The 57,671-nt window shown below is 42.0% G+C and carries 57 protein-coding genes, 4 tRNA genes and 2 pseudogenes (2 of these 63 running past the window's edge); 49 read left to right on the top strand and 14 right to left on the bottom strand.

Translation table 11 applies throughout. The annotated features are described in order from the left end of the window. From P3X63_RS22680 to P3X63_RS22665, 4 genes are all read left to right on the top strand, one after another. Positions 1-353: the final stretch of an RNA polymerase sigma-70 factor gene (locus tag P3X63_RS22680; protein ID WP_077735875.1), read on the top strand. Its footprint begins 505 nt before the window's first position; the window shows 353 of its 858 coding nt (coding positions 506-858); its start codon lies beyond the left edge, outside the window; it ends in the stop codon at positions 351-353. A gap of 65 nt (positions 354-418) precedes the next feature. Continuing rightward, positions 419-862 (top strand): carboxymuconolactone decarboxylase family protein, encoded by a 444-nt coding sequence (locus tag P3X63_RS22675; protein ID WP_026589482.1) that lies wholly within the window; start codon positions 419-421, stop codon positions 860-862. 232 nt (positions 863-1,094) lie between these two features. Then, complete coding sequence (gene soj, locus P3X63_RS22670) at positions 1,095-1,856, top strand: sporulation initiation inhibitor protein Soj (protein ID WP_026589481.1); 762 nt, start codon at positions 1,095-1,097, stop codon at positions 1,854-1,856. Then, positions 1,849-2,697, top strand: coding sequence for a ParB/RepB/Spo0J family partition protein (locus tag P3X63_RS22665; RefSeq protein WP_026589480.1), 849 nt, complete (start codon positions 1,849-1,851; stop codon positions 2,695-2,697). The genes soj and P3X63_RS22665 overlap by 8 nt, the downstream gene beginning before the upstream one ends. Positions 2,698-2,740: 43 nt before the next feature. Here P3X63_RS22665 and yyaC read toward each other — a convergent pair whose 3' ends face one another. Further along, the gene (gene yyaC, locus P3X63_RS22660; RefSeq protein ID WP_026589479.1) at positions 2,741-3,358 is read right to left on the bottom strand and encodes a spore protease YyaC; all 618 of its coding nucleotides are present in this window, start codon (positions 3,356-3,358) and stop codon (positions 2,741-2,743) included. A 250-nt stretch (positions 3,359-3,608) separates the two neighbouring features. Here yyaC and P3X63_RS22655 point away from each other — a divergent pair, with 250 nt between their 5' ends. The 6 genes from P3X63_RS22655 to rpsR all read left to right on the top strand — a co-directional run bounded on the left by P3X63_RS22655 (position 3,609) and on the right by rpsR (position 7,476). Next, on the top strand, positions 3,609-4,625 hold the full coding sequence (locus P3X63_RS22655; protein ID WP_026589478.1) for a YkvI family membrane protein: 1,017 nt from the start codon (positions 3,609-3,611) through the stop codon (positions 4,623-4,625). A 119-nt stretch (positions 4,626-4,744) separates the two neighbouring features. Continuing rightward, a complete protein-coding gene (locus tag P3X63_RS22650) occupies positions 4,745-4,951 on the top strand; it encodes a DUF951 domain-containing protein (protein ID WP_026589477.1) in 207 nt (68 codons plus the stop codon). Between the two features lie 180 nt (positions 4,952-5,131). Next, on the top strand, positions 5,132-6,232 hold the full coding sequence (gene ychF, locus P3X63_RS22645) for a redox-regulated ATPase YchF (RefSeq protein WP_026589476.1): 1,101 nt from the start codon (positions 5,132-5,134) through the stop codon (positions 6,230-6,232). A 112-nt stretch (positions 6,233-6,344) separates the two neighbouring features. After that, the gene (rpsF, locus tag P3X63_RS22640; RefSeq protein ID WP_026589475.1) at positions 6,345-6,632 is read left to right on the top strand and encodes a 30S ribosomal protein S6; all 288 of its coding nucleotides are present in this window, start codon (positions 6,345-6,347) and stop codon (positions 6,630-6,632) included. Positions 6,633-6,678: 46 nt separating this feature from the next. Then, the gene (ssbA, locus tag P3X63_RS22635) at positions 6,679-7,191 is read left to right on the top strand and encodes a single-stranded DNA-binding protein SsbA (protein ID WP_077735876.1); all 513 of its coding nucleotides are present in this window, start codon (positions 6,679-6,681) and stop codon (positions 7,189-7,191) included. Between the two features lie 45 nt (positions 7,192-7,236). Further along, the gene (gene rpsR, locus P3X63_RS22630; protein WP_003178022.1) at positions 7,237-7,476 is read left to right on the top strand and encodes a 30S ribosomal protein S18; all 240 of its coding nucleotides are present in this window, start codon (positions 7,237-7,239) and stop codon (positions 7,474-7,476) included. 67 nt (positions 7,477-7,543) lie between these two features. Here rpsR and P3X63_RS22625 read toward each other — a convergent pair. Further along, a pseudogene (locus P3X63_RS22625) lies at positions 7,544-7,633 on the bottom strand (helix-turn-helix domain-containing protein); the annotation flags it as partial. A 17-nt stretch (positions 7,634-7,650) separates the two neighbouring features. Here P3X63_RS22625 and P3X63_RS22620 point away from each other — a divergent pair. Continuing rightward, positions 7,651-7,911, top strand: a complete 261-nt coding sequence (locus tag P3X63_RS22620; protein ID WP_277692169.1) for a hypothetical protein — start codon at positions 7,651-7,653, stop codon at positions 7,909-7,911. An 8-nt stretch (positions 7,912-7,919) separates the two neighbouring features. Here the strand turns inward: P3X63_RS22620 and P3X63_RS22615 are convergent, their stop codons facing one another. Further along, positions 7,920-9,266, bottom strand: coding sequence for an MFS transporter (locus P3X63_RS22615; RefSeq protein ID WP_179115675.1), 1,347 nt, complete (start codon positions 9,264-9,266; stop codon positions 7,920-7,922). Positions 9,267-9,417: 151 nt separating this feature from the next. On the opposite strand from P3X63_RS22615, the gene P3X63_RS22610 reads away from it, so the two are divergent. Both P3X63_RS22610 and P3X63_RS22605 read left to right on the top strand, forming a co-directional pair. Continuing rightward, on the top strand, positions 9,418-10,884 hold the full coding sequence (locus tag P3X63_RS22610) for a SulP family inorganic anion transporter (protein ID WP_026589468.1): 1,467 nt from the start codon (positions 9,418-9,420) through the stop codon (positions 10,882-10,884). 18 nt (positions 10,885-10,902) lie between these two features. After that, positions 10,903-11,322 carry a universal stress protein gene (locus P3X63_RS22605; RefSeq protein ID WP_077735879.1) on the top strand — a complete coding sequence of 140 codons (420 nt, stop codon included), beginning with the start codon at positions 10,903-10,905 and terminating at the stop codon, positions 11,320-11,322. A gap of 46 nt (positions 11,323-11,368) precedes the next feature. Here P3X63_RS22605 and P3X63_RS22600 read toward each other — a convergent pair whose 3' ends face one another. Next, positions 11,369-11,845: a spore coat protein gene (locus P3X63_RS22600; protein ID WP_035428589.1), complete on the bottom strand. Its 477-nt coding sequence runs from the start codon at positions 11,843-11,845 to the stop codon at positions 11,369-11,371. Between the two features lie 310 nt (positions 11,846-12,155). Between P3X63_RS22600 and P3X63_RS22595 the strand changes: the two genes are divergently transcribed. Genes P3X63_RS22595 through rplI form a run of 3 tightly spaced genes read left to right on the top strand, consistent with a single transcriptional unit; the run spans position 12,156 to position 15,548 of the window. Then, positions 12,156-13,088 carry a YybS family protein gene (locus P3X63_RS22595; RefSeq protein WP_077735880.1) on the top strand — a complete coding sequence of 311 codons (933 nt, stop codon included), beginning with the start codon at positions 12,156-12,158 and terminating at the stop codon, positions 13,086-13,088. Positions 13,089-13,119: 31 nt separating this feature from the next. Beyond that, a complete protein-coding gene (locus P3X63_RS22590) occupies positions 13,120-15,102 on the top strand; it encodes a DHH family phosphoesterase (protein ID WP_077735881.1) in 1,983 nt (660 codons plus the stop codon). Then, positions 15,099-15,548, top strand: coding sequence for a 50S ribosomal protein L9 (rplI, locus tag P3X63_RS22585; protein WP_026589463.1), 450 nt, complete (start codon positions 15,099-15,101; stop codon positions 15,546-15,548). Before P3X63_RS22590 ends, rplI begins: the two co-directional genes overlap by 4 nt. Before the next feature lie 34 nt (positions 15,549-15,582). Here the strand turns inward: rplI and nagE are convergent, their stop codons facing one another. The 5 genes from nagE to nagA are packed head-to-tail and all read right to left on the bottom strand — an operon-like array spanning position 15,583 to position 20,573. Next, positions 15,583-16,956, bottom strand: coding sequence for an N-acetylglucosamine-specific PTS transporter subunit IIBC (nagE, locus tag P3X63_RS22580; RefSeq protein WP_026589462.1), 1,374 nt, complete (start codon positions 16,954-16,956; stop codon positions 15,583-15,585). Positions 16,957-16,958: 2 nt separating this feature from the next. Then, the gene (gene murQ, locus P3X63_RS22575) at positions 16,959-17,855 is read right to left on the bottom strand and encodes an N-acetylmuramic acid 6-phosphate etherase (protein ID WP_077735882.1); all 897 of its coding nucleotides are present in this window, start codon (positions 17,853-17,855) and stop codon (positions 16,959-16,961) included. Continuing rightward, complete coding sequence (locus tag P3X63_RS22570; RefSeq protein ID WP_077735883.1) at positions 17,852-18,583, bottom strand: GntR family transcriptional regulator; 732 nt, start codon at positions 18,581-18,583, stop codon at positions 17,852-17,854. The genes murQ and P3X63_RS22570 overlap by 4 nt, the downstream gene beginning before the upstream one ends. After that, positions 18,580-19,326, bottom strand: coding sequence for a glucosamine-6-phosphate deaminase (gene nagB / locus P3X63_RS22565; protein WP_077735884.1), 747 nt, complete (start codon positions 19,324-19,326; stop codon positions 18,580-18,582). The genes P3X63_RS22570 and nagB overlap by 4 nt, the downstream gene beginning before the upstream one ends. Before the next feature lie 2 nt (positions 19,327-19,328). Next, positions 19,329-20,573 carry an N-acetylglucosamine-6-phosphate deacetylase gene (gene nagA, locus P3X63_RS22560; protein ID WP_077735885.1) on the bottom strand — a complete coding sequence of 415 codons (1,245 nt, stop codon included), beginning with the start codon at positions 20,571-20,573 and terminating at the stop codon, positions 19,329-19,331. Positions 20,574-20,745: 172 nt separating this feature from the next. Between nagA and P3X63_RS22555 the strand changes: the two genes are divergently transcribed. Then, on the top strand, positions 20,746-21,627 hold the full coding sequence (locus P3X63_RS22555; RefSeq protein WP_077735886.1) for a helix-turn-helix transcriptional regulator: 882 nt from the start codon (positions 20,746-20,748) through the stop codon (positions 21,625-21,627). A gap of 37 nt (positions 21,628-21,664) precedes the next feature. Here the strand turns inward: P3X63_RS22555 and P3X63_RS22550 are convergent, their stop codons facing one another. Beyond that, on the bottom strand, positions 21,665-22,870 hold the full coding sequence (locus P3X63_RS22550) for a CynX/NimT family MFS transporter (protein WP_026589457.1): 1,206 nt from the start codon (positions 22,868-22,870) through the stop codon (positions 21,665-21,667). A 354-nt stretch (positions 22,871-23,224) separates the two neighbouring features. Here P3X63_RS22550 and P3X63_RS22545 point away from each other — a divergent pair, with 354 nt between their 5' ends. The 20 genes and pseudogenes from P3X63_RS22545 to rlmH all read left to right on the top strand — a co-directional run bounded on the left by P3X63_RS22545 (position 23,225) and on the right by rlmH (position 39,111). After that, a complete protein-coding gene (locus P3X63_RS22545) occupies positions 23,225-23,443 on the top strand; it encodes a hypothetical protein (RefSeq protein WP_077735887.1) in 219 nt (72 codons plus the stop codon). 224 nt (positions 23,444-23,667) lie between these two features. Next, complete coding sequence (gene dnaB / locus P3X63_RS22540) at positions 23,668-25,032, top strand: replicative DNA helicase (RefSeq protein WP_026589455.1); 1,365 nt, start codon at positions 23,668-23,670, stop codon at positions 25,030-25,032. 313 nt (positions 25,033-25,345) lie between these two features. Beyond that, positions 25,346-26,638, top strand: a complete 1,293-nt coding sequence (locus P3X63_RS22535; protein WP_026589454.1) for an adenylosuccinate synthase — start codon at positions 25,346-25,348, stop codon at positions 26,636-26,638. A gap of 58 nt (positions 26,639-26,696) precedes the next feature. Beyond that, positions 26,697-27,110, top strand: coding sequence for an NUDIX domain-containing protein (locus P3X63_RS22530; protein ID WP_026589453.1), 414 nt, complete (start codon positions 26,697-26,699; stop codon positions 27,108-27,110). Between the two features lie 220 nt (positions 27,111-27,330). Then, positions 27,331-27,406: transfer RNA gene (locus P3X63_RS22525), tRNA-Lys, on the top strand. Between the two features lie 10 nt (positions 27,407-27,416). Then, positions 27,417-27,488 (top strand) — tRNA-Glu (locus P3X63_RS22520). Positions 27,489-27,573: 85 nt separating this feature from the next. Continuing rightward, positions 27,574-27,650: transfer RNA gene (locus P3X63_RS22515), tRNA-Asp, on the top strand. Between the two features lie 19 nt (positions 27,651-27,669). Continuing rightward, positions 27,670-27,742, top strand: a tRNA-Phe gene (locus P3X63_RS22510). 404 nt (positions 27,743-28,146) lie between these two features. Then, positions 28,147-28,854 (top strand): response regulator YycF, encoded by a 708-nt coding sequence (gene yycF, locus P3X63_RS22505; protein ID WP_026589451.1) that lies wholly within the window; start codon positions 28,147-28,149, stop codon positions 28,852-28,854. A gap of 7 nt (positions 28,855-28,861) precedes the next feature. Then, positions 28,862-30,706 (top strand): cell wall metabolism sensor histidine kinase WalK, encoded by a 1,845-nt coding sequence (gene walK, locus P3X63_RS22500; RefSeq protein ID WP_026589450.1) that lies wholly within the window; start codon positions 28,862-28,864, stop codon positions 30,704-30,706. Next, a complete protein-coding gene (locus P3X63_RS22495) occupies positions 30,696-32,063 on the top strand; it encodes a YycH family regulatory protein (protein ID WP_077735888.1) in 1,368 nt (455 codons plus the stop codon). Before walK ends, P3X63_RS22495 begins: the two co-directional genes overlap by 11 nt. Further along, positions 32,050-32,892 carry a two-component system regulatory protein YycI gene (locus tag P3X63_RS22490; RefSeq protein ID WP_026589448.1) on the top strand — a complete coding sequence of 281 codons (843 nt, stop codon included), beginning with the start codon at positions 32,050-32,052 and terminating at the stop codon, positions 32,890-32,892. Before P3X63_RS22495 ends, P3X63_RS22490 begins: the two co-directional genes overlap by 14 nt. A gap of 14 nt (positions 32,893-32,906) precedes the next feature. Next, positions 32,907-33,701 carry an MBL fold metallo-hydrolase gene (locus P3X63_RS22485; RefSeq protein WP_277692167.1) on the top strand — a complete coding sequence of 265 codons (795 nt, stop codon included), beginning with the start codon at positions 32,907-32,909 and terminating at the stop codon, positions 33,699-33,701. Positions 33,702-33,783: 82 nt separating this feature from the next. Further along, positions 33,784-34,998, top strand: coding sequence for a S1C family serine protease (locus P3X63_RS22480; RefSeq protein WP_026589446.1), 1,215 nt, complete (start codon positions 33,784-33,786; stop codon positions 34,996-34,998). Positions 34,999-35,257: 259 nt separating this feature from the next. Next, positions 35,258-36,065 (top strand): annotated as a pseudogene (locus P3X63_RS22475) (SAM hydrolase/SAM-dependent halogenase family protein). Positions 36,066-36,322: 257 nt separating this feature from the next. Further along, positions 36,323-36,793, top strand: coding sequence for a DUF4234 domain-containing protein (locus P3X63_RS22470; RefSeq protein WP_026589445.1), 471 nt, complete (start codon positions 36,323-36,325; stop codon positions 36,791-36,793). A 29-nt stretch (positions 36,794-36,822) separates the two neighbouring features. Beyond that, positions 36,823-37,338 (top strand): GNAT family N-acetyltransferase, encoded by a 516-nt coding sequence (locus P3X63_RS22465; RefSeq protein ID WP_035428584.1) that lies wholly within the window; start codon positions 36,823-36,825, stop codon positions 37,336-37,338. 355 nt (positions 37,339-37,693) lie between these two features. After that, a complete protein-coding gene (locus P3X63_RS22460) occupies positions 37,694-38,197 on the top strand; it encodes a hypothetical protein (RefSeq protein WP_236251180.1) in 504 nt (167 codons plus the stop codon). Between the two features lie 195 nt (positions 38,198-38,392). Then, positions 38,393-38,551 carry a CxxH/CxxC protein gene (locus P3X63_RS22455; RefSeq protein ID WP_077735891.1) on the top strand — a complete coding sequence of 53 codons (159 nt, stop codon included), beginning with the start codon at positions 38,393-38,395 and terminating at the stop codon, positions 38,549-38,551. Positions 38,552-38,631: 80 nt separating this feature from the next. Further along, a complete protein-coding gene (rlmH, locus tag P3X63_RS22450; protein ID WP_277692166.1) occupies positions 38,632-39,111 on the top strand; it encodes a 23S rRNA (pseudouridine(1915)-N(3))-methyltransferase RlmH in 480 nt (159 codons plus the stop codon). Here the strand turns inward: rlmH and P3X63_RS22445 are convergent. The 3 genes from P3X63_RS22445 to P3X63_RS22435 all read right to left on the bottom strand — a co-directional run bounded on the left by P3X63_RS22445 (position 39,052) and on the right by P3X63_RS22435 (position 42,484). Then, positions 39,052-40,767: a recombinase family protein gene (locus P3X63_RS22445; protein ID WP_277692165.1), complete on the bottom strand. Its 1,716-nt coding sequence runs from the start codon at positions 40,765-40,767 to the stop codon at positions 39,052-39,054. The two genes, rlmH and P3X63_RS22445, sit on opposite strands and share 60 nt — an antisense overlap. A gap of 66 nt (positions 40,768-40,833) precedes the next feature. Next, complete coding sequence (locus P3X63_RS22440) at positions 40,834-42,303, bottom strand: recombinase family protein (protein WP_277692164.1); 1,470 nt, start codon at positions 42,301-42,303, stop codon at positions 40,834-40,836. A 7-nt stretch (positions 42,304-42,310) separates the two neighbouring features. Beyond that, complete coding sequence (locus P3X63_RS22435; protein WP_011198487.1) at positions 42,311-42,484, bottom strand: hypothetical protein; 174 nt, start codon at positions 42,482-42,484, stop codon at positions 42,311-42,313. Positions 42,485-43,028: 544 nt separating this feature from the next. Between P3X63_RS22435 and P3X63_RS22430 the strand changes: the two genes are divergently transcribed. The 10 genes from P3X63_RS22430 (at position 43,029) to P3X63_RS22385 (ending at position 56,012) form a co-directional block, all read left to right on the top strand. Beyond that, positions 43,029-44,018 (top strand): phage/plasmid replication domain-containing protein, encoded by a 990-nt coding sequence (locus P3X63_RS22430; protein WP_277692163.1) that lies wholly within the window; start codon positions 43,029-43,031, stop codon positions 44,016-44,018. A gap of 653 nt (positions 44,019-44,671) precedes the next feature. Then, positions 44,672-45,112, top strand: a complete 441-nt coding sequence (locus P3X63_RS22425) for a helix-turn-helix domain-containing protein (RefSeq protein WP_277692162.1) — start codon at positions 44,672-44,674, stop codon at positions 45,110-45,112. A 385-nt stretch (positions 45,113-45,497) separates the two neighbouring features. After that, positions 45,498-46,628 carry a hypothetical protein gene (locus tag P3X63_RS22420; RefSeq protein ID WP_277692161.1) on the top strand — a complete coding sequence of 377 codons (1,131 nt, stop codon included), beginning with the start codon at positions 45,498-45,500 and terminating at the stop codon, positions 46,626-46,628. A gap of 140 nt (positions 46,629-46,768) precedes the next feature. Next, positions 46,769-47,365, top strand: coding sequence for a restriction endonuclease subunit S domain-containing protein (locus P3X63_RS22415; RefSeq protein ID WP_277692160.1), 597 nt, complete (start codon positions 46,769-46,771; stop codon positions 47,363-47,365). Further along, complete coding sequence (locus P3X63_RS22410) at positions 47,362-48,891, top strand: type I restriction-modification system subunit M (protein ID WP_277692158.1); 1,530 nt, start codon at positions 47,362-47,364, stop codon at positions 48,889-48,891. Before P3X63_RS22415 ends, P3X63_RS22410 begins: the two co-directional genes overlap by 4 nt. A 58-nt stretch (positions 48,892-48,949) precedes the next feature. Then, the gene (locus P3X63_RS22405) at positions 48,950-49,939 is read left to right on the top strand and encodes a virulence RhuM family protein (protein ID WP_277692157.1); all 990 of its coding nucleotides are present in this window, start codon (positions 48,950-48,952) and stop codon (positions 49,937-49,939) included. A gap of 30 nt (positions 49,940-49,969) precedes the next feature. Then, complete coding sequence (locus P3X63_RS22400; RefSeq protein ID WP_277692155.1) at positions 49,970-51,088, top strand: restriction endonuclease subunit S; 1,119 nt, start codon at positions 49,970-49,972, stop codon at positions 51,086-51,088. Positions 51,089-51,133: 45 nt separating this feature from the next. Further along, the gene (locus P3X63_RS22395) at positions 51,134-54,241 is read left to right on the top strand and encodes a type I restriction endonuclease subunit R (protein WP_277692154.1); all 3,108 of its coding nucleotides are present in this window, start codon (positions 51,134-51,136) and stop codon (positions 54,239-54,241) included. 13 nt (positions 54,242-54,254) lie between these two features. Beyond that, entirely contained in the window at positions 54,255-54,980 is a 726-nt protein-coding gene (locus P3X63_RS22390; protein WP_277692153.1) for a YgjP family zinc-dependent metalloprotease, read from the top strand. Positions 54,981-55,097: 117 nt separating this feature from the next. Further along, the gene (locus P3X63_RS22385) at positions 55,098-56,012 is read left to right on the top strand and encodes a hypothetical protein (RefSeq protein ID WP_277692152.1); all 915 of its coding nucleotides are present in this window, start codon (positions 55,098-55,100) and stop codon (positions 56,010-56,012) included. Between the two features lie 95 nt (positions 56,013-56,107). Here the strand turns inward: P3X63_RS22385 and P3X63_RS22380 are convergent, their stop codons facing one another. After that, complete coding sequence (locus P3X63_RS22380; protein ID WP_277692151.1) at positions 56,108-56,602, bottom strand: hypothetical protein; 495 nt, start codon at positions 56,600-56,602, stop codon at positions 56,108-56,110. Between the two features lie 80 nt (positions 56,603-56,682). Here P3X63_RS22380 and P3X63_RS22375 point away from each other — a divergent pair, with 80 nt between their 5' ends. After that, positions 56,683-57,330 (top strand): DarT ssDNA thymidine ADP-ribosyltransferase family protein, encoded by a 648-nt coding sequence (locus P3X63_RS22375; RefSeq protein WP_277692149.1) that lies wholly within the window; start codon positions 56,683-56,685, stop codon positions 57,328-57,330. Positions 57,331-57,339: 9 nt separating this feature from the next. Beyond that, positions 57,340-57,671, top strand: partial view of a DarT1-associated NADAR antitoxin family protein gene (locus tag P3X63_RS22370; RefSeq protein WP_277692147.1) — the beginning only. The gene runs 394 nt beyond the window's last position; only the first 332 of its 726 coding nucleotides appear in the window; the start codon lies at positions 57,340-57,342; the stop codon falls past the right edge of the window.

Here is a 57,671-nt window from a genome sequence, read left to right as displayed (position 1 = left end):
AGCTGGCAGAGCTGTTTATCCATTCAGCAAAAACAGGGAATTTTGCAGAGTTTTCAAGAAGAGTGGCAGAAGAGGCGATATTATTTACGGACGGCGGCGGAAAAGTGCGCAGCGCCTTAAGACCAATCTATGGCAGAAGTCGAATCTCTGCTTTCTTTACGGGAGTGGTCAAAAAAGGGAGCTTTTCAGGCCGTTTTATTTCCGCCGATATCAATGGACAAAACGGTGTGCTGATCACACGGAACAACCGCCCGGTTTACGCTCTATGTTTTGCCTGGGATCCTGAAGGGCATGCTGTCAAACATATTTATATCGTTTCCAATCCGGATAAACTAAAACGCATCATAATATAGTGTTTTTTGTCACAAACCGAACGCCTCATTTGTTATATAAATGAATCAGCAAAGGAGGAATTGATATGGAAACGAGATTTTTAATGGAAAAAGTAAATCCGGCGGGCTATGCCGGTATGGTTGAGCTTGAAAAAGCACAGGCCTCTTCAAGCCTTGATCCGGTGTTAAAAGAGCTTATCAAAATCCGCGCGTCACAATTAAACGGGTGCGCCTTCTGTCTGAATATGCATACGAAGGATGCGCGGCAAAACGGAGAGTCAGAACAGAGGATATACGCTCTCAACGCTTGGCGTGAAGCCCCTTTTTACACGGAAAAGGAGCGGGCCGTATTAGCCTTGACCGAAGCTGTAACAACAATTGCAGATGCCGGGCTGCCGGATGATATCTACAACGAAGTAAGGGCTCATTTCAGCGAAAGCGAAACGGCTGAAATTATCATGGCGGTCGTGACGATCAATGCTTGGAACCGCATCGCCATTGCCACCCGGAAGATGCCTGCAGCCGATTAAGCGACAGCCCCTGAAGCATGAGATGTTTCAGGGGTTTTTTTATCCTTTTTTAATTATACTAAAATAATTTTTATATTATTTTCATTTCGTCAAAATTCCCTTTTATTTTACATGGATGTCAACATATGCAGAATAGACAAAACAAAAATTCAAAAAAAGCAAACGTCTGATTCTTTTTTTGTTAAAATAGAGAAATGAGAGAAACTTGTTCAATGTGAAAGTAGGTGACATTGTGGGGAAAATTATTGCGATCACAAACCAAAAAGGGGGCGTTGGCAAAACAACAACCTCTGTTAACCTCGGAGCTTGCTTGGCTTATATCGGGAAAAGGGTTTTGCTAGTCGACATAGACCCGCAAGGAAACGCAACAAGCGGAATCGGCGTAGAAAAAGCTGATGTCGATCACTGTGTGTACGATATATTAGTAGATGATGCAGATGTCAAAGATGTCATCAAAACAACATCTGTAGAAAACTTGGATGTCATTCCTGCAACGATTCAGCTTGCAGGTGCAGAAATTGAACTGGTTCCGACCATTTCCCGGGAAGTGCGATTAAAGCGGGCTTTGGAATCCGTCAAACAAAATTATGATTTTATGATCATTGACTGTCCTCCTTCACTTGGATTGCTGACAATCAATGCACTGACGGCTTCAGATTCTGTCGTGATCCCTGTTCAATGTGAGTATTACGCTTTAGAAGGATTGAGCCAGCTGCTTAATTCGGTGCGGCTCGTCCAAAAACATTTAAATACCGATCTCATGATTGACGGCGTATTGCTGACAATGCTCGATGCAAGAACAAATTTAGGCATACAGGTCATTGAAGAAGTGAAAAAGTATTTCCGCGATAAAGTATACAAAACGGTGATTCCTCGGAACGTCAGACTTAGTGAAGCACCGAGTCATGGAAAGCCGATTATTTTATATGATCCGCGTTCCAGGGGAGCGGAAGTCTATTTAGATTTAGCAAAGGAAGTGGCTGCGAATGCCTAAAGGTCTCGGAAAAGGGATTAATGCACTGTTTTCAAATGTTGATTTATCCGAAGAGACGGTTGAGGAAATCAAGCTGCACGATTTGCGGCCCAATCCTTATCAGCCAAGAAAAACGTTTGATGACCAATCGTTAAAAGATTTAAAGGAGTCCATTTTACAGCATGGAGTATTGCAGCCCATTATCGTTCGAAAGTCTATCAAAGGCTATGACATTGTAGCCGGAGAACGCCGCTTTCGAGCTGCTGAAAAAGCCGGTTTAGAAACGATTCCTGCGATTGTCCGAGAGCTGTCAGAATCCCTGATGATGGAGATTGCCCTACTGGAAAATCTTCAGCGTGAAGACCTGTCTCCGCTTGAGGAAGCCAAAGCGTACGAATCTTTGCTAAAACATCTTGATATGACACAAGAACAGCTGGCGAAAAGGCTTGGAAAAAGCCGACCTCACATCGCCAACCATTTGCGATTGCTGACGCTGCCTGAAAAGGTTCAGAAGTTAATTGACAACGGTACATTATCAATGGGGCATGGACGAACGTTACTGGGGCTGAAAAATAAGAAAAAGCTCGAGCCATTGGTTCAAAAGGTTGTATCGGAACAGCTGAACGTCCGTCAGCTTGAAAAGTTGGTTCAACAGCTGAATGCTGATGTTCCACGTGAAACAAAGAAGCCGAAACAAGCAAAAGATGCCGTCATTAAAGAGCGGGAGTCATACTTGCAAAATTACTTTGGAACACCTGTCACCATTAAAAAGCAAAAGAAAAAGGGCCGAATTGAAATCGAATTTTATTCAAATGAAGATTTGGACCGCATTCTTGAACTTTTATCAGAAAAAGAGTCATAAAGTGCAAAAACCATCTGAATGGATACAGATGGTTTTTTTCGTGTTACATTCTTCCTGTCATCCGCTGAATCGGTGTGACATGGCGCTGATGCCACCCTCCTGCTTTCTCCAGATGTGATAAACCTTCGGCGAGAACAGTTGCCATACTCATGACAAGATTGAGACGGGTATTTTGCAAAACAAAATACTCCATAAAACCGCTGACATTGACTATCCCGTTGATGTGTATATCGCCGACTTCCGGCAAGCTTTTTTGGACGCCGGCTCCGGGCTTTAAAGGTCCTTTGCCGATTTGAAAAGAACCGACGCTTTTTGTCCGTCCCAGACAAGCATCAATGGCGATGATATAAGGGTTGTCATGCTCCAGGTAAATGTTCTCCAGCTTCTCATTTAAGTTGACGGCATGAACCGGATCAGCCAGTGTTCCATAAACGTGAAAACGAGCCGGCTGTTTGGCGGCAAGCTTCATGCCAACGAGAGGACCGAGAGAATCACCTGTTGAGCGGTCTGTGCCGATACAAACGACGACAATGGGCCGTCCGGCTGCCTCTTTTAAATAAACGCTAAGAACTTTCTCAATTTGTTTTACTGCCAACGGATCTGAATGAGAGATGTATTCTTTTATCGGTTCTTGAGAGAAAATCCCGCCTTTGCGATTCATAGGTTCACATCCTTGTCATCGTGGTAACAGCATTGCTTTGGTGTGTTTTTTAGTAATCAATGGTTGTTTACAGTATATCCAGCAGTCTCTTTTTTTATGCTTTGGATGTTTTGTTATATCAATATAATTAAAAGTCTCTTGCAAAAAAACACTTTCGGCGAATTCATGAATTTTTATCAAGTAAGGACAATATAGTGTCAGTGAATGCGTAAACAAGCATTAAAAACTGCTGCTGATGGGGTGAAAAATCGTGTGGAGAGCCGGAATGAAGTGGATGCTTCTCATTTTAGGAAGCTTAATAGGCGCAGGATATGCATCCGGCCAGGAGATATGGCAGTTTTTTGGTGATGAAAGCGGACTGGCTATCCTCCTGTTCACGATGATGTTCAGCCTGTCGACTTATATTGTCATGAGGATCAGTTATGAAGAAAAATCGGTGCATTTTCTGCCCGTTCTGGAAAAATTGATCGGACCGCTCCTGGCGAAAGTATATGATTTTTTGATCATCCTCTACTTGTTCACGACGACGATTGTGATGATTGCCGGCGGGGGTGTCACACTGCAAATATTCCATATTCCGTTTTGGGCCGGTGTCATCTTATTTTCACTGTGTGCCGGATTGCTTTTTCTATGGGGAATCAAAGGGATTTTATCGGTCAACAGCTACTTGATTCCGGTTTTGGTTGCGGGGCTTTTGTACGTGCTGATTTCCTTTCAAACAGCTCACCACCAGCCATGGCTTCTCAACCTAAACCAGCAGTATAACTGGCCCGCCGGCATCGCGTTCGCTTCCCTCAACATTTTATCCGTCGTGGCCGTGTTATCTGCGGTCGGAAAAGAAATCAAAGGAGTCGGTGAGGCAAGGATTGCAAGCATTTTAAGCGGTTTGATCTTCGGTGCAATATCGTATATGTACAATGAGACGCTCGTGGAGCTCGCCGGTGAATTATCCCATTATGAAATCCCTTTATTTGCGGTTTTGGAGGGAGCTCCTTTCCCTATCTTTTTATTCATGACAGCGGTGCTGTGCGTGGCGATTTATACGACGACGATTTCAAGCATCCTCGGTCTTTCAAGCCGTTTTCTGTCAGTTGTGAACTGGCCGAGATGGATCATGGTTTTCCTTCTTCTTTTCATCATGCTGCCTTTTACAACGTTTGGATTTTCCAATTTAATCGCCTTTTTATATCCTATTTATGGATTGTTAAACCTATATCTATTAGTCAATATTTTACTTTATCCGTTGTTGAGTAAATGGAAGACATAATATTTTTTATATTTAATTGGTATATAGTATATAAAAAGTTTTTTATTGAATAATTGCTCTTTCCATGTCGTTTTTTGTACAATAAGATCACGATAAAGGAAGCAAAGAGGTGAACGAGCTTGGCCGACAAAGAATTTGGCCTGAATGACGTGGTTGAAATGAAAAAGCCGCATCCATGCGGGACAAATCGCTGGAAGATCATTCGGATGGGAATGGACATCCGGATAAAATGTGAAGGTTGTTCTCACAGCGTCATGATTCCACGCAAAGATTTTCAAAGAAAGATGAAAAAAATCTTGGTCAAGCATGAGGAGTCCGATTCTTAATCCAAAGCGGACCCTCATGTTTTTTATCGTTCTAAGGGTAAAATTGGATTTTCACACTGCTTTTGTTATTGAAAAGCAAGTTTTGTCAGCTTGTCTTTTATTTTAATCATCCTTATAATTGTTGCAGGTTTACATTACGCGACTAAGACACGCATGTTTAATGATAGAGGAGATGAAAGAATGGCTTTAACAGCTGGGATTGTTGGTTTGCCAAACGTTGGGAAATCAACCTTGTTTAATGCGATTACACAGGCCGGGGCAGAATCGGCCAACTACCCGTTTTGTACGATTGATCCAAACGTCGGGATCGTTGAAGTGCCTGATGAGCGGCTGCAAAAATTGACAGAGCTCGTCAACCCGAAGAAGACGATTCCTACTGCATTTGAATTTACCGATATTGCCGGGATCGTAAAAGGAGCGTCCAAAGGTGAAGGACTCGGAAACAAGTTTCTTTCACATATTCGCCAAGTGGATGCCATTTGTCATGTTGTCCGCTGTTTTGCTGATGACAACATTACACATGTCTCCGGAAAGGTAGATCCGATCTCCGATATTGAGACGATCAACCTGGAGTTGATTTTGGCTGATCTGGAAACCGTTGAAAAGCGTATCGGACGCGTAGGTAAGATGGCGAAGCAGAAGGATAAGGAAGCAGTTTTTGAATTTGAGATTTTGACCAAGCTGAAAGAAGCGTTTGAACAGGAAAAGCCTGCCCGCTCCGTTGAATTTACGGAAGAGCAGCAAAAAGTGCTGAAGCAGCTTCACCTGTTGACGACAAAGCCTGTATTATATGTAGCGAATGTCAGTGAGGATGAAGTGGCTGATCCTTCAGGAAATGAATATGTCCAAAAGGTCAGGGAATTCGCCGCCGGCGAAAAAGCCGAGGTTATCGTCGTCTGCGCTAAAATTGAATCCGAAATTGCCGAGCTTGAGGGTGAGGAAAAGGCGATGTTCCTTGAAGAGCTTGGCATTGAAGAATCAGGTCTCGACCAGCTGATTAAAGCATCCTACTCTCTGCTCGGTCTTGCGACTTATTTTACGGCGGGAGAACAGGAAGTCAGAGCCTGGACGTTTAAAAAGGGAATGAAGGCTCCTGAATGTGCGGGCATCATCCATACCGATTTCGAACGCGGTTTTATCCGCGCGGAAACGGTGGCGTATGACGACCTGCTTGCAGCCGGAAACATGTCCGCTGCAAAAGAAGCGGGAAAAGTCCGCCTTGAAGGAAAAGAATACATCGTGAAAGACGGCGATGTCATTCATTTCCGTTTCAATGTATAACACAGTTGAAAAGGGACAAGAGCTTTGATATAATATAAAATTGTGAGTAATAGGATTATTGCTCCTTGCCCAGGTAATGGGCCGCTTAGTCCAAAAGGAGGTGCAAATACAAATGAGAAAGTACGAAATCATGTACATCATCCGCCCGGACGTTGATGATGAGTCTAAAAAGGCTATTGTTGAACGTTTCAACAACATTCTGACGACAAACGGTGCGGAGATCACTGAAACGAAGGATTGGGGAAAACGCCGTCTTGCTTACGAAATCAACGATTTCCGCGACGGATTCTACCAAATCGTATACGTTCAATCTGGAGCTGAAGCAGTTCAAGAATTTGACCGTTTAGCTAAAATCAGTGATGACATCATTCGCCACATCGTGGTTAAAGAAGAAGAATAAACAGAATTGATTGATATACTCTAAAGCAAAAGGATGGTCTCTCAATATGCTTAACCGAGTTGTTTTAGTCGGCAGACTGACAAAGGACCCAGAGCTTCGTTATACCCCAAGCGGTGCAGCTGTTGCGACCTTCACGCTCGCTGTGAATCGTACGTTTACGAATCAGCAGGGCGAACGTGAAGCGGATTTTATCAACTGTGTCGTTTGGAGAAGACAAGCCGAAAACGTAGCGAATTTCCTTAAAAAAGGAAGCCTTGCAGGTGTTGACGGACGTTTGCAAACGAGGAACTACGAAAACCAGCAGGGACAGCGTGTGTATGTCACAGAAGTTCAAGCTGAAAGTGTTCAATTCCTGGAGCCTAAAGGCGGCGGTTCTGGTTCCGGCGGTTACAGCGGAGGCCAGGGAGGCCAATACTTTGGCGGCGGACAAAACGAACCGAATCCATTCGGAAGCAGTCAGAACAACCAGAATCGCAATCAAGGCAACAGCTTTAATGATGATCCATTTGCCAATGATGGAAAGCCGATTGACATCTCAGACGACGACTTGCCATTTTAATGGATGACGGACGAATAAAACAGAACAGAAAGGAGGGAAATAACGATGGCAGGAGGACGCAGAGGCGGTCGTGCGAAACGCCGTAAAGTGTGTTATTTCACTTCTAACGGAATTACGCACATCGACTACAAAGATGTAGATCTTCTTAGAAAATTCATCTCTGAGCGCGGTAAAATCTTACCACGCCGTGTAACAGGAACAAGTGCGAAATACCAACGCAAATTGACTGTTGCAATCAAACGTGCTCGTCAAATGGCTTTACTTCCTTATGTAGCAGGCGAGTAAGCCGTGATTAGCAAAAGAACAAGAGCCTATGAGGTTCTTGTTCTTTTTTGTTTATTATGATGAATTTTTAGGACCCATATTCTAAATAGCGGTACAGCGTAGTTTTGCTGATTCCCGTCTCCTCAGTGATTTGGGCAATGGTGTATTTTTTGTCTTTTCGGTGTTGTCTGGGGAGTGGCCAGCGGCCTTGAGAGAATTACGCTCAATATCATTTGGCCGAACTATTTTGGGCGCCGTTATATCGGCGGCATCAAAGGGATCGCGATGGCTGTAACTGTCGTCGGGTCCGCGTTTGGCCCGCTGCCGTTCGGTGTGGGATTTGACATCTTCCAAAGCTATACGCCCGTTTTAGTGATGCTGATGATTTTGCCCGGGGCGGGTTTTATTTGCGCCTTGCTTGCCCGAAAGCCTATCAAACAAGGAGAGCCGTCATAACGGCTCTTTTATTCATGTATCCTAATCTGAATCCGCTCAATGTCGCCAAGGACAACGAGATAAAATATCAGCCCCAGCAATAAAACAAAGCCCGCCGCTAAAAAGCTGAGCGTAAACGAGCCGGTGACATCCACCAAATAACCTGTCAACGATACCGCGATGATGCCGCCGAACAGGTTATTCGCCAAATTGACCATGGAGCTGAGGAGCGAGATTGAGCCCGCCGGTGCAATGTCCGCCGAGATGGACCAGCCGACGGGCGCCGTTGCGGAAATTCCGGCCAAACCGACGGAAATACAGATGACTGCGATGATGATATGGTCTGTGAAAACGGCGCCTAAAAAAGCAAAGCCGAGACTCATTCCGATGATGATAATCGTTTGATATACTTTTGTATTTGAATAGCCCTTTTTCATGAAGAAATCGACGAGCCATCCGCCGACGATGATCCCGGAAAGCGTCGAAATCAGCCAGGGAACGGCCGTAAACAGCCCTGAAGACATGATGTCCATCCCATAGGTTTCTTTAAAGAACGTCGGAAGCCATGTAAGCAGCAGGTTAAATGTATAGCCATAGCCCGTAAATCCGATCATCAGCCCCCACGCTTTTCGATTTGTCAGCATCGTTTTCAGAGCGGTTATTGTCCGTTCTGATATCTCTTCACTGGAAACGGCATTGTGTTTTTGAATATAATGAAGCTCTTCTTTTGATATCCGCTTATGCCGTTCAGGCTGTTCATAATACACCCAGAAAAAAACCGTAAATAGCACATTGATGATCCCGATCGTCAGAAAAGCAGCCCGCCAGTCAAACGTGGTAACTAAAAATGCAATGAGAGGAGCGCCGATCACGTTTGCGAATTTCGCAGCCGAATCAAACAGCGAGTTGGCAAGCCCCCGTTCATTTGCTGGAAACCATAAGGCCGTGGCTTTCGAAGCGGCTGGAAAAGCTGATGCACTTGTTAAACCGATTAAAAAGCGAACGATATATAAAAGCAGTTTTCCCTGCAAAAAAGCTAAAAAGATCGTTAAAACGCTCCAAACCGCCATTCCGATTCGTGTCACCCAGGCAACGCCGTACTTGTCCAAAAGACTGCCCACCGGAATCTGCATCAGCGTGTAGGAATACGTATAAATTGAAAAGACAACGCCTAATTGTGTTGCCGTCAATTGAAAGGAATCCTGTATCGCAGGAGCCGCAACTGAAATGGTGACACGGTCAAAGTAATTTAAAATAATCATGCTGCTTAATAAGGATGAAATATACCATCTCGTATGTCCCGGGCGTTTTTCGAGCTCTTGCGTCATGATGAAACCTCCTCTTCCACTTAGAATGGGCTCTTTTTGAAATTCCATTCTCTTTTAAGATGATGACCCTCACGCCAACAGATGTGGCAAAAAAACCTTATAGACATTTGTATACATGTTTGCTAAAGTGAAACATGTTAAAAACAGACGGCTTCTATGAGAGTTAGAAGCAAATATATCCAAACGAGGTGTTGATTCTTTGAGTGTTAAACAATTAAATAGTGAATGGTTTTCAAATGTGCGGGGGGATATCCTTTCGGGTATCGTCGTAGCGCTAGCTCTCATTCCCGAAGCCATTGCGTTTTCCATCATTGCGGGTGTCGACCCGATGGTTGGGTTGTACGCGTCATTTTGTATTGCCGTTGTGATTTCGTTTGCAGGAGGCCGTCCGGCGATGATATCAGCGGCAACAGGAGCGATGGCTCTCTTAATGGGTACATTGGTGAAGGATCACGGGATTGAGTATTTATTTGCAGCGACAATTTTGACCGGAATGATCCAATTGATATTTGGGGTACTGAAAATCGCACGCTTTATGAAATTTATTCCGCGGTCGGTTATGGTAGGTTTCGTAAATGCGCTGGCCATTTTAATTTTTATGGCCCAGGTTCCTCATTTTGTTGGAGTTTCGTATATGACGTATGTTGTGGTCGGTATAACATTGTTGATTATTTATATTCTCCCCCGTTTTACAAAAGCCGTTCCGTCCGCACTTGTTGCCATTATTGCGATGACGGCATTTGCGATTTTCGGCCATTTCGATCTGCGCACTGTCGGGGATTTGGGAGAAATAAAGCAATCATTACCTGCTTTTATGATTCCTGATATTCCTTTCAATTTTGAGACATTGTCGATCATTTTTCCGACAGCCTTTGCGCTTTCCATCGTCGGTCTGCTTGAGTCATTATTGACATCTTCGATTGTCGATGATATGACAGATACGGAAAGTGATAAAAACAGGGAAAGCCGCGGACAGGGAATCGCTAATATCGTCGCCGGGTTTTTCGGGGGCATGGCGGGTTGTGCGATGATCGGCCAATCGGTGATCAATGTCAAGTCAGGCGGAAGAGGTCGCTTGTCCACGTTGGTGGCCGGAGTCTTCCTCATGTTTCTCATCATGGTGCTCGGTGACTGGGTTGTGCAAATTCCGATGGCCGCTTTGGCCGGCGTGATGATTATGGTATCGATCGGCACATTTGACTGGTCCTCATTTAACATGTTAAGGAAGGTGCCGCTTACAGATTCGGTCGTGATGCTGGTGACCGTCATTACGGTTGTGGCTACACATGATTTGTCCAAAGGTGTATTTGCCGGAGTCATTTTAAGCGCAATCTTCTTTGTCGCGAAAATTTCCAAAGTGAAAATTGAGCAAACATCGACAGGAAACGAAATGAAGTATACGATCAAAGGGCAAGTCTTCTTTGCGTCTGTACAGGATTTCATCAATTCCTTCAATGTGGATGCAAATACGAAAAAGGTTGTCCTGGATTTTTCAGAAGCCCATATTTGGGATGATTCTGCTGTGGCGGCGATCGATAAAGTCGCTTTGAAGTTTAAGGATCAGGGAATTGATGTTGAGTTGTTCGGCTTGAATGAATCAAGCTTTCAGCTCGTCAAAAAATTGGCAACTTATGATCAGCCTCATCGTTCAGTATCAAATCACTAAGAAAACGGGTGATGAAGGGTGTACAAAAACATTTTGTTGGCTGCGGATGGATCGATTCATTCAGAAAGGGCGGCAGATGAAGCGATTCGTCTTGCTTCTCTCACAGATCAGGCGATGGTCGAGGTCATTTATGTATTGGACTATGATAAAGCGAAAAGCGAAGTGCTGCATAGTGAAAATCGCGCAAAACTGGAACGCGAGAGGCGCAGCAGGATCTTGGCAGTCGAAAGAAAATTGAAGCATTCAGCCGTTCCGTATAAAATGACGATGAAACACGGAGATCCGGGCCCGACAATTGTCGCATATGCAAACGATCATGATATTGATATCGTGATTGTAGGAAGCAGGGGGCTGAACACGTTGCAAGAAATGGTACTCGGAAGTGTCAGCCATAAAGTCGCCAAAAGGGTGAAATGCCCCGTTTTAATCGTGAAATAGCAGAACATGATGAGAAAGTCGGCAGGGATCAATCCTTGCCGGCTTTTTAACGCATCGAGATCGCTTTTTGCGCGTGCATGGCATCGCCTTTCAAGAGCTCCACAAGGTTGTAGGATGGGTACAATCCTTTATGGTACATATAATTAAATACTTGTTCATGCAGTTTGATGGCCGCGTTGATTTGTTTCACCAGCACTCTGCGCAGCTCAGGGGTTGCCGTTTCCGTAATGGCAATCGCATAGTTCCGAACGGTCGTTTTCGCTAAGACTAATAAATCTCCTGCTTCAAAATAGACGTCCGCCCGTTCTTCTTCCCGCTGAAAAGCCGGTGTCTTGGGCAAAAAGGGAAGCAGTTCTCTTAAATTCTGTTCCAGCGCTTTTGCAGATGTGCTGTATAGCTGTTTTAATTGGGGATCACTGATCTTTTTAAGGCTTTTCTTCAGCTTTACCAAGCCAACCGACTGGGCTGCAATCAATTCATGCAATTCCATTGTTTCATGCCAAGCCAATGTTTTTGTATTCATATCGATTCTCCTCCGCGTTTTTTCAAAGGTAACATATGCCCAAAGCGGGAAAATGGTTCGTGAAGCGGCAACGAGGTCCCAATATATTGGATGTTTCACATGGAACAACAGTGGGTATGACAGCAGACATCTGTGTCTTGGGATCGTTTTACTTGAGATTTGCCCTTATGTTAAAATAAAGAAACAGTGAGAGAAGGTCGAGTACCTGCTCATGCTTCGTTTGATTGAAAACGGAAATGCGACGTAAAAAAGAGCAGTCGTTTATGCTGCTCTTTTTGATTCATGAAAACAAAAAATACGAGGTGGACAAGTGAAACAAACAAGAGCTTTGGTAGAAGGCGCTATACTGCTCAGTCTTTTTGCCGTTTTGATGATGATCAGCCTCTATATTCCGTTAATCGGAACGTTTCTCTTATTTGCATTGCCGTTGCCTGTGATGATGCTGACGATCAGGCATGGGGTGAAGCCCGGCCTTTTCATGGGCCTTGTCAGTTTGCCGGTTTCTATGGTGGCCGGTTCTTTGAGCGGCCTGATTCTGGCATTTCCGGTCAGTGCTGCCGGAATTATGATGGGCTTTCACTATAGGAAAAAAGAGCCCGGATATGCGATTACTTCAGCAGCTGTTACATACATGGTTTCAATGGTTCTGCTGCTTTTCGTCAGCATTCAATTTTTCGGGTTAAACTTAATAGAAACGGCTAATCAAACATATAATGAAACATTCAACATGTTTGAATCGAGTTTAAAACAGTTTGGAAATGATAAAGAGACGGTAAAACAGATGGAGCAAATGAAGGAACAGTTGCAGCAGATGCGCTATTTATATCCGACGATGATTGTGATGTTTTCCGGCATTGCCGCTTTTTTGAATCATCTGATTGCAAAACCGATCCTTCGGCGTACCGCAGTGAAGATGCCGTCTTTAAAACCGTTTAGGGAGCTGAGGCTTCCGCAAAGCATCATCTGGGTCTACTTGCTGACGATTCTTCTTTCGCTCGCTCCTGCTGAAGAGGGAAGCGTGTTCTATTCCATTTTATTAAATGCGAGTATGCTCCTGGGATTCATCATGGCCATCCAAGGCTTTTCATTTGTGTTTTATTTTTGCCACGCGAAGAAGATGCCAACGGTTCTGCCGGTTATTTTTTTGATTATTGCGCTGTTTTCACCCTTGGTGTACCTTGTACGCATCTTAGGTATAATGGACATAGGTTTTAACTTGAGAGAGAAAATTAAAAAAAAGTAAATGTTCTCTCCATGGTGAGGAGTTGATTTGAGTGCCAAATTTTTATGAAAAACCGTTATTTCGATATCCCATTTATTCATTAATTATCGTCACAATCATTTCTGTCCTCATCAACCTTTATTTTAATTGGATGGCAGGAGCGGCCGGCATCTTGATTCTTGGCGTCATTTTATACTTTTTAAAACGCGCCGACTCTCAAATCAGAAAAGAGCTGGACGACTATATATCCACTTTGTCTTACCGGCTGAAAAAAGTCGGAGAAGAGGCGCTTCTGGAAATGCCGATCGGGATCATGCTCTTTAATGATCAATACTACATCGAATGGGCCAATCCGTTTATGGCGTCTTGTTTTAATGAAAGCACGCTTGTCGGGCGTTCTCTTTACGATACCTGCGAGTCTGTCGTTCCTTTGATTAAGCAGGAAGTGGATACAGAAACGATTACGCTGAATGACCGTAAATTCAACGTTGTCATCAAAAGAGAAGAAAAGCTGCTGTATTTCTTTGATGTCACAGAGCAAATACAGATTGAAAAGCAATATGAGAATGAAAGAACGGTTCTCGCCTACATATTTTTAGACAATTATGATGATGTGACACAAGGGCTTGATGATCAGACGAGAAGCACGATGAACAGTGAAGTGACATCCCTTCTGAATCAATGGGCTAAGCAGTACGGGATCTTCCTGAAAAGGGTATCTTCCGAGCGGTTTATCGGTGTTTTGAATGAGCATATTTTAAGCGAGCTGGAAGCATCGAAGTTTTCGATTCTGGATGAAGTCCGCGAAAAAACGTCCGTTCATACAATTTCACTGACACTGAGCATCGGGATTGGTGCATCTGTTGCATCTTTGAAGGAGCTTGGCGATTTAGCGCAATCAAGCCTTGACTTGGCGCTCGGACGCGGAGGGGACCAGGTGGCGATCAAACAGCCAAACGGAAAAGTGAAGTTTTATGGCGGGAAAACAAATCCGATGGAAAAACGCACGCGCGTCAGGGCCAGAGTCATTTCACACGCTCTCAAGGAAATCGTCTCTGAAAGCAGCAATGTGATCATCATGGGGCACCAGTTTCCCGATATGGATTCGATCGGTTCAGCCATCGGGATTTTAAAAGTCGCACAGGCCAATGGAAAAGACGGATTTGTCGTCATCGACCCCGGTCAGATAGGCGCCAGCGTCCAGCGTTTGATTGAGGAAATCAAAAAATACGAAGACCTCTGGTCACGCTTTATAACGCCGGAAGAGGCGCTGGAGATCGCTAACGATGACACGCTTCTTGTCGTTGTTGACACACATAGGCCTTCATTTGTCATCGAAGAAAGGCTGGTCAATAAAATTGAAAATGTCGTCGTGATCGATCATCATAGAAGAGGGGAAGAGTTTATTAAAGACCCGCTGCTTGTTTATATGGAGCCGTATGCTTCATCTACGGCAGAACTTGTGACAGAGCTTCTTGAATACCAGCCGAAGCGCCTGAAAATCAATATGATCGAAGCGACCGCGCTGCTGGCGGGAATTATTGTGGATACGAAAAGCTTCTCGCTGCGCACCGGTTCCCGTACATTCGATGCGGCGTCATACCTCCGTGCGAAGGGGGCTGACACCGTATTGGTGCAAAAGTTTTTAAAAGAAACAGCTGATCATTTTATTAAAAGGGCGAGGCTCATTCAGCACACGTCTTTTTATAAAAACGGCATCGCCATCGCGTCTCTGCCGAACGGTGAGGCGGACGAATATTTTGACCAGGTCATCATTGCGCAAGCCGCGGATTCCCTTCTTTCCATGAGTGATGTGGAAGCTTCCTTCGCTGTAGCGAGAAGGGATGACAGCACGGTATGCATCAGCGCCAGATCGCTTGGCGAAGTGAATGTTCAAATCATCATGGAGGCTCTTGAAGGCGGAGGGCATTTAACAAACGCCGCCACACAGCTGACGGATATCTCTGTTGAGGAGACGCTCAGCCGCCTCAAGGAAGCGATAGACGAGTATTTTGAAGGAGGCATTCAAAAATGAAGGTAATTTTCTTACAGGATGTTAAAGGCAAAGGGAAAAAAGGCGAAGTGAAAAATGTAGCGGATGGTTACGCTCATAATTTTCTGATCAAAAAAGGGCTTGCTGTTGAGGCGACATCTTCTAATATCAGCGCGCTTGAAGGACAGAAGAAAAAAGAGAAAAAAGAAGCGGCTGAAGAATTAAAGCAAGCGCAGGAGCTGAAGAAAAAGCTTGAAACCATTACGGTGGAGCTTTCCGCAAAATCCGGGGAAGGCGGCCGTCTCTTCGGTTCTGTCACAAGCAAACAAATTGCCGATGCGCTCCAAAAGGCCCATCAATTAAAAATAGACAAACGTAAAATTGAATTGAACGATGCGATTCGTTCGTTAGGATATACAAATGTTCCGGTGAAGCTGCATCCGGAAGTTCAAGCGACACTGAAAGTTCATGTGAAAGAGCAATCGTAAAAAAGAATCCCCTTCTAGTGAAGGGGATTCTCTTTTATTCCGTATGTTTTCTCATTTCATTTGCCAAAAACTCGACATCTGTGCCGACGATGACCTGGAGCTCGTGCTGGTTGAGCTTCACGATGCCTTTGGCGCCCAGCGCTTTCAATGTTTGTTCATCCAATTTGGATGCGTCGCGGATCTTAAGGCGCAGCCGGGTGACGCAATTGTTCAATGTGTCGATGTTTTCTTTTCCGCCCAGCGCTTCAAGGTATTGGACCGCAAGCGATTCGTATTTGGAAGACCCCGTTTCCACGCTCACCGGCGCGGCCTCCTGCTCGGTTTCATCTTCTCGTCCCGGTGTTTTCAAATTCAGCTTTGTAATTAAGAAGTAAAAGATGATGAAATAGATGATACCGTACACCAGTCCGACCGGAAGCAGCAATAGCGGTTTTGTGGCGATTCCATAGTTTAAGAGATAATCGATCGTTCCCGCTGAAAAGGTAAAGCCGTGATGGATGCCGAGCATGTTGGTCACGGTCATCGCGCTAGCCGTTAAAATGGCGTGAATACCGAAAAGGAGCGGTGACAGGAACATGAATGTAAACTCAATTGGCTCTGTTATCCCTGTTAAAAACGATGTAAACGCGAGTCCGATTAATAAACCGGCCGTTGCTTTACGGCGGTGTTTTTTAGCGGCGGCGATCATCGCAAGACACGCCGCTGGCAGACCGAACATCATGATCGGGAAGAAACCGGTCATAAATGCGCCCGCATTCGGATCTCCGGCAAAGAAGCGGTTCATATCACCCGTTTTGCCGGCGAATTCGCCAAAGACCATCCAAACCATGTTGTTTAAAATATGATGGAGACCGAGCGGAAGCAACAGCCTGTTCAAAAGACCGAATATTCCGACTCCTAATGCCCCAGCATGAATGATCCAGGTGCCGACGGCGTCGATTGCTTGCTGTGCGTATATCCAGACAAACCCGAAAATGCCCGCGAGGATGATGGAAGAAAAGGCCGTCATGATCGGAACGCAGCGTTTTCCGCCAAAAAATCCAAGCCAGTCCGGCAGTTTTGCATCTTTAAAGCGGTTATACATGACGGCGGCGACGACGCCTGAGATGATCCCGCCGAGAACCCCCATATTGAGGTCTTCATTAATGGCTGCAAGGCCGCCTGTCAGCACAAAATAGCCGATGGCTCCGGATAGGGCGGCGGCGCCGTGTCCGTCCTTTGACAGGCCGATGGCGACACCTATCGCAAAGATGATCGGCAATTGATCGAGAATCGACTGACCTGAAGCGGCAATGAATGGAATGTTAAACAGGTCTTCCCTTCCTAAGGCAAGGAGCAGTCCCGCGGCAGGAAGAACGGCGATCGGCAGCATCAGGGCGCGGCCGATGTTTTGAAGAAATCCCAACATTGTTAAAACCCCTTTCGATAATAGTGAATTGCTTTTTTTAAATGGCCGTTTACATGGGCTAAACAGCGTCCGGCATCTTCCGAAGATCCGTTTGTCAGCACGATAAAGATCGCAGCCTTAATGTCGAAGCTGCTTTCTTTTAAAGCCTGCAAAGCTTCCTCCCGCGAGACGCCGGTTGTATTCATTAATATGCTGATGGCCCGGTTGGACAGCTTTTGATTGAGCAATTTCATATTGACCATCTCGTTTTGATAAACGTGCCCGAGCCGCACCATTGCAGCGGTTGACAGCATATTCAGAATCATTTTTTGCGCGGTTCCGGCTTTGAGGCGGGTTGAGCCGCGGATGATTTCAGGTCCCGTTTGCACCTCAATCGCGATTGCGCTGTTTTTGCCTGCTTCTGTCCCTGTATTGCAGCTGATCGATACCGAGACGGCCCCCATCTCTTTGGCATAGGATAAGGCGCCAAGGACATAGGGAGTTGAACCGCTGGCCGTCACGCCGATGAACAGATCGTCTTTTGAAAACGAATGCGCCTGCAATTCGGCGACGACCTTTTCCGGGTCATCTTCATTTTCTTCAAGCGGCTTCCACATTGCTTCATGTCCCCCCGCGATAAGGCCGACCCACTGATTTTCATCGATGGAGAATGTCGGCGGCAATTCCGCGGCGTCAAGGACAGCTATTCTGCCGCTTGTACCGGCTCCGGCTGTAAACACCCTTCCGCCGTTCTGCAGGCAGCTGACAATTTCGTCGGCGGCATCGGCAATTTGGGGGAGGTGAGGCTTGATGGCGCCCGGAAGCGAACGGTCTTCTTCATTCATCAAAGTGACGATTTCCAACGCGCTCATCTCATCGAGCGCTCTGCTTTTTTCATTGGTTTCCTCTGTCTTCTTCATGTTTCTTTCCTCTTCATATCGATGACGAATTTGTAGCGGTCGCCTCTGTAGACGGATTTCACCATTTCAAACGGTCTGCCGTCTTCCAAATAGCTGCATCGCTCAATCAAAAGAACGGGCGCGCCCACATCAATGTCGAGCGGTTCGCTTTCTGCCTGGGTCGCGATAGACGGCTCCAATGTCTGTGCCGCGCGGTCGATGGTGAGAGACAGCGTGTTTTCAACATAGTCGTACAGTGAGGCGCTCATAATATCCTCTGTCAGACCTTTTATCAAATCGGCCGGCAAATATGAGATTTCGTATGCCATGGGAATTTCGTCGGCAAGGCGGATCCGTTTCACTTCGTAGACGGGTGAGCCTTCCGCGATCTCCAATTTGTGCGCCGTTCGCTGATCACAAGCGATAATGCCGAATCCGAGCATGTTCGTGCCGGGTGTCATGCCTCTTGATTTCATGTCTTCAGAAAAACTTGTCAACCCTTTGAGAGGCTGCTCAATCTTCGGCTTGGCAATGAATGTTCCTTTCCCCCGCTTCCGTACGAGGATGCCTTCGTTGACAAGGTTGTTGACCGCTTGCCGGACGGTCATTCTGCTTACTTCATATTTCTCGGCAAACTCCCTTTCCGAAGGAATCAAGTCCCCGAGCTTTAAGTCTTTTGTTTCGACCATCTTTTTGATTTCAGTTTCAATCTGGTAGTAGATGGGGATGTGGGAATCTTTTTTTATCAATCGATCATACCCCTTTCTTTCACAATCGATAGCGCATCACTGTCAGCGATGATGACGACATCCTGGTGTTTTTTTAATATGGAAGCGGGGATGTCTTCACTCGGTTCTTCACTGAGCAGTTTGGCCAGAATGCCGGCTTTTTTCGCCCCTGAAACGAGCAGCAGAATCTGTTTGCTTTTCATGATTGTCGAAATACCCATAGTCACAGCCTGGGACGGGACGGACGAAAGATCATCGAAATAGCGGGCATTGGCTTTTCGCGTTGATTCTGTCAGTGTGACGACATGTGTTTGAGACGAAAACGGTGTCCCCGGTTCATTAAAGCCGATGTGACCGTTTAAGCCGAGGCCGAGCAATTGCAGGTCAACACCTCCCAGCCGCTCGATCAACTGCTCATAGCGTCTGCATTCGACGGCCAAATCTTCCGCCATGCCATCAGGCAAATAGGTATGGCTTAGGGGAACGTCGATATGGTCGAACAGCTGGTTTTTCATATAGCGCGTATAGCTGTTCTCATCATCAGGTGAAATCCCGACATACTCATCCAGGTTCACAGTGTATACATGCTTATAGGACGTTCCATTTCGCACGAAATTTTCCCTCAAGGTTTGATACGTCCCAAGAGGCGTTCCTCCTGTCGCAAGGCCAAGCACGGGTGCAGAGAAGCGATTCACTTTGTCGATGATGAATCGGGCGGCTTTTTGACTCATATCCTGATAATCTTTAGCTTCAATGATATTCATGGTTAAACCTCCCTTTTGTTGAACGCGATAACCCCTTTGCACAGCGTCATCACAACTTCGCTTTTTTCGTTCAAAACGATCAAATCGGCATCCTTTCCATTTTTGATGCTGCCTTTGCGGTCGAAGATCTGAAGCTGTTTGGCAGGGTTCACCGCTGTCATATGGACGATGTCTTCCAGTGTACATTCAGAGAATTCCATCATGTTCCGGGCAGCCTGATCCATCTTCAAAATACTGCCGGCCAATGTGCCGTTCTGAAGCACGGCTTTCTCATCCTTTACAAACACCTCCTGGCCGCCTAATGTATAAGTTCCATTCTTAAGACACTTTGCGCGCATCGCATCGGTGATTAAAATGATGCCCTCTTTCTGTTTTTGCCGGAAGGCCAGTTTCATGACGGCTGGGTGGACGTGAATCCCGTCTGCTATCAGCTCAGCGATCAATTCACGATGTAAAAGGGCGCTGCCCGCTACCCCGGGCTCCCGGTGGTGCAGACCCCGCATGCCGTTGAACAAATGGGTGACATGTGATAAGCCCGCTTCGATCCCTGCCTCCATTTCCTTTAACCCTGCATCAGAATGGCCGGCTGAAGCGACAACACCGGTTTTATTCAAATAAGAGATGAGCTCTAAAGAGCCTTCCAGCTCAGGCGCGATCGTCACCTGTTTAATATGGTTCCCTGAAAGCTCCTGCCATGCTTTGAATAAAGATAAGTCAGGCGGAATGATGGCATCGGGCGGCTGGGCCCCGCACCGCTTTTCTGAAATAAAAGGGCCTTCCAAATGAATCCCTAAAACTTCGGCAGTGCCCGGACGAATGTCTGACTCCATATAGCGTTTGACATTTGCCAAGGCTTGTTCGATGCTGGCTGCATCCTGGGTCATCGTTGTTGCGAGAAAGCTTGTCGTCCCTTCTTTCGGAAGGGCTTCAGCCATCGTGTTTAAAGCTTCGGGCGTTCCATCCATGACATCCGCGCCGTTTGCACCGTGAATATGAACGTCAATCATCCCGGGGAGCACTTTAAAGTTTTCCGGAAATGTCAGCGGCTCAGCGGTCTGTGCAGCTTCGGGAAGCTCTGACATTGATCCGCAAGCCTCAATTGTTTCTCCATTTGTCAGGACAAATCCATTTTCTATCATTCCATTTTCACTGTAAATACGAAGATGTTTTAAAATATAGCGTTTAGTTTGGTTAGTTTTCACAGCCAAAAGTCCTTTCTTGAAAACGTTATCATCAGTATAGAACATTATAGTTCTAGTTGTCTAGACCATTAACAAAAATATTTTTCTTCTATCCAATCATACATCATGACACACCGTTTGCCGGCTTTTTTGTCAGGTTATATCCACATCGCAAAAAAAATCAAAAAAGGCGATGCGGAATCCAGTATTCTAGAGGTGAAAGGAGACTGCGGCCAACATGCATTATGAAAGGGCGGTTCAAAAAACGATCGATTGGCTTGAATCACATTTGCACGAGCAGATTTCAATCGAGGATATTGCCGGTGTGTCGGGATTTTCCAAATTTCATTTTCATCGTATTTTTCAAGCGGAAGTCGGGATGTCAGCCGCTTCCTATATTCGTATGAGGCGTCTTGCCCATGCTGCTACAGACCTGCTTTATACAGATCACCGTATCATCGATATTGCGCTGCACTATCAGTTCGAGTCACAAGAAGCGTTTACAAGGGCGTTTAAAAAGCTGTATCACATGCCGCCGGGCGCATACCGGACATTGATGAGGCCGATCGCTTCAAAAAAGGAGGAATCTTGGATGGAGAAAAACATGAAAGGCTGGGTACTAAGCGGAAGCCACCCGTTTCAATTCGAAATGGGGATAGATCGGGAACATGTACTTCACGGCAAAGCTTCAGGCTATTTAAAATCAATCATGGTTCAGGATATCGGTGAGTTTGCCACGATGATGCAGCAGTTTAAGGCTGACCGCTACCGCGGGAAAAGGCTGCGTCTGTCCTGCTTTATCAAAACGAAAGGAGTGCAGCATTTTTCTTCTCTTTGGATGCGGGTCGACAGTGCGGCGGAGGATGTGCTTCAATTTGATAATATGAGCAATAGGCCGATTACGGGAACGACGAATTGGAATCGTTACGCCGTAGTATTAGATGTGCCTGAAAACAGCGCGGTCATTTCATTTGGGATTCAGCTATCCGGCCCCGGTCATGTGTGGATCGATCATGTCACATTTGAAGAGGTTGACGAAAGTGTTCCGTCAACGAATATGGAAATACACGGTGAACTCTTAGAAGAACCGGTTAATTTATCATTTGAGGAAGAGTTATAAAGGGAAAAAAGCTGCCGGGAAATCCCGGCAGCTTTTTTTATGCTGGTTTGGCGTAGATATACTGATTTCTGCCCGCGCCAAGCCCTGCACCAATGAGAGCGACAAGCGCGGCGACGAAAAGCAGGATCGGTCCGTTCCATGAATGCATATGATCATATAAAAATCCGACAAAACTAGGGCCGATCGCCGCCAGCAAATAACCCGCGGATTGCGACATTCCTGATAAAGCTGCCGCCTGATCGGCGTTCTCGCTTCTCAGTCCGATGAGAGCCAGCGCCAAGCTGATGCTTGAACCTTGTCCAATTCCGATCAGAATCACCCAGAAAGTCAGCATGGCCGTACTGCCTCCGTATAAAAGGCCTGACATCCCGGCTAAGTAAAGAATGCCGAGAGCAAGGACGATGCTTCTCTGATTTCGGAAACGACCGGCGAGCACCGGTGTTAAAAATGTCGACGGAAGGCTGGCAAATTGCATCAGCGACAGCATCCAGCCGGCAAGCGACATGCTCATCCCGTGGGAGCGGAGGATTTCAGGCAGCCAGGCGATCGTACAATAAAACAAGAAAGACTGAATGCCCATAAAGAAGGTGACCTGCCAGGCGATTTTGGAACGCCAGACGGTTTGTCCCTCCGTTTTGACGCGGACGGTGCTGTTGGCCGTGTCATGATAGCGCAGCTGCGGAACCCAGAGCAAAATGGCGATAAACGCCAATCCCGCCCATACCATCAGTGAAGCGCTCCATCCCCACTGCAAGCCGTGAGCAAGCGGAATGCTGATTCCGGAAGCGAGCGCCGCAAATATCGACATGGACGTTGTATACAAACTTGTCATGATGCCCGCTTTATCGGGATATTTGTGTTTGATGAGGCTTGGCAGCAGCACATTGCAGATGGCGATCCCGACTCCGATCAGAGCGGTTCCTGTAAGCAATGTAAAACGATCCCCATAGGAACGCAGCAAAATGCCGATCAACAGAACGACCAATCCCACCCAAAGGGTTCTTTCATTGCCCAGTTTCTGTCCGAGCTTTGGAGCGATTGGAGAAAGAAACGCGAAAGACAATAGCGGCAAAGTCGTCAAAAAACCTGCCATCCCGTTTGTCATGACCAAGTCGGAGCGGATCGAACTGATCAATGGTCCGACTGATGTAATGGCGGGTCTTAAATTAAAAGCGATAAAAATAATTCCGGCAATCAATAAGATATTGTGTATACGGGTGCGTCGAGCGTCATTGTATTGCATGCTGTATTCTCCTTTGCTTTCAGGTGAAAAAGTGACATGAAAAAGAAACCCGGAACGCGGTCCAAGGTTACTTTTGGCGATCCTGCTTCTGTATGACGGCAAGTTTTCAAGCGGAATATGCTGCGGCATATGGCATGGTTTGTTCGGACAGGAAGATTTAAGGATTCCGAAAGGTTTTGCGCCGCTTCGGCTCATATTATAAAGACTTCTTCTTTTCCTCCATTTTCTATTGTACCCGAGCGTCCGAGGGACGCAACAGTAAATATGAGTGACAACATTTATTGTAACATCATATAACAAATGAGTTGGAAGAAAAAGAGAAAGAGACTATAAATGAAATAGGAGGTGCTGCGCATGAATACGACATTATCGGCATTGAAAAAGAAATTGTATGACCTTCAGGTCAGATCAAAAGGCCTTTACACATTTGAAGAATACAAAGATATGCGCAATGTGCTGCAAACGCTGAGGATGAGGTTTGCAGCTTATGAGGAATGGGATTTATATCAACATGCGACCGATCTGATGGTCAGCATGCTGTTTAAAAACAATTGGAACGGCAGGCTGGACTGAAGGTCAAACACCTTTAAGCTTGTCGTTTTTACCACCTGCGGCTGTGCGGCCGCCCCCGTTATACCCGTCACTCCTTTTTCTCCTGTACAGGTCAACACTTCCTTTCCGCGAAGCTTTCTATGAAAATATTTCCGAATAAAGGGTTTCTTCCAGAGTCTATTTTTTTTCTGTGAAAATGGTAAAATAGACGTTGGGTTATTTTTTATGGGAGGACGGTGCTTAACATGACAGATCTTCTGAATGACAGGCTGCCGCCGCAAAATATTGAAGCTGAGCAGGCCGTGTTAGGTGCTGTTTTTTTAGAACCATCGGCATTAACTTTGGCGTCAGAAGTCTTGATTCCAGATGATTTTTACAGAATGTCGCACCAAAAAATATTTAACGCCATGCTTGTTCTCGGGGACCGCGGCGAGCCTGTAGATTTGGTGACAGTCACATCAGAGCTTGCGAATACGGATCTTCTGGAAGAGGTCGGCGGAATTTCTTATTTGACGGATATTGCAAATTCTGTGCCGACTGCGGCTAATATAGAATATTACGCAAAGATTGTAGAAGAAAAATCGATTCTGCGCCGCTTGATCCGTACGGCAACGACGATTGCCCAAGACGGATATACGCGGGAAGATGAGGTCGAGGATCTTTTAAGCGAAGCGGAAAAAACGATTATGGAAGTCGCCCAGCGCAAAAATACAGGGGCCTTCCAAAATATTAAAGATGTTCTTGTGCAAACCTATGACAATATCGAACAGCTTCACAACCGCAAAGGGGATATTACCGGAATTCCGACCGGTTTTACGGAGCTTGACAGAATGACAGCCGGCTTTCAGAGAAATGATTTGATCATCGTTGCCGCGCGTCCATCTGTGGGGAAAACCGCTTTTGCTCTGAACATCGCTCAAAATGTGGCGACGAAAACGGACGAAAGCGTCGCGATCTTCAGTCTTGAGATGGGAGCCGAACAGCTTGTCATGCGGATGCTTTGTGCAGAAGGCAACATCAACGCACAAAATCTCCGTACCGGAAATTTGACGGAAGAAGACTGGGGCAAGCTGACGATGGCGATGGGAAGCCTGTCAAACAGCGGCATTTTCATTGATGATACACCCGGCATCCGCGTCAGCGAAATCCGTTCAAAATGCAGACGTTTGAAGCAGGAAAACGGACTCGGCATGATTTTAATCGACTATTTGCAGCTCATCCAGGGAAGCGGCCGTTCATCGGACAACCGCCAGCAGGAAGTATCGGAAATTTCCCGTGCGCTGAAAGCGCTGGCGAGGGAGCTTGAAGTTCCGGTCATCGCCCTTTCCCAGCTTTCCCGCGGCGTCGAGCAGCGCCAGGATAAGCGCCCGATGATGTCAGACATCCGGGAATCGGGAAGTATCGAGCAGGATGCCGATATTGTCGCTTTCTTATATCGCGATGATTACTATGACAAAGAATCGGAGAATAAAAACATTATCGAAATTATTATCGCAAAACAGCGGAACGGCCCGGTCGGCACCGTTTCACTCGCATTTGTCAAGGAATACAATAAATTCGTGAACCTGGAGCGCCGCTTTGATGACGCGGGTGTTCCGCCTGGTGCATAAATCCCTAAGACATGTTCTTAGGGATTTTTTGCGTTCTTACCTGTCTGCGAAGCTATGGGGCGGAATAGGCGCCTTGATTGTCCACATATGTGCCGTTGTCCAAAAATTTGCATGTTCGCTAGTTTTTGAGTTTTTAAGTGAAAAACCGTTTCTCAAAAAGGAAAATTGTAAAATTAATTTTATAATAACGAACGAAAATGTTACGTTGTAAAATTAATGTTCGGATTTACAATTGACTTTAAAGCGTGACACTGATAAACTGATTATGTTTGATATTGATATCGTTTGAAAAGGTTAACGGAGGTGGACGGATATGTCTTCAGTAGTTGTTGTCGGTACCCAGTGGGGTGACGAAGGAAAAGGAAAAATTACCGATTTCCTTTCAGAAAACGCGGAAGTGATCGCACGGTACCAAGGCGGAAATAACGCAGGACATACGATTAAATTTAACGGGGTTACGTACAAGCTGCACTTGATTCCATCCGGTATTTTTTATAAGGATAAAATATGTGTGATCGGCAACGGAATGGTCGTTGATCCGAAGGCATTGGTGACAGAGCTTGCCTATCTACATGAACGCAATGTCACAACTGAAAACTTGAGAATTTCCAACAGAGCCCATGTCATTCTTCCGTATCATTTAAAGCTTGACGCGGTGGAAGAAGAACGGAAAGGGGCAAACAAAATCGGCACGACGAAAAAAGGAATCGGCCCGGCCTACATGGATAAAGCGGCACGCGTCGGCATCCGCATCGCCGATCTTTTGGACCGTGACGTTTTTGAAGAAAAACTCGCCCGCAATCTGGAAGAAAAAAACCGTCTGCTTGAAAAAATGTATGAAGCGGAAGGATTTAAAATAGAAGATATTTTGGATGAATATTATGAGTACGGTCAACAAATTAAACAATACGTCTGCGACACGTCGGTCGTCTTAAACGACGCGCTTGACGACGGACGCCGCGTCCTGTTCGAAGGGGCGCAAGGGGTCATGCTTGACATCGATCAGGGGACATATCCGTTTGTCACGTCTTCAAACCCTGTCGCGGGGGGCGTTACGATTGGATCTGGTGTCGGCCCTACAAAAATCCAGCATGTCGTCGGCGTCTCAAAAGCGTATACGACACGTGTCGGAGACGGCCCTTTCCCGACGGAACTTGAAAATGAGATCGGAGATCAAATCCGCGAGGTCGGCCGCGAATACGGCACAACGACCGGCCGCCCGCGCCGCGTCGGCTGGTTTGACAGCGTCGTTGTCCGCCATGCCCGCCGCGTCAGCGGAATTACGGATCTTTCTCTCAATTCAATCGATGTATTGACCGGAATCGAAACACTGAAAATCTGTGTCGCATACAAATACCGCGGAGAAATTCTTGAGGAGTTTCCGGCAAGCTTAAAAGCGTTGTCCGAATGTGAGCCGGTCTATGAAGAAATGCCGGGCTGGACTGAAGACATCACAGGAGCGAAAAACTTGAGCGATCTGCCTGAAAATGCGCGCCATTACCTTGAGCGGGTTTCCCAGCTGACAGGCATTCCGCTGTCCATTTTCTCCGTCGGCCCTGACAGATCTCAGACAAATGTGATCAGAAGCGTGTACCGTCCGAACTAACTGATCCAAGCCTCTGCCGTTGTTGCAGAGGCTTTCTTTATCAAAAGGAGGCAAACAAATGAAACGAGTTGATGTCGTCTATTCATTCGCAGAAGAAAACGGGCAAGTCCTGATGGTGAAAAACAGAAAAAATCAATCATGGACGCTGCCGGGCGGCAAGGTTGAAGCGGGAGAGTCCCTGCCGGAAGCGGCCTCAAGGGAAATGAAGGAAGAAACGGGCTGCGGCATTGAACCCCTCGGGATTTTAGCATTAAATGAAGCGGTGATCGGTGACGAGCACGTCTATTTTATCGTGTTCAAAGCAACGGTGACAGACCGTCCTGACACTCTCACATTCGATGAGAACATTCTTGAAGCGAAGTGGATGCCCATAGATGAGGCGAATCGGCTGTTGTCGGTATTTCACCCGCACGGAATCATGCACTGGGTAAACACCGAAGGAGCGGAGTATTTTCATGAAGGGGAAAAATAAATAGAAAAAATATAAAAAATATATTGCCACCTCTGTTCGTTCTATGATAATATAAATCTCGTTGTTGCGAAAAAGAATTTGCATCGCTAAAGCCATTAGCTCAGTTGACAGAGCACGCCCGAATACGCTTCAGCGTACACATCGAGAGGCATCTTGAAAAAGCTTTCTGAGATGTGGACGTCGTTATGCTAGATTAAATCTAAGGGTGTCATTTAATTTTGAGCCATTAGCTCAGTTGGTAGAGCATCTGACTTTTAATCAGAGGGTCGAAGGTTCGAGTCCTTCATGGCTCACCATTTTCTCTATGGCCCGTTGGTCAAGCGGTTAAGACACCGCCCTTTCACGGCGGTAACACGGGTTCGAATCCCGTACGGGTCATTGATTTACTTTAGCGTTATTGCTAAATCCCCGCTTGCTTCGGAAGGACCACGATTCCTTCCCGAAGCAGGTACTGTAAAATAGAGGTCCGGTAGTTCAGTTGGTTAGAATGCCTGCCTGTCACGCAGGAGGTCGCGGGTTCGAGTCCCGTCCGGACCGCCATTTTAAAATATGAATATTTGGCTCGGTAGCTCAGTTGGTAGAGCAACGGACTGAAAATCCGTGTGTCGGCGGTTCGATTCCGTCCCGAGCCACTTTAATAAAGCGCGTCTGTTAATGGAACAGATGCGTTTTATTTATAGGTTGAAATATAGAATAAACGAGAAAGGGAACAAGAAAGGAAAAAAAGGGAGGCCGGAGGACCCGGCCGAAGAAGAAGACGTTACTATATAGACGTGTTCATCATGAAAGATGTTTCATTTTTCAGTAAAAAAAGTAATGAAAATTTAATGAAGGGGTCCGAGTCAGCGCCATTCTATTCGGATGACATTTCCAAAACTTTTCCCTTGAACTATTTTTTTAATTTTTGTCTCATTAACGTTATAATGTATAAGAAATCTATTTTCATGAATGAGCTTTTTATGACGACTTGATATAAAACACAAACAGCTCTCTCCCTGAGCGCTGTACGATAACTCTGAACCAGGAGGAATGGATAATGGAAAAAAAGATACTTGTTGTAGATGATGAACAGCCGATCGCTGATATTTTAGAATTCAATCTGAAAAAAGAGGGCTATGAAGTCCATTGCGCATACGACGGCATTGAAGCGCTGCAAATGGTCGAGGAGCTGAATCCCGATTTAGTCCTGCTCGACATCATGCTTCCAAATAAAGACGGTGTCGAGGTGTGCCGCGAAGTCCGAAAAAAATACGACATGCCGATCATTATGCTGACCGCAAAGGATTCAGAAATCGATAAAGTCATCGGTCTGGAACTCGGTGCCGACGACTATGTGACAAAGCCGTTCAGCACGCGCGAACTGCTGGCCAGGGTGAAAGCCAACCTGAGAAGACAGAACACAGCGGTGCCGGCCGAAGAAGAAACATCTTCAAACGAAATACAAATCGGGTCGCTCGTTATTTTTCCGGATGCCTATGTCGTTTCCAAACGCGATGAAACAATCGAACTGACACACCGGGAGTTTGAGCTTCTGCACTACCTTGCAAAACACATCGGACAAGTCATGACCCGCGAGCATTTGCTGCAGACCGTGTGGGGATATGACTACTTTGGAGACGTCCGCACAGTTGACGTAACCGTAAGGCGCCTTCGCGAAAAGATTGAGGATAATCCGAGCCATCCAAGCTGGATCGTCACAAGACGAGGCGTCGGCTATTACTTGAGAAACCCAGAACAGGAATAATGCCCAAATGAATAAAGTCGGTTTTTTTCGCTCCATACATTTTAAGTTTACTTTAATATACATCCTGCTGATCATCGTCGCCATGCAGATCATCGGTGTCTACTTTGTCAGGGAGATGGAGGAGTCCCTTCTGAACTCTTACAAAGATTCACTTGACCAGCGGGTGAACAACCTCTCCTACTATCTTGAGCAGGAGATGACGAAAGACAGAAGCACCGATTCTTCAACTACTTTGAAAGACGATGCAGAGCGGATTTTGAATGATTTTAGCAAGGAAGGCGAAATCCTTGAAGTCAGCTTGATTGATAAAAGCTATGAAGTCATCGCAACTTCCAACCCGTACAATCGGGAAGTAGCCGGTAAAAAGACAACAGAGGGCATCATCAAACGAACATTGCTAGTCGGTATCCCGTACGGAAACAATTTTTTTGATCCGGAACGGGACAGCAGGGTGCGGATTTCCGTCACACCAATTAAAAAATCCAATCAAGAGACGATCGGGGCCATCTATGTCGTCGCCTCGATGGATGATGTCTATACGCAAATCCGGACGATCAATACGATTTTAGCGTCCGGAACACTTATCGCTCTCGGGATCACAGCTTTCCTCGGCATTTTTGTCGCGCGGACGATCACCCATCCGCTTTCAGATATGCGAAAGCAGGCCATTGAGCTGGCAAAAGGGAATTTCTCGAGAAAAGTCAGGAAGTATGGAAACGACGAGATCGGTCAATTGGCCACGACTTTTAATTATTTAACAAGAGAGCTGAAAGAAGCTCAATCGATGACAGAAGGAGAACGGAAAAAATTATCTTCTGTTATCGCCTATATGACGGACGGAGTAATTGCGACAAACCGCAACGGCGCCATTATATTATTAAATTCACCGGCTTTAGAGCTTTTAAATGTTTCACGTGAAACGGCTTTGGAAATGCCGATTACCAAATTGCTCGGTATTGAAGATGAATACTCGTTTGAAGACTTGGTCGAGCAGCAGGACTCTCTTCTTCTGGAGATTGACCAGGAAGAACGGACATCTGTGCTTCGCGTCAATTTCTCGGTGATTCAAAAAGAGCACGGGAAAATTGATGGGTTAATTGCGGTTATTTACGATGTCACAGAACAGGAGCAGATTGATCAAGAGCGCAGAGAGTTTGTTGCAAATGTTTCACACGAGCTCAGAACGCCGCTGACGACGATGCGAAGCTATTTAGAAGCGCTTGCGGAAGGCGCCTGGGAAGATCCAAATATTGCGCCGCGGTTCTTGAATGTGACGCAGAATGAAACAGAGCGCATGATCAGGCTTGTCAACGACTTGCTGCAGCTTTCAAAGTTTGACAGCAAGGATTATCAATTCAACAAGGAATGGGTTCATTTCATCCGCTTCTTTTCACTTATCATTGAGCGCTTTGAAATGACAAAGGAGCAGCACGTTGATTTTATCACCCATCTGCCTGACAGAAATTTATATGTTGAAATAGATCCGGACAAAATTACACAAGTGCTGGACAATATTATTTCAAACGCGCTGAAATATTCGCCTGAAGGCGGCCACATCACCTTCTCCGTTGATGTCAATGAGGAGGAAGAACTCCTTTATATCAGCGTAAAAGATGAGGGTGTCGGTATTCCGAGAAAAGATGTGGAAAAGATTTTCGAGCGTTTTTACCGGGTGGATAAAGCGAGAACAAGAAAGCTAGGCGGAACCGGCCTGGGTCTTGCGATTGCAAAAGAAATGGTACAGGCCCACGGCGGAGATATCTGGGCCGACAGTATCGAAGGCAAAGGAACGACGATCACATTTACCCTGCCATATAAAGAGGAGCAAGAGGATGATTGGGATGAAGCGTGAGACAATGAAAACGATAATACTGTCCCTACTGATTGTGATCAGTCTCCTTTTCACCTTCAATATTTGGGGATTTCAGGGGAATTACGAAAGAGTTGAAGATTCTCAGGCACAGGTCAGCGACAAGCAGCCGATTACAAACCAGACAAAGCTGTTAAATGAAGCCGTAAAGCCGCAGCAGATGTTTATTCATGACAATGGGAAACATTATTTGCTGAATGATATGACGCTCTATTCACAGCTCTGGGATGATATGAGCCACTGGGAAGTCAAGTCGTTGAGAGACATCTCAGACGAATTTGATAAGCAGAAGTTCAAAAACTGGCTGTACGCGAAAAACAAATTCGCCTCCAAATTGGATCTCGTTTTTAGCGACAATATTCCAATCGATGTGCTGCAGCCGCTGTTTAAATGGTCAGCCAATTCGTATGAGTATAACTCATTTGACCGGGTCATTCTTCCTTTCAATGGAGGAAGCGGCACGAAAAAAATTTATTTTGTCTCCTTCAGCAAAGAGACGGTTGTTGAAGCGGAAATCGAATCGGCCAATTACCGGAACATCCTCTCAGATATTGAGAAAGAAAAGTCGCAGATGCCGCTTTATAAGGATTATGAAATTAATGCAAGAAGAGATGTGCTGCTGCCGGTTAATAAGCTGAAGATGTTTGAAAAAGAGTATTTCACCGAAACAATCAGCCCGACGCGTTTTAAAAATGCCCTGTTTGATGACCCTCAAACCGTGCGGCAGGAAACGAACTTAAACAGGCCGGTATATTCGGATGGAACAAGCCTTTTAGAGGTTTACTCAAACAATAGAGAAGTGAAGTTCCAGCATCGAAATTTAGAGCCGAGTTCTTCCTACCAAAATGGAGAACTGATCAATAAAAGCTTTAAATATTTAAATGATACCGGAAGCTGGACGGACGATTATCAGTTTTTCGGCTTGAATGAAAACCAGCAGGTCACCTTTAATTTATTCATGGATCAGATGCCGGTCGTCAACAGCCAGAGCCAGCCTTTTGGAACGACATCCATTGAGCTTCGCTGGGCGAACAATGACATTTTGGATTATAAACACCCGACATATGTCTTAGGAGCGAATGCAAATCCGGTCAGCAAAAAAGAGAAAGAAATCATGAGCGGACAAGAGCTGATTCAATATTTGAAGGACAATGAAGAATACAACTTTGACAAGATTGAACAAATTTTCCCCGCTTATGAAATGGTTTCAGTATCAGCGGAACAAGACCCGCTTGTTAAACTTGTGCCGACATGGTGCATTAAAATAAACGGGAAGGTGCAGCCGGTTTCCGAAAAGGATGCAGTGGTCAAGGAGGGCGTGGAAAGTGGAGTGGAATAGAACAAAAACAATCTTCATCATCGTCTTCCTGATCCTTGATATCTTTTTGGCGTATCAATACTTTGATAAACGGAAAATCAACCAGTTCCCGATTTTAGAAAAGTCGACACTGCAGGAAGATATGAAAGCAGACCATATTTCCTACGGCAACTTGTCGAAGGAGACATCAAAAGGCTCTTCAATCTCCGCGCAAAAAAGGATCTTTAAACCGAGCGAAATTAAATCGTTAAAAGGGCAAAAGCCGAAAACAGATCTGTCGAAAACAGACCCCTTAACAGAAATCAAAATGGTATTTGATGATCCCATTGTGCTGCCGAAAACGGATATGAAAACAAAAGCAAGGGAAATCGTCGATGAGGAAATCATTGACGGCAGCAAGTATAAGTTCTGGAAGATCGACAAGTCTCAAAAGCAGATCATCTTCTTCCAAACGTACAAAGGAAGCTACATTTTTCAGGATCGACAAGATAATACCAACAATGAAATGGGAGAAGTCGTTCTTTATTTTAATGATAAAAATGAAGTCGTTTCTTATAAACAGTCGATGCTGCAGGACATAAAAGAGGTCAAAACAGAAAATCTGATTTCGGCGGTTGGTGCGGTTGAAGCGTTATACTATCCGGATTTTCTGAAAAAATACAGCAAAGTCAAATCGGCTGAACTTGGATATTTCACACAGTATCCTTTGGCAAGCGCCCAGATTTTCGTACCGGTCTGGAGAATCGAAGTAGAACGCAAAACGGACGACAAAACGATAAAAGAAGAATTTATCGTGGATGCACGGGACGGCGCTGTTCTTCAATCACAGGAGAAAAAGGAAAAATCGTAATGGAGTGAGAAACCATGAGCCTGCAATTTAGCGTACTTGCGAGCGGGAGTACCGGAAATGCATTTTATTTGGAAACGGATGACCACGCTTTTCTTGTTGACGCAGGGCTTAGCGGGAAGGCAATCGAAGGTCTGATGTCGCAAATTGACCGGAGTTTGGACCAGCTGGACGGAATTTTTGTCACTCATGAACACAGTGATCATATTAAAGGTCTCGGTGTGCTGGCAAGAAAATATGAGCTTCCCGTCTATGCCAATGAAAAAACGTGGAAGGCGATGGAAGGCCATATCGGCAAAATAGACAGCGGTCAGAAGTTCGTGTTTCCGATGGAGTCGGTAAAGTCGTTCGGTTCCCTTGATGTTGAATCTTTTGGCGTCTCTCATGATGCTGCAGAACCGATGTTTTACGTTTTTCACTATAATGGACGAAAGCTTGCGCTGATTACGGATACCGGCTATGTCAGCGACAGAATGAAAGGCATTATCCGCTCGGCCAACGTCTTTATTTTTGAAAGCAACCACGACGTCGGGATGCTGCAGATGGGCCGCTATCCATGGAATATTAAGAGGCGGATTTTGAGCGACATCGGCCACGTTTCAAATGAAGATGCCGCATTGGCGATGAAAGATGTCATCGGAGACGAGACATCAAGAATTTACTTGGCTCATTTAAGCCAGGACAACAATATGAAGGAGCTGGCGAGAATGTCGGTTCAGCAAACCCTTGCCGCCAAGGGATTGCTGGCCGGAGAAGCCTTTGATTTATTCGATACGGATCCCAAAAAGCCAACACCTCTTGCAGCCGTATAAATTTTTCTTGTTCAATGATTAATCTGAAAGGATATGATCCACACTATATACATATATCGTTCCTTGAAAGGATTTGAATATAGTGGATTTTAATCATGATGAGGAAAAGTACGTTCGTCAAAAGCCGGAAAGAAATTGGAGAAGCTTTTTGTTTTCCAGCTTGATCGGTGCCGTGATCGGCGCTTTGCTGACAGTCTTTGCGCTGCCGTATCTTTCCGAACAGGGGCTCTTGCCGTACAACCTCCAGGTCATTGAATCGAACGGGGGACGGACGGCAACAGGACAAACCGGAACGGTGCGCAATGTCTCAGTCAATGTCAATAATGAGGTTACACAAGTCGTTTCTAAAGTATCTGATGCCGTGGTCGGCGTCATCAATATCCAAAAAACAGGGGTATGGGATGAAGACGGTGAAGCGGGAACCGGATCAGGTGTTATTTATAAAAAGGACGGCAACACATCACACATTGTGACAAACCATCATGTGATTGAAGGAGCGACGCAAATTGAAGTCAGCTTGAATGACGGGACAAGACTTCCGGCAAAACTGATCGGCAGCGACAGGCTAATGGATCTTGCCGTTCTTCAAGTCAACAGCAATAAAATAAAAGCGGCTGCCGAGTTTGGAAATTCCGATAAGGTCAAGACAGGCGAGCCTGTGATTGCAATCGGAAACCCTCTCGGCCTGCAGTTCTCAGGTTCTGTCACACAGGGCATCATTTCTGGAACAGAGCGGGCTGTTCCAGTTGATTCGAATGGAGATGGACAGCCGGACTGGAATGCCGAGGTATTGCAGACAGATGCCGCCATTAACCCGGGAAACAGCGGCGGCGGACTGTTTAATATCGACGGCAAAGTGATCGGCATCAATTCGATGAAGATCGCAGAATCAGCCGTAGAAGGGATTGGACTGAGCATTCCGGCAAACCTCGCGATCCCTGTTATTAATGATTTGGAGAAATACGGTGAAGTGAGACGCCCGTATCTCGGAATCGAGATGAAGTCCCTTGGCGATATCGCCAGCTACCATTGGCAGGAAACGCTTAAACTGCCGGACAATGTCACTTCAGGCGTTGTTGTCATGGGCGTTGCCCCAATGTCGCCTGCAGGAAGAGCGGATCTGAATGAACTTGATGTTATCATTGAGTTCAACGGCGAGCGGGTATACGACATCGTCGACCTGCGCAAAGAGCTTTATACGAAACATGTTGGCGACACAGTGAAATTGAAATATATGCGCGGCGGAAAAGAAAAAACAACAGAAGTGAAACTGTCGCGGTCCAAATTGGGCAATTAATCAGGAACAGTCTGGCAAATCGAGCCAGGCTGTTTTTGCATGCCTTTATGATGAAGGAGATAAAAATTTTCGTCAAAGCGTTAATTTTTAATTTTAGCAATGAAATCAACGGTAGAAGAACCGAAAAGAACATTTTTGACCTAAGCAATTTTCTTATATTGATTGATAAAAACCGATTCTACGGAAAAAACGGACAAGGGCTCGTATTGCGTTTCATTTCGCCGTGCTGTATGATTTTTGACAAGGAAACGGAGATGGGATGAGTCAGCATGCGCTTGTATTGCAATCGGATTTTGGCATTGACGACGGGGCGGTCAAATTCGGTTGACAGTTCAATCCGGATTTTCGATTTAACACACAACATTCTCGTGTTTCACATTTGGGAGGCCTCATACCGCCTGCTGCAAAATGTTTCTTATTGGCCTGAAGGAACGGTATTTGTGACCGTCGTCGATCCCGGTGTCGGCTCAAAACGGCGAAGCATTGCCGTAAAGATCGCCACAAATCAATATATCATCACACCGGATAACGGGACGCTCACCCATATCAGCAGGAAAATTGGAATCGCCGAAGCCCGTCAGCTCGATGAATGGCAAAACAGACTTCCAAAGTCCGGCGAGTCGCATACGTTTACGATCGTGATATTTATGCATACACAGGAGCCAGACTTGCTGCAGGCATCATCGGCTTCGAGCAGATCGGCCCCGAGGTCTCCGCGGATTCAGTGATCAAGCTCCCTGTCATGGAAGCCTACAATCGATATTTTGGATATTCGCTTCGGCAATCTGTGGACGAATATCAGCAGGACGCTGTTTAGCACGTTAGATATTCACTACGGAGCTGCATTGGGAGTCATGGTGATGAATAACGGACACAAAGTCTATCACCAGGTCATGCCATTTGTACGTTCATTTGCCGCAATCCCGGTGGGCCAGCCGCTTGTTTACGTGAATTCGCTGGACAATTTGGGGGTTGCCGTCAACCGGGGATTTTTTGCCGAGTCACACGATATTGAAACTGGAAACGATTGGCGAATCTCGCTTCGCAAAATCAAGAAACCGGCATAAAAAAACCATAATAAAACAACCTGGCGGAAAATCCAGGTTGTTTTTTGTTCGTTCAAAATACATAAAAATGAAAAAATCAATGATGAAGTTGATGAGAAAGGAAGGGATAAATGTTTAAAAAATGAGCCTAAGGTCACCTTAGTTCCTAAGTCTTATTGTCTAACAACTGGGAAAAGAATATATTGATGGGTGTGCCGCTAAAATGAAAATATTCATTCAATTCATTTGTTTGGAAAAAGAAGATCCGGAGGAATGATATGAACGACAATTTGCAGATGGCGATGAAAACGCTGTCTAATGAAAAGAACAAAAGTACGGTGTCCGTTGTTGTTTTGTGTCTTGTTACCCTGGGGATTTACATTCCATATTGGTTTTTATCCAGAAGAAAAAGCTTCGATTTGCTGCCATATCATGATATTCCCTACACCACGTTAAAAGCCATTATATTTTATCATTTATTTTCTATTCCGATGAGAATATCAGCCGCAATCGTATTTCCAGAGATGCACTACAGCCTTTATCTATTGCTGGATAGAATTATTTTGATTTTGTCTGCTGGTGTTCTGATTTACTGTGCGCTCGTTGTGACGGCTTCATTGAATAAACTGTCGGGAAAAGAACCTGCCAAAGGCTCTGTTTTCGCATTCCTTTTAAATGTGATATACATACAGCACAGAATCAATAAACTGGCAGAGCCCAAGCGGCCTTATTTGACCAGGGCATCATAAGAACGAAAAAGGAAGTGAAAAAATAATCGATGTTAAAGACGAAATTGAAAATAGACTTAAGCAAGCAGAAAAGAAATCCGGTCTTTCTGACACCGATGTCGGAAGACGATTTTAGAACCTATCAAACATACTCAATCCAACATTACGCCATGGCAAAAGTGAAAGCCGGCACATGGACGATAGCGGAAGCAATGGAGAAATCGGAAGAACAACTGAAAACGCTTTTGCCCGATGGAACGGCAACCATCAATCATTATCTCTGGTCGATTGTGAATGAAAACAAGGATGTCATCGGCTGGCTTTGGCTTTACGCAGATCCCTACCACCCGCAAAAGGAAGCGTTCATTTATGATTTCGGCCTTTACGAGGCCTATCGCGGACAAGGAAACGGCCAGCAGGCTTTAAAGGCATTGGAAGAGGAAGCAAAGCAATTGGGTATCAAAAAGCTTTCCCTTCATGTATTCGCCCATAATAAGACGGCGAAACGGCTGTATGAGAAAATGAATTTTGAAACAACTGATTTGCATATGAGCAAGCGGCTGTAAACACGAGGATCAAAGCTTTAAGCTTTGATCCTTTTTTGGAGCAGTTCTTTGTTCCTATTCATGTTGAAAGAAACGTGTCGAAAAAAAGTCAAAATGATCATATCGAACCTCTTTATGTTACAGAAAGTGAGATTTAATATTACAGGATGAAAAAAATGACGATTTTCGCCCTATTGATTGTCGATTCCCAAAGAAAAAGCACGAAATTTGACTCGATCCAAAAGACCCGATTTATTTATCGTCATCAAAAAAAGGAACTGATATACCTAAAAAAATTCCATTAAATAGCTAGATTTGGTTTTGATTTATCAATTGCGTTATAGTACCTTTTTATATGGAAAGTGGAAAAGTATAGATGGCAAGGAAAGAAGTTGGTTTAACAATGAAAGAATTTGCGGAATTTCCGAAGATTCGAGCTGATCACGCGCTTTTGTTAACGCTCGTAACCTTCGGGATGTATATTCCATTTTGGTTTCTGTCGAGAAGACAGCTGTTCGAGAGATATCAGATCAAGCTCCCGTACATTGCGATAAAAGTGACGGTGCTCTTATTTGCTTTTTCAATGCTGGAATCGTTTTGGGCAAGCCTACATTATGTCTTAGAAGATGTTCTCCCTTATGGCGACAACATCCTGCTGCGCGCTCTGTACCCAGCGCACAGCTTTTTGCCTCAAGTTTCATTCCTTTTATTCTGCTTTGTAAACATCAGAAGCTGTTTCAGGATTCGGAAGGCTCTTCTAAAGCGGCAATTGAAGACAAATGGGGTGATGACCTTCTTGTTCAACGTCACTTATTTGCAGCATCTCATCAACAAACAGATATCAGAAGATCATCAAGGTGTGAAAAGCGAAGCGGTATAAATGAAAAGCAGACAGCGGAGACATTCAGCATTGGCCAGGAGGCCAGTGCTTTTTGTGTGGAAAGTTATCCAAAGGGCTTGTGGATAAATGATCTAAAGAAGGGTAAAACCTATTAACATGTGAATAAATAGGGTATATTGAATAGGGAGCTTTTTCATAAAAGAGCCCAATGATACAGATATTGGAGGGACTTTCATGAAGTCTTGCGAAGAACATATTGAGACCGTCATTGACATGTATGTGGATGAGGAAGAATTAGCCCCGGAAATCAGAAAAATCGAACATACACACAGCTTATCCACAACCTGTGAATTGTGCGATAAGCCCGCAATATATATAGTGGGGAACGAATGATCGGATACTAAATACACAACCTTTATCCACAATTGTGGATAATCTATCTGAATAACTTGTTCTTAAAGTGGGGATGACCTGTGAATATATCAATCGTAGCAATCGGAAAACTGAAAGAAAAATATTTAAAACAAGGAATCGACGAATACAGCAAACGGCTTTCAGCCTACGCCAAAATCGACATCATCGAACTCCCGGACGAAAAAGCGCCGGAGAACTTAAGCGACCAGGACATGAAAATCATCAAAGACAAAGAAGGCGAACGAATCCTCTCCAAAATCAGCCCCGACGCCCACGTCATCGCCTTGGCGATCGAAGGAAAAATGAAAAGCTCAGAAGAATTAGCCGATAATATGGATAGACTCGCCACATATGGAAAGAGCAAGGTAACCTTCGTCATCGGCGGCTCACTCGGCTTGAGCGACGCCGTCCTGAAGCGCGCAGATGAAAAGCTGTCGTTTTCACGGATGACGTTTCCACATCAGCTGATGAGGCTGATTTTACTCGAGCAGGTTTATCGGGCGTTTCGGATTAATCGGGGGGAACCGTACCATAAATAGAGGCAAAAAATGATGTAAATAAGGTGGTATTTTGTTGTCGGAAGCGGGTATTGGCTGTGGAAAACCATTTGCATTATCCGTTTCTCGATACAACATGTGGATAAGTGTAAAGGACTTAGAAATATTGACCTCTGAAAAGTCAAAGTCGAGTTCAACTTGATCGACCATTCGTGATTGCCCAATTGGGTGTTTTACTGTAACCTTGTTAAGCAAGAGTTGAAGTAAATGTTTTTGTCTTTCTCTTGATGATTGTTTATAGACTAAAAGGAATTTGTCTAAAAGCTTTTGGATAAGCTCTGGTTGGATTACTCTTGCATCGTTGGAGCTTAATTGCCCAGTGATTTCATTGTGCCTTTGTTCTAACTCTACTTTTTCTTTAGAGACATGCTGTAATCGTTCTTGCAAGATTGCTATTGGTAAGGTCTTTTGCTCAAATGCTTCCAAGTAACGATTCTGTAGTTCTTGTATTTCTGATAGGCGATTTTCTAATTGTTTCAATTCACTATTGAGTTGGTTTAAAGATTCAATCGAAGTAGTATTTATAGATTGAAGTTTAGAGAATAACTGATTTTGGTTGGAAAGGATCTTCTCAATCTTATTAATTACTTCGTATTCTGCATCATATGCTTTTATTGAATTTGCTCTACATGCAGATGAACCTTTGTTATGAAAGTTAGAGCAAACATAATAACGATATTTCTTCTTTGTTCCATCCTTTCGTTTATTTGTTGTAATGGCAGGAACCATACCTTGACCACAATCGGGGCAACGTAAAAGACTGCTAAGTAAAAATGGTTCATTAGATTGCCTTTGTTTAAATGATTTACTTTTCCGCCTTGCTTGTACCATACTCCATAATTCATCGGAAATAATGGCTTCATGCTGTCCTTCTACAAGGATAGGATTTGGATTTTTCCCTCTCCTCCGTTTTGTATCCCAATTTTCAACTTTTAACCAACTGATCTTCCCGTTATAGATAACATTGTCTAAGATTTGAGCTACACCGTTTATCGAAAAATAACAATTCCGTTTAGTTCTGTAACCTGCTTTATTTAAGTAGTTTGCGATTGACTTTAAGCCTTTACCATTGGCATATAGTTGATAGATTTGTTGTACAATCTCAGCTTCCTTTTTGTTGATCACAAGCTCTTTTTCAATTGTATCGTAGCCAAATACAACGCCTCCATTCCATGAACCTTCTAATGCTCTCTGTTTCATTCCGAGCTTAACGTTCTCAGATAACGTATTACGCTCCATTTCTGCAATGGAAGCCATTAGTTGAACAACTAAACGACCAATTGGACTGCCTGTATCAAAGTTTTCAGAGTAAGAGATGAACTTTACTCCATAATCTTCGAATTTGTCTAATAGAGTGAGAGTATCTAACATATTTCGTGATAGGCGTGAGATCTTCCAAACAAGAACAGCTTGAAATTTATCCTTTTCAACATCTGAAATAAGTTTTTGCATTGCAGGGCGACCGCTAATGTTCTTTCCACTTATTCCCTCATCTACATATTCCTCTGCAATCTCCCAACCATATAATTGAGTATATTGACGTAAAGTTTGTAATTGGGCAGATATGCTGTATCCTTCCGTTGCCTGCTCTTCGGTAGAAACCCTACAGTAAATTGCGACACGTTTTATTTCGTGCATAATAATCCTCCCTTCCTTGTAATTTTAATATGAAACACAAAAAAGAGAAAGGATGTTCCCCTTCTCTTAGTTCAATTGATTCAAATATTTTAAATCAAACTTATAAATCACTTCTTTGATTGTTCTATCCTTAGTAGTTTTTCCTGGATTTACGTGAATCTCTTCAATGAGAGAACGAAGTAATTCCTTTTTGTCATCATCTTCGATAATATTGAAAAAGTTCTTTAGATCGTGTAGTGAAGTTGAAATGATATCGGTTAAAAAGGTTTTATCTCTGAGTTTAATGAGGTGCTGTAATTTTTCAATTCGAGTTATTATTAATTTTTCTTCCTCTCGTAAATCTTCCATTTCCTCTTTTAAAATCTCTTCTGAAATAATATCTTTTAGCCTCCAATTTATAAGTTCTTTTCTCTTCGTTTTTAATTCCTCTAACTCAACTTCATACGTCTTGATAGTTGTTTCCAATGGCTCAATTTCACTCATGGCGTATGAGTGAATCATTTTGATCAATGGCTCTTTAACATTGTATTTTTGCAAATCACAAAATAATTGATCAAATACATGTTGCTCAGCATAATCCTTTTTTACAAGGTTTGAGGAACATGCCTTACTACCACTGTTCTTATTTCTGGAGCATTGGTAGTATTTGTATTTTGGACTGCTATTTCCTTGTACCATGGCTGAACCACATTCTGGACATTTTAACAAACCTGATAAGGGGAAGCTTCCAGGATGCAACTTCTCTTGCACATAACTGTTTAGATCCATTACTTGCTGTGTTTTCTCCCATAATTCTATATCTATGATGGGAGCATGTTTTCCATCTCTCAGTTCATTCCGCCACTTTACTTTGCCAATATATATGGGGTTACTTAGTATCGTTTTTACGGCAGTTATTGACCATAAATTATTTTTTTTAGTAGTGATACCTAAAGTATTTAGGTGTGACGCTATTTTTCTATAACCCCACTGATTTATCGCATACTTCTCAAAAATATAATTTATGACTTTTGCTTCTTCAGGCACAATTTTAAGTTTCTTATTCTTTGATGCATATCCATAAATTACGCCTCCATTAAAATGTCCTTCAGAAGCTCTTTTTTCCATGCCGGAGTTTGTTCGGAAAATAATCATATCTCTTTCTAATTCAGCAACTAATGACATGATTTGGTAAAGAATTTTCGCTCTTGGATCTCTTGTATCAATATTGTCAGCTATACAGATAAGGTTTATTCCCGCCTGTGTTAATCGCTTATAAATATAAAGGGATTCTAAATTATCCCTCGATATACGATCAGAATCATAAACAACAACGTAATCTATTTTGTTTTTTTTATCTAAAACAAATGAGTACAACTCTTTAAATTCAGTACGATTTTTAAATGATTCAGCCGATTTCGCCCCCTCATCAAAGATGTGAACGAGGGAAATATCATTATTTTTGCAGTATTTTTCAATTTCCTCTCTTTGTTTTCCAATAGAAGTATTGTCTAATTGTTTATCGGTACTTACTCGAACGTAACCAACAGCTCGCATAAATCATTCACGCTCCTAATCTGCTTTCCTTAAATTTGTCGTAAATAGTAGATTCATATTTGACAATCATATCGGACAGTAAGTTAAGAAATTTTCGGGCATTGTATTTTTCCAGCTCTGCTCCAATTAATAATTGTTTTTCAATTTCTTCATGGAGATTTAAAGTAGGGGATTCTTTCATTGGGGATCTTCCTTTCGTAGTGAATTTTTGAGGTTATCAAGGTTAATGACATGAGGAAAGTGTCATTAACCTATGTAGAAAAAGAGGAGATTTGTTCCGAAAAGGAACCTGAATGCATCTAAAACAACAAAAAAGACTGCTTTACTTAGATATACAAAAAACACAATAGGTAGTTAAGCAAGAGGGCATACTCCCCCTTGAAACAAGTACACCTATTGAATTGTTCATGTATCTAAGTAAAACAGTCTATAATCTATCAAAATATGTGTTATATAAAAATTTCTATAAACTATAATAAGAAATATTTTGCCTAATGTCAATAGTTAATTGAATGTTGCAACAATTAATGGAATCAACAGCTCAAACCAGCTCGAACACAAAACCTATTTATTTCAACTTGACTTCTTCGCTATATTGTCAGTAGCCCATCTAATTTTGGGGCAAGGAAGGATAAATATAATGGGGCTGGGAGCAAAAATATGACATTAAACCCTTGGTGTATAGATGTTTCCAGCCTCCCAAGGTCAATCTGGAGGTGGTATAAGTGATCCATACAATTAAGCTGTATTTTCCCATTGAATACTATGAAGTTATGGATTTGCAAAAAAGATTTAATATTATTTACACGCAACTGAATGACTACTTTGTTAATTACTACGGTGGTAAGTTTAAAGGAATTACGCTTCAAATTTCAAATAAAGGCAATGGACAGTGGAAGTTATATATGTTCATAGATGCAATTCTCCTTCTTGGTAAGTCAGACATTACAGAAGATGATTATAATTCGTTGGAACAAGAGATAATGAATATTCTTTGGATTCTCTTTAAACATTTTTTGCATTTCAAACATCATATCCTACAAAGAATTGATTACCGATACGATGTAGTTGTAAAGGAAAAGCTCCACCGAGATATTTTGCTTCACTTGTATCAGAAGCTTACTAAATCACATCGGTATCAGAAAAAGTATATAGGAAAGCGTAATTCTGAAGGTGTTTTTCAAAAATATGAAACAACAGTTTACCATGCATCAGATTCTGCACAGGCTGTAGTTTATTCAAAAGAAGAAGAACGCTTATTCAAAAAAGAAAGGATACAGGAGTATGAAAAAAACGTATTAAGATTTGAAGTACGGATTCTCAAAGATCATATTAATTATATGGCTCGACAAGACAAAGGGAATTGTCGACCTAAGAAATTAAAAGAATATATGAAAGAGGAAGTCTATCGAGGTTATTTCCGCAAATATATGTCACCCATTTACCATCCTGGAGAATTTTATAAGTTAGATGAAGCAAGAAAACGTATACGTCACTCCTCCCTCTCTAATTCCAATAAAAATAAGCTAATTGAATTTTTGAAACAAGTCTCTTCTCATAGCATTGATACCCCACTGAAATCCATGACAAAAGCTACACTTCGAAACCGCTTGGAAATGTTGAGTCAACTTGGCATCAATCCAATCCCCATTCCTAAAAATTACTCAAAAGCACCAAACACTCTAAGCAATCCTCTTGATAAATTTTTATGGTAAATAAGTTAGAATGGTGAAATTCGAATTAAAATACAGTTGATATATGGTTAATAATGGTTATAATAATGATAAGCACGATATTGCGAGTATCGTGTACCATAACTGAACTTGAAGTTCGGTTCGGCAATAAGTAGATCCATTAGAACCACTCCGCTTACCAGGCTTCGGGTGGTTCTTTTTTAGGTCTAAAATACATATTAGTCACAATACCTAATCACAATATACGCTTACTTTCGAAGGTTTCGCTTTCAAGTTATAATTTTCTCAAAATAGCTGAAAGGATGATTTTGATGCTACAAGAGAAGTTGACAAAGAAGGAGAGAATTCTTCGTCTTCATAAAAAGGGGATGAAGCAGGTGGAAATTGCACGAGAGTTAAAAACTTACACAAACTATGTATGGAAAGTCATAAACGAACACAAGACCAAGGAAATATAATATGGAAATCAGCCACTCAAAATCAAATTGAGTGGCTATTTTTTATATATTAGTTTGAGCTATAAATGTATTTCATCAACACGTAGTTACCAGTAAAACTTTAATGAATTTTTTAAAATATTACGTTATCAAATTGCTATTTTTATCTATGATATAAAGATCTATCTTGATCAACAAAAAAGGGTTTCCATAATGGAAAACGTAAATAAGGAGTAGATGAAAATGGGAAAAGGTAGAAAACAGATGAATGATGATTTTGCTAAGTTGTTGAAAAATCTTCGCATATCCAAAGGTTATTCATTGAAACAATTAGCAGAACGCAGTAACGTAACCCCTTCGTATTTGAATAGGCTCGAACGTGGTGAACGAAAGAGACCTACATTCTCGGTGCTTGAACACATTGCTGAGGGACTTGATGTAGACGTAAATGTTCTGCTTGGATTAGATGCAAAGGATACAAATGAACCACTTTCATTGGAAGAAATGTTCTTCACAAACGAAATCGAGTTTGAAGGAAAACTATTAAGTGCAGATCAAAAAGAAGTTTTATTAGATATTTTACAAGAGGTATTAGAGGCAGATGCAACATCAGTTGAACAGTTGTTAGATGCCTTGAAGAGAATTGGTGAATTAATTGTCGAATTGCAAGAATCGTGATTCACCACCAACGGAGCCAGAAATGGTTTTCCGTTGTACATATCGTATATGTACAAAGTAAATACAGTTTAAATATCATATATATATACGGTTAGGACAATAACGCCAAGAACTATTGCAAAATATATATAAGATTTATGGATAACATATGCATTTAATACATACATGTTATATAACTTCCCAACTTGTTTGACAAGAACAAACATTCTCTTTTATAATCTGATAAAAATGAAAGGGTTGTATGGGAAATGAGACGATTATTTATCACTTTCGAAAAGTATATACGGAAAAAAATCAGCACTTACCAGAGAAGAAATGGTAGGTGCTTTTTCTTTGTAAAAAATAAATGACAAAAATATTAACCGATAATGGGAGGAATGTAGAAATGAGTAAAAAAGGAAGTAACGGAGAAGCAATACTATCAATATATCTAAAGGATTTTTATAAAGGTTGGAAGGAACTATTAGACTGTGAACTATCAAATATTGTGTTGGAACAGCGTCATGCAAATAGCAATATTGATTTATCAGCAGTAAACCGTATACGTAAACTGGGCGTTTACATGGAGATTCAATTGACTAAAGCCAATACAAAATATTTGGATCGAATACAAAACATGATGAATAGATACCCCGAATCGGTCATTATTTGGGTGGCTCGTTCTTTCGACAAAGTGTTATTGCAAGAGTTAGAAGATTGGATGGCAAAACACAATAAACTATATATTGACTTCTACGCACTCACTATTTCTGATGAAGCCTTGAAAGAACTGCATAGTCTAAATAAATTGTACAAGCTTGACGTATATGACAAGATGCATGTTCTAAATGACATAGATAATCTATTACAGGTGGAATATAAACTGATTAATTTACATCCAATGCATTGTGGAAGTGTGGCGATTGAACCTCCAACTTACGATTTCTCCCGACCAGATGATATAAAGAAGGCACTATTAAAAGTATTGCAAAAGAGAATGCCGTACTATTTAAACTTTCACTATCGAAAAAAAACGAACCTCCACGATCACGTGCTTACAGTTGGATCTGGTCGAAGCAACATCTCTTATCGCTGTTCGGCAAATAATGCAAAATCATTGGCGTTTGTAGAATTGTATTTCGATTCATCGAGAGAAAAGGAATATGATGAATTTAAGAAGGTGGAGCAAACCATTCGACAAAAAGTACATCCGCATATTTGTTTTGAAAATCGAAGAATCGGTGTTTATTTTCAACCATTGCAAACATATGAAGAAACATTTGAACAAATCGCTGAGATATTTGAGCGATTTATTCGATTCTTTAGTCCATACTTCTATGGCGGAAAAGATATAAAAGTTATACGTGAACAGGAAGAAAAGGTTACAAAAGGCATTCAATCTGCAATTTTAACAAGATTGGATTATTCGCCCAATAGATTGGTGGAGGACTTTTTGGAAGAAGAACCATGGGAGACGGAAGACAGTTACCGAATACGGCAAGAAGGAATGGCAGATTTCTACCTATATAACGGCTAATATTATTTGTGTGAGCTTTGTTTAAAAAAACAAGGCTCTTTTTTTCTGGAATCTATTTACTTTTAATTAATATTTGTTATATAATTCATTTAACAAATAAAATCAAATATTCGATTTGACAAATTAGAAGGAGGTGTGCTATGAATCTCGGAGAAATAGCAGACATTCGAACAGGACTTGTTTTAACGAGGAAGAAAGTAGAAGTGGGGAACGAAGTGAAAGCCACATATAACTTAATTACCTTGAAAAATATTACTGAAGATGGAGTCTTTAACGATGAACCATTCGAAGTGTTCCAAAGTAATGACCTGTTAAATAATCAACACTTTACGGAAGCAGGCGATGTACTAATTCGATTAAATTATCCTCATACGTCTGTCTTTATAGATGAAACAAAATCAGGCTTATTAGTCCCATCTTACTTTGCCATTATAAAAGTGGATCAGTCCAAATTCTTATCTGAATATGTAGCATGGTACTTAAATAAAGACAGTGTTAAAAAAGAATTGGAACGTTCGCAGGCTGGAACTCGTATACCAAGTACAAATAAATCTGCATTAAATTCGATTCCGATTGAAGATATACCTATATCCAAGCAACAAGCTCTTATAAGACTGTGGAGGTTACATCAACAAGAAAAAGCACTTTACAACAGATTAATTGAGGAAAAGGAAAAATGGTTCAACGCCATCACAAAACAAATTGTGCAAGGTGAAATAAGGGAGGAATTAAGATGAGTGAAAAAGTAACAAAAGATCAAATTAACAGTGTTTTATGGCAAGCGGCTGATACATTTAGAGGAAAGGTTGATTCCAGTACATACAAGGATTATATACTGACAATGCTGTTCATCAAGTATTTAAGTGATGCTTATAAAGAGCATTTAGAAGAGTATACGAAGCGTTATGATGGTGATGAGCAACGTATTCAACGTGCATTATCCAGAGAGCGTTTTGTGTTAGATGAACAGTCTACATTTGATTATTTGTATAGCAAACGGAATGATGCAGAAATCGGTGAAATTATCAATAAAGCATTGGAACGTCTGGAAAACGAAAATACAGGTAAGCTTCGTGGTGTCTTCCGTAACATTGATTTTAATAGTGAAGCGATTCTTGGGAAGGCAAAAGAACGAAATACAATGCTCCGTTCTTTATTAGAGGACTTTAATAAGCTGACATTAAAGCCTTCTGTTGTAGGAAATGAAGATGTCATTGGTGATGCTTATCAATACATGATTGAACGTTTTGCATCTGATGCGGGAAAGAAGGGTGGCGAATTTTATACACCTTCTATGGCATCCGAGCTGTTAGCACGACTTGTCAAACCTCAAGAAAATGACCGTATTTACGATCCTACGTGTGGATCTGGTTCACTTCTCATTCGAGTTGCTAACCAAGTACCGAATAAAAAGGTAGCTATTTATGGTCAAGAACGTAATGGTACGACCCATTCATTAGCACTAATGAATATGTACTTGCATGGAATTGATGATGCAAAGATTGAGTGGGGTGATACATTAGCGAACCCACTTCACTTAGAAGATGGAAAATTGATGAAATTCCAGGCTATCGTAGCGAATCCACCATTCTCATTGGACAAATGGGCAATGGGCTTCATGGGAGAAGGAACAAATGATAGCAAATTTAAAATGGAAGCAAGTTTAGATCCACATAGACGTTTTGAATGGGGTGTTCCACCAAGTTCTAAAGGGGACTATGCATTTGTTCAACACATGCTCTATTCGTTAGCGGAAAACGGAAGAATGGCAACAATTCTACCGCATGGTGTTCTTTTCCGAGGTGCAAGTGAAGGGAAAATTCGTCAACAAATTATTGAGATGAACTTACTGGATGCAGTCATTGGATTGCCTGAAAACTTATTCTATGGTGTTGGGATACCAGTTTGTATCATGGTTTTCAAAAAGAATAGAACCCGTAAAGATGTTTTATTCATAGATGCTTCTGGTGAAGAACATTATCAAAAAGGGAAAAATCAAAATCAGTTAAGAGAACAAGACATCGCTAAAATTGTTGACACATATGAAAAGCAAGAAACGATTGATAAATACTCTTATGTTGCCACTTTAGATGAAATAAAAGAAAACGACTATAACCTGAACATTCCTCGATACGTTGACACATTTGAAGAAGAAGAGCCAGTGGATATGGATGCGGTGAAAGAGAATATCGCAAACATTAAGCTGGAGCTACAAGAAGTTGAAGCAGAAATGGAGAAATATTTGAAGGAATTAGGGCTGTAGGATAGAAAATACACCATTTTGTTGAGGTCAACAAAATGATAGCAAGAGAGGTGTTTACATGAGCAATACTTCTGATTTATTAATGTACCAAACCGAAAATGGAGATACGAAAATTCAGGTTCGCTTAGAAGGTGAAACGGTTTGGATGACACAAAAGGCAATGGCAGAGTTGTTTCAGAAAAGTGTTAAAACAATCAATGAGCATATAAAAAACATATACGAAGAAAAAGAGTTAGAGGAAAGTTTAACTATCCGGAAAAACCGGATAGTTCAACTTGAAGGTTCTCGTGAAGTTGAACGTGAAGTGACCTTTTACAACCTTGAAATGATTATTGCAGTCGGCTATCGTGTACGATCCCATCGTGGTACACAATTCCGTCAATGGGCAACAGAGCGTTTAAATGAATATATGGTAAAAGGATTTACGATGGATGACGAACGCTTAAAAGAAATGCGGAATATTGGGGCAGATTATTTTGATGAATTATTGGAACGTATTCGTGATATTCGTGCTTCCGAAAGACGTTTTTATTACAAAATAACAGATATTTATGCTACATCTATTGATTACGATCCGAATACACCAATTGCAAGAGAATTCTTTGCAACCGTTCAAAACAAACTTCACTTTGCAATCCATGGACATACTGCTTCGGAACTGATAATGAAACGAGCGGATGCAACAAAGCCAAACATGGGCTTAACGAGTTGGAAAGGTGATAAGGTACGAAAGCAAGATGTAACAGTAGCGAAAAATTATCTATCACAAGAAGAACTCAGCGATTTAAACCGTATTGTTACGATGTACTTAGACTATGCCGAATCGCAAGCAAAGAAGAAAAAGCCGATGTATATGAAAGATTGGGCAGAAAAATTAGATGCATTTTTAGAGTTTAATGAACATGAAATATTAACTAACGCTGGGAAAATTAAAGCAAAAGTAGCGGAACAATTTGCAAACGAACAATATGAAGTGTTTCATCAACAACGATTAGCAGAACCGAAGCGAGATGATTTTCAAAAGTATTTAGAGGAAAAGAAACTTTAATCATTAACAGATTAGAAAGTAGGTGCAACTTTGGAGGACTGGAGGAAATATGAATTTGGTGAGGTTGTGACTTTATCAAAAGAAAAATATAATCCAAAAAAAGACAAGGACAATTTTAAGTGTATTGAATTAGAACACTTAGAAAGTGAAACAGGTAGACTTATAGGTTATACGGATAGCATTACTCAACAGAGTGTGAAAAATAAATTTAAGCCAGGTTCAGTGTTGTTTGGAAAATTGAGACCGTACCTTAAAAAATTTCACTTCCCTCAGTTTCATGGAGTTTGTTCTTCTGAAATATGGGTATTAGAAGGCACTGAAGGAAAGGTATTAAATGAATACTTATATTATTTAATACAATCAAACAGGTTTTCTCAAAATGCTAACAAATCAGCTGGTTCAAAAATGCCAAGAGCTGATTGGAGTTATGTGTCAGAAGTTATATTTGCAGTTCCAACTCTTGAAGAACAACAAAAAATCGCCTCCATCCTCTCCACTTGGGACAAGGTAATTGAGCTAAAAGAAAAGCTAATCGAGCAGAAGAAAGTGCAGAAAAAGGGATTAATGGAGAAGTTGCTGACGGGTGAAGTGAGATTGCCTGGGTTTGATGGAGAGTGGAAGGAAGTTAAGCTGGCAAAAGTGGTGAAAAAAATCAAAGGAAAAGCAGTGGAGTATTTAGAAGGTGGAAAGTTCCCTGCGATTGATATGGATTATTTAGAATCTGGAACGTTTAAAAACTATTCTAATGATGCTACGGTTTTCGCAGAGAAAAATGATGTTTTACTTCTATGGGATGGATCAAGGGCTGGAATGGCATTTACGGGAGTTGAAGGAGCTGTTGGATCAACTTTTGTAAAATTGGAATGTAAGTCCATACACAATATATTTCTGCAGAAACATCTTGAAATGAATGAACAAAAAATTCAAAGGTTAAGGGAAGGATCAGGCATACCTCACGTACCTAAAGATTTTTTGGATTATTATAAAGTTAAAATGCCGAGCATGGAGGAACAAAAAGCAATTGCATACGTGTTAAATAGTATGGATAGGGATTTAGATCTTCTACTTAAAGAAGTAACTTATTTAAAGAAACAAAAACAAGGTCTTATTCAACTTCTTCTAACAGGGAAAGTCCGAGTGAAGGTATAATTCCTTTGCTCCTTTTCCCTTATTCTTAACAATGGAGGTGTAGAAATGTCGATTCCGCAAAGTTATGATGAACGTTATATTAGTCAACAGCCTGCAATCGAGGTATTGCAAGAATTAGGTTATCAGTACATAGAAGCAGAACGAGCTGAGGCGATGCGTGAGAATCTCTATAGTGTTTTGCTGAAAACGGTATTGGAAAAGAAATTGAAGGAGTTAAATTCCTATCAGTATAAAGATGTTACGTATAAGTTCAGTGAAGCGAATATCCAACAAGCGATGCGTGACTTGGATGAGCCACTCACAAATGGACTTGTAAAGGCGAATGAAAGCATTTATGAAACGTTGATGTTAGGGAGAACTTATACAGAATTACTTCCAGACGGCTCGAAAAAGTCTTTTACGATTCAATATATTGATTGGGAAAATGTTGAAAATAATGTATTTCACATTGTAGAAGAATTTTCTGTAGAACGTGTAGACGGCAGGGGTACAGTTCGCCCAGACATTGTGTTGTTTGTAAATGGCATTCCGTTTGTGGTCATTGAATGCAAGAAGGCTTCGATTTCGATGGAACAAGGAATTAGCCAAATGATTCGAAATCAAAAAAACGACTATGTTCCCCAACTGTTTAAGTTTGTGCAGTTGGTGATGGCAACAAATAAAAACGAAACAAAATATGCGACATGTGGAACACCGAAGAAGTTCTGGTCAGTGTGGAAAGAAGAGCATGAGGAATGGTTAGATCATTGGTTACATCAAACCGTTGCGAACCGTTTGCCAACGATGCAAGACAAAAACATCATTTCCTTGTTTCACCCAGAACGACTTCTTGAATTGACTTGTTTCTTTACACTATTTGATAAAGATATAAAAAAGGTGACTCGATATCAGCAATATTTTGCGATAAAAGAGATATTAAAAACAATCCAAGAGCGAGATGAAAACGGAAATCGCCAGAGTGGGGTAATCTGGCACACGCAAGGTAGTGGGAAATCGCTCACAATGGTGATGCTTGCTCGTTATATTTTATCGGAATTAAATGACTACCATCCTAAAATTATTGTCGTAACAGACAGGGTAGAACTGGATAAGCAAATTCACAAAACGTTTAATCACACGAGATTAAAAGCAAGTAGAGCGACATCAGGCAGTCATTTAGTTTCACTGATTAAAGATGGGAATACTGATATCGTCACGACATTAGTGCATAAATTCGATACGGCATCAACAAAACAACAGCCAATTGAATCGAGAGATATCTTTGTACTTGTTGATGAATCGCACCGCACCCAGTATGGTGAATTGCACATTAAAATGAAAAAAGTGTTCCCAAACGCAAGTTATCTCGGATTCACAGGAACCCCATTGATGAAAAAAGAGAAAAGCACGATGATCAAATTCGGTAAGCTCATTCATAAATACACAATTGCAGATGGCGTAAAAGATCGTGCAATCGTTCCGTTGCTTTATGAAGGAAAAATGGTTGATCAAACAGTCAACAAAACAGCGATTGATAACCGACTGTCGATGATCACTCGTCATTTGAACGATAAGCAAAAAGACGAGGTAATGAAAAAATGGAGCCATTTTGAACGAATAGCATCTTCTGATCAGCGTATTAGTATGATTGCTTTTGATATTAATGATCATTTTTATCGCAATTACAAGACGCAAGGGTCCCAGTTTAAAGCCATGCTTGCGACTAATAGCAAGATGGAAGCGATTCGGTATTTGGAAGCCTTTGAAGAACTTGGTGATTTAAACTGTGCAGTCGTTATTTCTCCTCCAGACCAACGAGAAGGTCATGATGCGATAGATGAAGAATCGAATGATAAGATCCAACGTTTTTGGCAACGAATGATGAATCGTTATGGAACTGCAGAAGACTATGAAGATGCCATTAAAGATGAGTTTATTCATGGCGATGATATTGATTTACTTATTGTAGTTGATAAACTACTAACAGGTTTTGATGCCCCTCGTGCGTCACTTTTATATATTGATAAACCAATGAAAGAGCATACGCTCTTACAAGCAATCGCCAGGGTAAATAGACTATACGAAGGAAAAGACTACGGACTTATTATTGATTATCGTGGGTTGTTATCAAAATTAGATGAAGCTCTGCAAATGTATTCAGGTGCAGGGTTAGAGAATTTTGATCCGAAAGATCTGCAAGGAGCCATTCATGATGTCATTAGCGTAGTCGGTTCACTTCGTCAGCATCATTCTGACTTACTGCAACTGTTCTCATCAATTAAAAATAAGCAAGATGTCGAAGAGTATGAAGTATTGTTAGAAGATGAAGAGAAGAGAGAATCGTTTTATGATACATTAAGTCAATTCGGTCGCAACCTTGGGATCGCACTGGAATCTGAACGAATCTATAATGCACTACAGCCAGAAGAACTTGCTACGTATAAAAGGGATTTGAAGTTTTTCCAAGAGCTAAGAAAAAGTGTGAAATTACGTTATTCGGATACAATTGACCATAAAGAGTACGAGGCGAAAATGCAAAAGCTCATGGATCAATATATCTCAGCAGAGCAAGTCATTCGTATTACAAATCCTGTCGACATCTTAAACGAAAAGGCTTTTGAAGAAGAATTGGAGCGTTTAGATTCGAAACGGGCAAAAGCGGATGCCATTCGGACACGATTAACGAAGAGTGTCCATGCGAAATGGGATGAAAACCCTGCTTACTATAAGAAGTTTTCTGAACGGATTCAAGAGGCGATTCAGGAATATAAGGATAAGCGGATTTCTGAAGCAGAATACTTGAACAAGATGAAAGATATTATGAACGATTACAGAAACGGTGAATCTAAAGAAGATTACCCAAACGTCATAAAAGAAAATAAGGATGCACAAGCATTTTATGGTGTGACGAAAGACATTTTAGTTGAAACGAAAGAAGAACGTGCAAGTTACGGTGAGGACTTACTTGGAGAATTAGCCTTGAAGATGGATGAAATCATCAAACAGCATCAGAAGGTTGATTGGCATAATAACCTTCAAATTCATAATCGTATTGCACAAGATTTGGATGATCTGTTATATGACTTTTCCAAAGAACATAACGTTGAGTTAGATTATGACACGATTGATAAATTGATTGAACAAATAAAAACGGTAGCCATCAGACGTTACTAAGGTTGTGAACAACATGGAAAGGCATCAAATCCACTATGGCAACAAATGTATTGATTTTATGCTTGAACGTAAAAACGTTAAGAATGTGAATTTAAACATTAAGCCTGATATGACTATTCAAGTATCAGCAAATGATCAAGTACCGATTGATTTTATTTATGAATTTGTTAAAAGCAAAGGTGCTTGGATTTTGAAGAATGTGAAAACATTCGAAGACGTAATGCCACATAAACAAAGTGAGCGAGAGTATGTAAGCGGGGAATCTTTTCGTTATTTAGGAAAGCAATACCGTTTGCGTGTTGAAAAAACAGAAGATGAAGAAATGGTGAAATATTTGCGAGGATTTATTTACTTATATGTGCAAAACCCGCACAACTATCAGCGAAAAGAGAAGTTGATGGATGGTTGGTATCGGGAAAAAGCTCTGAAAATATTTCAAGAATCCCTCGACAAAATGAGCTTATGCATGCAGAAATATGGGGTAGAAAAGCCTGCTTTAGATTTACGCTTGATGAAAGCACGATGGGGTTCAGCTTTAGTAGATAAAAATACAATACTTTTGAATACGGAACTAATTAAAGCTCCCAAACATTGCATCGACTATGTTGTTCTGCATGAGCTGATTCATTTTAAATATAACGACCACAGCGATAACTTTTATAAAATGTTATATACTCTAATGCCCGATTGGGAAAAACGGAAAACAATACTCGATGAAGAGATTGTCCAAGAACTTTAACAACACGAACTGACAACAAGATACGAAGGAAAGACAGTTTCTAATTAGATTAGAGCTGTCTTTTTTTATCAGAATAGAGCCAAAGATTTTATATTATCGAAGGGAGAATGGTGAAAAATGATTCAAGGTAAAAGTTACATTAGATCTATTGAGAAATATATTAAGTCAGTTGATGGTGTTTTTCGATTAGGAGTGAAAATTACGAATGAAAACAAAGAGAAAATAGAAAAGATAGGTTTCCCTGCTTTCGAAGCTGGACAAGCAATGTTTCCGCCTATAGTTGGTAGGTTTACTCGTTTCAATGTAGAAGGTAAGGAGATTATAAGAAGAGATCTTCCCAAAGAAACTATCTATGTTTCTATGTATTCCACACGTAAGGAGTTCAGAGGGAGAGATCAAACGGAGGAAGTGACAGATTTCGTTGATATTCCCCGTCAAGTTTATAAAAAAGAGATTATACCAGGAACAGGATTTGAAATTGTAATTGAAGCAAAAGGTGATGATTTATTTTTATTGATAAATGAAACTTTTAATAAAGAAACAGATTCGGAGATAGCTACAGTTGGAGCAAATATTATTTTAGAGTTAGTAGGATATTGCGAAGTTTTCTCAGAACAGTTAGATACCTATTACAAACCTTCACATTTAAAGCGATACAATTGGATCTTTTTGGAGAGTAAAGAATTGCCATGGGAAGAACGAAAGGAACGTTTTAAAGAAATAGTTGAATCAAGTAAAAAATCAAAACAGATGGTAATTTGGGAAAGACTTGAAACAATCGTTCAATATAAGCCTGATTTTGAAGCAATTGGTCAGAATGGCTTTTCAGGCTATGTTGTATTCGGATTTAAGGATAAGGAATTATATGTTTTTGAAAGTGCAAATGTAGGCAACGCTACTTATATTGTTAAAGGGGATTGGGAAAGCGTGTCTAAAATGAGTAAAGCGGAAATTATCAAAAACAATCTTCATGAATGGCGGCTTATTCATCGAAATGATTGGAAAGGAAAAGTAAAGAAGGTACTTGGATAATAGAAAAGCATTAGTTTTAATATATGCTCCTTTAAAATAAGGCAGTTCCAATTTAAGCATTGATATTGGCACTGCCTTACCTTTCAAATTTCTTTTTACTTGTCGGAATATTTATCTGTAAAGTCGAGAAGAAGTTGAGCAATAATATCTTGGATTTTCAATTGGGGGAACTCGTTTTCACAAGTAGCAACAAAGTTTTGGTAGAGATCGTCTGGCATACGGAAGTTTTTACTGGAGGTTTTAGAGGTAGATCGGAAAATACGCTTATCAATAATGAAGTCGTCATTGTGTTTATATCTTTCAACTATACTTTTCAAAACGGAAAAATTCGCTTTAATATAATCCATCTCAGAATCTGTTTGGTCATAAATAGTGGAAATCTGGCTCTCATCACGAACAAATTTATAATATTGATTTTCTCGTTTAATATAAACATAATCATCTTCTTGCATTAGTTTTGTAAAGGTGGAATAGTTCATTTCAAGTGCATCCGCTACCTTTTGTAAATCAAAACCTTCTTTTTTTAGTAATGCATTTACAATGGCTACACGATCTTTGCTATTTGCTGTGTGGAATTTGTCTTTGTTCATCTTTACACCTCCTATCTTTTGATTTTTTATTATAGATTGATAGTTATGTAATTATTCATTTTTATAAGGGGGAAAGTATAATGAAAGGTTTAGTTGGAGGAAATACAATTGAAGACTTTGTAAATGAAAGAGGTATAAAAAATTTGGTTCATTTTACTCGAGTAGAAAATTTAAGCAGTATTTTAAATAATGGACTAATACCTGTTTCTTATTTATCGCAAAAAAGAATGGACTATATAAATAATGATGATTTAAGATTGGATGATTGTGAGGATGCTAATTGTATTTCCATTCAGTATCCGAATTATCAGATGTTTTATAAGTACAGAAACCAAAATCGAGGAACTGATTGGGTTATTTTAGGTATTAAAAAGGAAGTATTATGGAAGAAGGATTGTGTGTTTTGTGTTGAAAATGCGGCCAGTGGCAGAATGTTATCTACTTCTTTGGATGAGAGAAGGGGAGTAGAGGCATTGAAACGATTATATGATGAATATCCTGGGAAACCATTAAGGACTGAATTGAAGTTGCGTAATGATTTTCCAACTCATCCTCAAGCAGAAGTTCTTGTTTTTGATATCATAGAACCTGAATTAATTTGGGGAGTAGCATTTGAGAGTCAAGAGAAATTACAGCAGTACTGCTCGTTGATACCTCCCACTGTTAAATCGAGTGTTGAAACATGGCTGTACAGTTATAGACATGATTATGAGCATTGGAGAATATAAGGAGGAAATATGGCTAATAGACCAGTTTTTATAGCGGAGAAAACGGATAATAGTTTCGTTAAAGAAAAGCAAATAAATTTTGAATGGTTCGCTGGATTTTCTGTAAAGCAAAAACAGAAATCAATAGAATCTTTTCATGAGAATATTAAAAAATATGATGAAAAATTAAATATATTAGAAGTTTCAAGTAAATCAAAAGATGAATTAGGTGTCGCTTTAAGTGCATTCAATCTAATAATAACAGCTAAAAACGGTAAAAAATTTAGTGTAGAAACTGCCTTTCAAGCAAGTAAGGTATTCCAAAATGGTGGCCCGTTTTTAGATCTTTATGAGAAAACATC

Origin of the sequence: Bacillus sp. HSf4, assembly GCF_029537375.1 — a bacterium.
Classification (GTDB): Bacteria; Bacillota; Bacilli; order Bacillales; family Bacillaceae; genus Bacillus; species Bacillus sonorensis_A.
This window is presented reverse-complemented; position numbering and strand designations above follow the sequence as displayed.

What these genes read in the sequence shown, in the direction of transcription:
- P3X63_RS22675 (WP_026589482.1), top strand. Translation starts at nt 419, where the DNA reads ATGGAAACGAGATTTTTAATGGAAAAAGTAAATCCGGCGGGCTATGCC.
- P3X63_RS22665 (WP_026589480.1), top strand. Translation starts at nt 1,849, where the DNA reads ATGCCTAAAGGTCTCGGAAAAGGGATTAATGCACTGTTTTCAAATGTT.
- yyaC (WP_026589479.1), bottom strand. Translation starts at nt 3,358, where the DNA reads ATGAATCGCAAAGGCGGGATTTTCTCTCAAGAACCGATAAAAGAATAC.
- ychF (WP_026589476.1), top strand. Translation starts at nt 5,132, where the DNA reads ATGGCTTTAACAGCTGGGATTGTTGGTTTGCCAAACGTTGGGAAATCA.
- rpsF (WP_026589475.1), top strand. Translation starts at nt 6,345, where the DNA reads ATGAGAAAGTACGAAATCATGTACATCATCCGCCCGGACGTTGATGAT.
- ssbA (WP_077735876.1), top strand. Translation starts at nt 6,679, where the DNA reads ATGCTTAACCGAGTTGTTTTAGTCGGCAGACTGACAAAGGACCCAGAG.
- rpsR (WP_003178022.1), top strand. Translation starts at nt 7,237, where the DNA reads ATGGCAGGAGGACGCAGAGGCGGTCGTGCGAAACGCCGTAAAGTGTGT.
- P3X63_RS22615 (WP_179115675.1), bottom strand. Translation starts at nt 9,266, where the DNA reads ATGGAATTTCAAAAAGAGCCCATTCTAAGTGGAAGAGGAGGTTTCATC.
- P3X63_RS22600 (WP_035428589.1), bottom strand. Translation starts at nt 11,845, where the DNA reads ATGAATACAAAAACATTGGCTTGGCATGAAACAATGGAATTGCATGAA.
- rplI (WP_026589463.1), top strand. Translation starts at nt 15,099, where the DNA reads ATGAAGGTAATTTTCTTACAGGATGTTAAAGGCAAAGGGAAAAAAGGC.
- nagE (WP_026589462.1), bottom strand. Translation starts at nt 16,956, where the DNA reads ATGTTGGGATTTCTTCAAAACATCGGCCGCGCCCTGATGCTGCCGATC.
- murQ (WP_077735882.1), bottom strand. Translation starts at nt 17,855, where the DNA reads ATGAAGAAGACAGAGGAAACCAATGAAAAAAGCAGAGCGCTCGATGAG.
- nagB (WP_077735884.1), bottom strand. Translation starts at nt 19,326, where the DNA reads ATGAATATCATTGAAGCTAAAGATTATCAGGATATGAGTCAAAAAGCC.
- nagA (WP_077735885.1), bottom strand. Translation starts at nt 20,573, where the DNA reads ATGTTCTATACTGATGATAACGTTTTCAAGAAAGGACTTTTGGCTGTG.
- P3X63_RS22555 (WP_077735886.1), top strand. Translation starts at nt 20,746, where the DNA reads ATGCATTATGAAAGGGCGGTTCAAAAAACGATCGATTGGCTTGAATCA.
- P3X63_RS22550 (WP_026589457.1), bottom strand. Translation starts at nt 22,870, where the DNA reads ATGCAATACAATGACGCTCGACGCACCCGTATACACAATATCTTATTG.
- P3X63_RS22545 (WP_077735887.1), top strand. Translation starts at nt 23,225, where the DNA reads ATGAATACGACATTATCGGCATTGAAAAAGAAATTGTATGACCTTCAG.
- dnaB (WP_026589455.1), top strand. Translation starts at nt 23,668, where the DNA reads ATGACAGATCTTCTGAATGACAGGCTGCCGCCGCAAAATATTGAAGCT.
- P3X63_RS22535 (WP_026589454.1), top strand. Translation starts at nt 25,346, where the DNA reads ATGTCTTCAGTAGTTGTTGTCGGTACCCAGTGGGGTGACGAAGGAAAA.
- P3X63_RS22530 (WP_026589453.1), top strand. Translation starts at nt 26,697, where the DNA reads ATGAAACGAGTTGATGTCGTCTATTCATTCGCAGAAGAAAACGGGCAA.
- yycF (WP_026589451.1), top strand. Translation starts at nt 28,147, where the DNA reads ATGGAAAAAAAGATACTTGTTGTAGATGATGAACAGCCGATCGCTGAT.
- walK (WP_026589450.1), top strand. Translation starts at nt 28,862, where the DNA reads ATGAATAAAGTCGGTTTTTTTCGCTCCATACATTTTAAGTTTACTTTA.
- P3X63_RS22495 (WP_077735888.1), top strand. Translation starts at nt 30,696, where the DNA reads ATGAAGCGTGAGACAATGAAAACGATAATACTGTCCCTACTGATTGTG.
- P3X63_RS22485 (WP_277692167.1), top strand. Translation starts at nt 32,907, where the DNA reads ATGAGCCTGCAATTTAGCGTACTTGCGAGCGGGAGTACCGGAAATGCA.
- P3X63_RS22470 (WP_026589445.1), top strand. Translation starts at nt 36,323, where the DNA reads ATGAACGACAATTTGCAGATGGCGATGAAAACGCTGTCTAATGAAAAG.
- P3X63_RS22465 (WP_035428584.1), top strand. Translation starts at nt 36,823, where the DNA reads ATGTTAAAGACGAAATTGAAAATAGACTTAAGCAAGCAGAAAAGAAAT.
- P3X63_RS22460 (WP_236251180.1), top strand. Translation starts at nt 37,694, where the DNA reads ATGGCAAGGAAAGAAGTTGGTTTAACAATGAAAGAATTTGCGGAATTT.
- P3X63_RS22455 (WP_077735891.1), top strand. Translation starts at nt 38,393, where the DNA reads ATGAAGTCTTGCGAAGAACATATTGAGACCGTCATTGACATGTATGTG.
- P3X63_RS22445 (WP_277692165.1), bottom strand. Translation starts at nt 40,767, where the DNA reads ATGCACGAAATAAAACGTGTCGCAATTTACTGTAGGGTTTCTACCGAA.
- P3X63_RS22440 (WP_277692164.1), bottom strand. Translation starts at nt 42,303, where the DNA reads ATGCGAGCTGTTGGTTACGTTCGAGTAAGTACCGATAAACAATTAGAC.
- P3X63_RS22435 (WP_011198487.1), bottom strand. Translation starts at nt 42,484, where the DNA reads ATGAAAGAATCCCCTACTTTAAATCTCCATGAAGAAATTGAAAAACAA.
- P3X63_RS22425 (WP_277692162.1), top strand. Translation starts at nt 44,672, where the DNA reads ATGAAAATGGGAAAAGGTAGAAAACAGATGAATGATGATTTTGCTAAG.
- P3X63_RS22420 (WP_277692161.1), top strand. Translation starts at nt 45,498, where the DNA reads ATGAGTAAAAAAGGAAGTAACGGAGAAGCAATACTATCAATATATCTA.
- P3X63_RS22415 (WP_277692160.1), top strand. Translation starts at nt 46,769, where the DNA reads ATGAATCTCGGAGAAATAGCAGACATTCGAACAGGACTTGTTTTAACG.
- P3X63_RS22410 (WP_277692158.1), top strand. Translation starts at nt 47,362, where the DNA reads ATGAGTGAAAAAGTAACAAAAGATCAAATTAACAGTGTTTTATGGCAA.
- P3X63_RS22405 (WP_277692157.1), top strand. Translation starts at nt 48,950, where the DNA reads ATGAGCAATACTTCTGATTTATTAATGTACCAAACCGAAAATGGAGAT.
- P3X63_RS22395 (WP_277692154.1), top strand. Translation starts at nt 51,134, where the DNA reads ATGTCGATTCCGCAAAGTTATGATGAACGTTATATTAGTCAACAGCCT.
- P3X63_RS22390 (WP_277692153.1), top strand. Translation starts at nt 54,255, where the DNA reads ATGGAAAGGCATCAAATCCACTATGGCAACAAATGTATTGATTTTATG.
- P3X63_RS22385 (WP_277692152.1), top strand. Translation starts at nt 55,098, where the DNA reads ATGATTCAAGGTAAAAGTTACATTAGATCTATTGAGAAATATATTAAG.
- P3X63_RS22380 (WP_277692151.1), bottom strand. Translation starts at nt 56,602, where the DNA reads ATGAACAAAGACAAATTCCACACAGCAAATAGCAAAGATCGTGTAGCC.
- P3X63_RS22375 (WP_277692149.1), top strand. Translation starts at nt 56,683, where the DNA reads ATGAAAGGTTTAGTTGGAGGAAATACAATTGAAGACTTTGTAAATGAA.